Source organism: Ohtaekwangia sp. (assembly GCF_036786105.1).
Taxonomy (GTDB): Bacteria; Bacteroidota; Bacteroidia; order Cytophagales; family Cyclobacteriaceae; genus Ohtaekwangia.
On record NZ_DAIQRQ010000001.1, the window covers coordinates 100,526 to 157,524 of the forward strand.

At 42.4% G+C, this 56,999-nt stretch carries 41 protein-coding genes and 3 tRNA genes (1 of these 44 cut by a window edge); 27 read left to right on the forward strand and 17 right to left on the reverse strand.

Annotated elements, in window-relative coordinates; genetic code table 11:
- The 3 genes from fumC to V7Q33_RS00500 form a co-directional block, all read right to left on the reverse strand.
- Positions 1-833, reverse strand: partial view of a class II fumarate hydratase gene (gene fumC / locus V7Q33_RS00490; protein WP_333818572.1) — the 5' portion only. The gene continues 562 nt to the left of window position 1, outside the view; only the first 833 of its 1,395 coding nucleotides appear in the window; the start codon lies at positions 831-833; the stop codon falls past the left edge of the window.
- Positions 834-1,210: 377 nt separating this feature from the next.
- Positions 1,211-1,603 carry a hypothetical protein gene (locus V7Q33_RS00495; protein ID WP_331982152.1) on the reverse strand — a complete coding sequence of 131 codons (393 nt, stop codon included), beginning with the start codon at positions 1,601-1,603 and terminating at the stop codon, positions 1,211-1,213.
- Entirely contained in the window at positions 1,600-2,163 is a 564-nt protein-coding gene (locus V7Q33_RS00500) for an RNA polymerase sigma factor (protein ID WP_331982149.1), read from the reverse strand. Before V7Q33_RS00500 ends, V7Q33_RS00495 begins: the two co-directional genes overlap by 4 nt.
- A 158-nt stretch (positions 2,164-2,321) precedes the next feature.
- Between V7Q33_RS00500 and V7Q33_RS00505 the strand changes: the two genes are divergently transcribed.
- Both V7Q33_RS00505 and V7Q33_RS00510 read left to right on the forward strand, forming a co-directional pair.
- Positions 2,322-2,660, forward strand: coding sequence for a DUF6249 domain-containing protein (locus V7Q33_RS00505; RefSeq protein WP_331982146.1), 339 nt, complete (start codon positions 2,322-2,324; stop codon positions 2,658-2,660).
- Positions 2,661-2,725: 65 nt separating this feature from the next.
- Complete coding sequence (locus tag V7Q33_RS00510; protein ID WP_333818573.1) at positions 2,726-5,158, forward strand: ABC transporter permease; 2,433 nt, start codon at positions 2,726-2,728, stop codon at positions 5,156-5,158.
- Here V7Q33_RS00510 and V7Q33_RS00515 read toward each other — a convergent pair.
- Positions 5,155-5,856: a ComF family protein gene (locus V7Q33_RS00515; protein WP_333818574.1), complete on the reverse strand. Its 702-nt coding sequence runs from the start codon at positions 5,854-5,856 to the stop codon at positions 5,155-5,157. The two genes, V7Q33_RS00510 and V7Q33_RS00515, sit on opposite strands and share 4 nt — an antisense overlap.
- 60 nt (positions 5,857-5,916) lie before the next feature.
- On the opposite strand from V7Q33_RS00515, the gene V7Q33_RS00520 reads away from it, so the two are divergent.
- The 10 genes from V7Q33_RS00520 to V7Q33_RS00565 all read left to right on the forward strand — a co-directional run bounded on the left by V7Q33_RS00520 (position 5,917) and on the right by V7Q33_RS00565 (position 19,687).
- Complete coding sequence (locus tag V7Q33_RS00520) at positions 5,917-6,258, forward strand: carboxymuconolactone decarboxylase family protein (protein WP_333818575.1); 342 nt, start codon at positions 5,917-5,919, stop codon at positions 6,256-6,258.
- The gene (locus V7Q33_RS00525) at positions 6,251-6,625 is read left to right on the forward strand and encodes a hypothetical protein (protein WP_331982134.1); all 375 of its coding nucleotides are present in this window, start codon (positions 6,251-6,253) and stop codon (positions 6,623-6,625) included. The genes V7Q33_RS00520 and V7Q33_RS00525 overlap by 8 nt, the downstream gene beginning before the upstream one ends.
- A gap of 116 nt (positions 6,626-6,741) precedes the next feature.
- The gene (locus V7Q33_RS00530) at positions 6,742-10,110 is read left to right on the forward strand and encodes a hypothetical protein (RefSeq protein WP_333818576.1); all 3,369 of its coding nucleotides are present in this window, start codon (positions 6,742-6,744) and stop codon (positions 10,108-10,110) included.
- Between the two features lie 17 nt (positions 10,111-10,127).
- Positions 10,128-10,532, forward strand: a complete 405-nt coding sequence (locus V7Q33_RS00535; RefSeq protein WP_331982128.1) for an ATP-binding protein — start codon at positions 10,128-10,130, stop codon at positions 10,530-10,532.
- Positions 10,533-10,952, forward strand: coding sequence for an rRNA maturation RNase YbeY (gene ybeY / locus V7Q33_RS00540; protein WP_333818577.1), 420 nt, complete (start codon positions 10,533-10,535; stop codon positions 10,950-10,952).
- 140 nt (positions 10,953-11,092) lie between these two features.
- Positions 11,093-12,955: a tRNA uridine-5-carboxymethylaminomethyl(34) synthesis enzyme MnmG gene (gene mnmG, locus V7Q33_RS00545; RefSeq protein WP_331979049.1), complete on the forward strand. Its 1,863-nt coding sequence runs from the start codon at positions 11,093-11,095 to the stop codon at positions 12,953-12,955.
- On the forward strand, positions 12,952-13,839 hold the full coding sequence (locus V7Q33_RS00550; RefSeq protein WP_333818578.1) for a class I SAM-dependent methyltransferase: 888 nt from the start codon (positions 12,952-12,954) through the stop codon (positions 13,837-13,839). Before mnmG ends, V7Q33_RS00550 begins: the two co-directional genes overlap by 4 nt.
- Complete coding sequence (locus tag V7Q33_RS00555) at positions 13,836-15,536, forward strand: Ig-like domain-containing protein (protein ID WP_333818579.1); 1,701 nt, start codon at positions 13,836-13,838, stop codon at positions 15,534-15,536. Before V7Q33_RS00550 ends, V7Q33_RS00555 begins: the two co-directional genes overlap by 4 nt.
- A gap of 255 nt (positions 15,537-15,791) precedes the next feature.
- The gene (locus V7Q33_RS00560) at positions 15,792-17,684 is read left to right on the forward strand and encodes a tetratricopeptide repeat protein (protein ID WP_333818580.1); all 1,893 of its coding nucleotides are present in this window, start codon (positions 15,792-15,794) and stop codon (positions 17,682-17,684) included.
- Between the two features lie 131 nt (positions 17,685-17,815).
- Positions 17,816-19,687 (forward strand): GAF domain-containing protein, encoded by a 1,872-nt coding sequence (locus tag V7Q33_RS00565; RefSeq protein WP_333818581.1) that lies wholly within the window; start codon positions 17,816-17,818, stop codon positions 19,685-19,687.
- 7 nt (positions 19,688-19,694) lie between these two features.
- On the opposite strand, the gene V7Q33_RS00570 is transcribed toward V7Q33_RS00565, so the two are convergent.
- Together V7Q33_RS00570 and V7Q33_RS00575 are read right to left on the reverse strand one after the other, a co-directional pair.
- On the reverse strand, positions 19,695-23,630 hold the full coding sequence (locus tag V7Q33_RS00570) for a beta strand repeat-containing protein (RefSeq protein WP_333818582.1): 3,936 nt from the start codon (positions 23,628-23,630) through the stop codon (positions 19,695-19,697).
- 325 nt (positions 23,631-23,955) lie between these two features.
- Entirely contained in the window at positions 23,956-24,435 is a 480-nt protein-coding gene (locus V7Q33_RS00575; RefSeq protein WP_331978898.1) for an MOSC domain-containing protein, read from the reverse strand.
- Positions 24,436-24,553: 118 nt separating this feature from the next.
- On the opposite strand from V7Q33_RS00575, the gene V7Q33_RS00580 reads away from it, so the two are divergent.
- The 5 genes from V7Q33_RS00580 to V7Q33_RS00600 all read left to right on the forward strand — a co-directional run bounded on the left by V7Q33_RS00580 (position 24,554) and on the right by V7Q33_RS00600 (position 31,097).
- The gene (locus V7Q33_RS00580; protein WP_331978900.1) at positions 24,554-25,003 is read left to right on the forward strand and encodes a MarR family winged helix-turn-helix transcriptional regulator; all 450 of its coding nucleotides are present in this window, start codon (positions 24,554-24,556) and stop codon (positions 25,001-25,003) included.
- Between the two features lie 48 nt (positions 25,004-25,051).
- On the forward strand, positions 25,052-27,451 hold the full coding sequence (locus V7Q33_RS00585; protein ID WP_331978902.1) for a 3-hydroxyacyl-CoA dehydrogenase/enoyl-CoA hydratase family protein: 2,400 nt from the start codon (positions 25,052-25,054) through the stop codon (positions 27,449-27,451).
- A 12-nt stretch (positions 27,452-27,463) separates the two neighbouring features.
- Complete coding sequence (locus V7Q33_RS00590; protein WP_331978904.1) at positions 27,464-28,636, forward strand: thiolase family protein; 1,173 nt, start codon at positions 27,464-27,466, stop codon at positions 28,634-28,636.
- A 135-nt stretch (positions 28,637-28,771) separates the two neighbouring features.
- Positions 28,772-30,574, forward strand: a complete 1,803-nt coding sequence (locus V7Q33_RS00595) for an acyl-CoA dehydrogenase family protein (RefSeq protein ID WP_333818584.1) — start codon at positions 28,772-28,774, stop codon at positions 30,572-30,574.
- A 220-nt stretch (positions 30,575-30,794) separates the two neighbouring features.
- A complete protein-coding gene (locus V7Q33_RS00600; protein WP_333818585.1) occupies positions 30,795-31,097 on the forward strand; it encodes a hypothetical protein in 303 nt (100 codons plus the stop codon).
- A gap of 3 nt (positions 31,098-31,100) precedes the next feature.
- Here V7Q33_RS00600 and V7Q33_RS00605 read toward each other — a convergent pair whose 3' ends face one another.
- From V7Q33_RS00605 to V7Q33_RS00630, 6 genes are all read right to left on the reverse strand, one after another.
- Positions 31,101-31,481, reverse strand: coding sequence for a hypothetical protein (locus tag V7Q33_RS00605; protein ID WP_331978910.1), 381 nt, complete (start codon positions 31,479-31,481; stop codon positions 31,101-31,103).
- A gap of 114 nt (positions 31,482-31,595) precedes the next feature.
- A complete protein-coding gene (locus V7Q33_RS00610) occupies positions 31,596-33,134 on the reverse strand; it encodes an alkaline phosphatase D family protein (protein WP_333818586.1) in 1,539 nt (512 codons plus the stop codon).
- 110 nt (positions 33,135-33,244) lie between these two features.
- Entirely contained in the window at positions 33,245-35,263 is a 2,019-nt protein-coding gene (locus V7Q33_RS00615; protein ID WP_333818587.1) for an OmpA family protein, read from the reverse strand.
- A 41-nt stretch (positions 35,264-35,304) separates the two neighbouring features.
- Entirely contained in the window at positions 35,305-35,799 is a 495-nt protein-coding gene (locus V7Q33_RS00620; protein WP_331978916.1) for a hypothetical protein, read from the reverse strand.
- Between the two features lie 38 nt (positions 35,800-35,837).
- A complete protein-coding gene (locus V7Q33_RS00625) occupies positions 35,838-36,620 on the reverse strand; it encodes a (Fe-S)-binding protein (RefSeq protein ID WP_331978917.1) in 783 nt (260 codons plus the stop codon).
- 33 nt (positions 36,621-36,653) lie between these two features.
- Positions 36,654-37,961 carry a (Fe-S)-binding protein gene (locus V7Q33_RS00630; protein ID WP_333818588.1) on the reverse strand — a complete coding sequence of 436 codons (1,308 nt, stop codon included), beginning with the start codon at positions 37,959-37,961 and terminating at the stop codon, positions 36,654-36,656.
- Positions 37,962-38,077: 116 nt separating this feature from the next.
- Between V7Q33_RS00630 and V7Q33_RS00635 the strand changes: the two genes are divergently transcribed.
- Positions 38,078-38,150: transfer RNA gene (locus V7Q33_RS00635), tRNA-Phe, on the forward strand.
- A 167-nt stretch (positions 38,151-38,317) separates the two neighbouring features.
- On the opposite strand, the gene V7Q33_RS00640 is transcribed toward V7Q33_RS00635, so the two are convergent.
- Together V7Q33_RS00640 and V7Q33_RS00645 are read right to left on the reverse strand one after the other, a co-directional pair.
- The gene (locus V7Q33_RS00640; protein ID WP_331978921.1) at positions 38,318-39,088 is read right to left on the reverse strand and encodes an acyl-CoA desaturase; all 771 of its coding nucleotides are present in this window, start codon (positions 39,086-39,088) and stop codon (positions 38,318-38,320) included.
- 105 nt (positions 39,089-39,193) lie between these two features.
- Complete coding sequence (locus V7Q33_RS00645) at positions 39,194-39,808, reverse strand: sigma-70 family RNA polymerase sigma factor (protein ID WP_331978923.1); 615 nt, start codon at positions 39,806-39,808, stop codon at positions 39,194-39,196.
- A gap of 193 nt (positions 39,809-40,001) precedes the next feature.
- On the opposite strand from V7Q33_RS00645, the gene V7Q33_RS00650 reads away from it, so the two are divergent.
- The 4 genes from V7Q33_RS00650 to V7Q33_RS00665 all read left to right on the forward strand — a co-directional run bounded on the left by V7Q33_RS00650 (position 40,002) and on the right by V7Q33_RS00665 (position 44,567).
- The gene (locus V7Q33_RS00650) at positions 40,002-40,937 is read left to right on the forward strand and encodes an acyl-CoA desaturase (protein ID WP_331978925.1); all 936 of its coding nucleotides are present in this window, start codon (positions 40,002-40,004) and stop codon (positions 40,935-40,937) included.
- A gap of 77 nt (positions 40,938-41,014) precedes the next feature.
- Positions 41,015-41,087, forward strand: a tRNA-Gly gene (locus V7Q33_RS00655).
- Between the two features lie 81 nt (positions 41,088-41,168).
- Positions 41,169-41,254 (forward strand) — tRNA-Leu (locus tag V7Q33_RS00660).
- Positions 41,255-42,083: 829 nt separating this feature from the next.
- Positions 42,084-44,567 (forward strand): PKD domain-containing protein, encoded by a 2,484-nt coding sequence (locus tag V7Q33_RS00665; RefSeq protein WP_333818589.1) that lies wholly within the window; start codon positions 42,084-42,086, stop codon positions 44,565-44,567.
- A gap of 54 nt (positions 44,568-44,621) precedes the next feature.
- On the opposite strand, the gene V7Q33_RS00670 is transcribed toward V7Q33_RS00665, so the two are convergent.
- Together V7Q33_RS00670 and V7Q33_RS00675 are read right to left on the reverse strand one after the other, a co-directional pair.
- The gene (locus V7Q33_RS00670; protein ID WP_331978929.1) at positions 44,622-45,899 is read right to left on the reverse strand and encodes a flavin monoamine oxidase family protein; all 1,278 of its coding nucleotides are present in this window, start codon (positions 45,897-45,899) and stop codon (positions 44,622-44,624) included.
- 57 nt (positions 45,900-45,956) lie between these two features.
- Positions 45,957-47,357 (reverse strand): hypothetical protein, encoded by a 1,401-nt coding sequence (locus V7Q33_RS00675; protein WP_331978930.1) that lies wholly within the window; start codon positions 47,355-47,357, stop codon positions 45,957-45,959.
- Between the two features lie 136 nt (positions 47,358-47,493).
- On the opposite strand from V7Q33_RS00675, the gene rbfA reads away from it, so the two are divergent.
- The 3 genes from rbfA (at position 47,494) to V7Q33_RS00690 (ending at position 52,228) form a co-directional block, all read left to right on the forward strand.
- Positions 47,494-47,859 carry a 30S ribosome-binding factor RbfA gene (gene rbfA / locus V7Q33_RS00680; RefSeq protein WP_333818590.1) on the forward strand — a complete coding sequence of 122 codons (366 nt, stop codon included), beginning with the start codon at positions 47,494-47,496 and terminating at the stop codon, positions 47,857-47,859.
- 30 nt (positions 47,860-47,889) lie between these two features.
- Complete coding sequence (locus tag V7Q33_RS00685; RefSeq protein WP_333818591.1) at positions 47,890-49,116, forward strand: ABC transporter permease; 1,227 nt, start codon at positions 47,890-47,892, stop codon at positions 49,114-49,116.
- Positions 49,117-49,282: 166 nt separating this feature from the next.
- Positions 49,283-52,228: a DEAD/DEAH box helicase gene (locus V7Q33_RS00690; RefSeq protein WP_331978936.1), complete on the forward strand. Its 2,946-nt coding sequence runs from the start codon at positions 49,283-49,285 to the stop codon at positions 52,226-52,228.
- Positions 52,229-52,237: 9 nt separating this feature from the next.
- Here the strand turns inward: V7Q33_RS00690 and V7Q33_RS00695 are convergent, their stop codons facing one another.
- A complete protein-coding gene (locus tag V7Q33_RS00695) occupies positions 52,238-52,771 on the reverse strand; it encodes an RNA methyltransferase (RefSeq protein ID WP_333818592.1) in 534 nt (177 codons plus the stop codon).
- Between the two features lie 93 nt (positions 52,772-52,864).
- On the opposite strand from V7Q33_RS00695, the gene V7Q33_RS00700 reads away from it, so the two are divergent.
- Both V7Q33_RS00700 and mutS read left to right on the forward strand, forming a co-directional pair.
- The gene (locus V7Q33_RS00700) at positions 52,865-54,271 is read left to right on the forward strand and encodes a GAF domain-containing protein (RefSeq protein WP_331978940.1); all 1,407 of its coding nucleotides are present in this window, start codon (positions 52,865-52,867) and stop codon (positions 54,269-54,271) included.
- Positions 54,272-54,331: 60 nt separating this feature from the next.
- On the forward strand, positions 54,332-56,938 hold the full coding sequence (gene mutS / locus V7Q33_RS00705) for a DNA mismatch repair protein MutS (RefSeq protein ID WP_333818593.1): 2,607 nt from the start codon (positions 54,332-54,334) through the stop codon (positions 56,936-56,938).
- The last annotated feature ends 61 nt before the right edge of the window (positions 56,939-56,999 follow it).

A 56,999-nucleotide genomic window follows, 5' to 3' on the forward strand; every position in this document is an offset into this window, starting at 1 on the left:
AATTCTACCATTGCATCGTGTGCCGCGAGTGCTTCAAATTTATTGGGTGCTGTAACGAATGGAAGACCGGTAAGTTCTGCTATCTTTTTAGCAACCAGCACATCATAGCCTTTGGGCGTGTTCAGACCCGTGCCTACAGCAGTACCCCCAAGCGCCAATTCGCGTACAACTTCCAACGCATTCTTGATTGCGCGGACACTGTTATCAATCTGCTGAACGTATCCTGAAAATTCCTGACCGAGTGTAAGTGGCGTAGCATCCATAAAGTGCGTACGACCCGTCTTAACAATATTTTTATAGGTTTCAGATTTTCTAGCCAATGTATTGCGCAGCTTCGTCATGCCCGGCAACGTAATATCCACTACCTGCTTGTAGGCTGCAATGTGCATGGCAGTAGGGAATGTATCGTTTGACGATTGTGATTTATTCACATCATCGTTCGGGTGCAGCACTTTTTTTTCATCGGTAAGTTTGCCCCCTTGCAACACGTGTGCTCGGTAAGCTATTACCTCGTTTACGTTCATATTGCTTTGTGTGCCTGAACCGGTTTGCCAGATCACCAGTGGAAATTCGTTATCCAGTTTTCCGGCGAGAATCTCATCACACACTTTTGCGATCAAATCTTTCTTTTCTGCTGTAAGAACACCAAGTTCCTGGTTTGCCATGGCAGCAGCTTTTTTCAAATAGGCGAAGGCGTATATAATTTCCTTCGGCATACTCGCTTCCGGGCCAATCTTAAAATTGTTTCGTGAACGTTCGGTTTGGGCTCCCCAGTATTTATCGGCAGGAACCTGCACCTCTCCCATGGTGTCTTTTTCAATGCGATAGCTCATAGCAGAATTTTTAATTTGTGCGGCAAAAATATAGCAAGCGATCACAAAAGCGAAACGATTGCAGGCCGGATCACAAGCCTGTCATGAAAAAGTTTCAGACCCGGGCAGAGAAAGAAATTAAACTGGTAAACTGACGGAGCTTGTTTGAATTCAGCACACAACGTTCAAAAACGTGAATCCGAGATTATCAGCAATGATTTTCTTTACAGCAGACTCTGAGATAAGTCGCTGTCAGAAATTCATCCGATACCTGATTCAATCGGTTTGCCCAGCCATGAAAAAGCCTGTTCTTCATTACCCGCGTCAAGATCATGTCTTTTAACGGGTAACTTTATGCGCGCCAGCCTGCATACTCGGTCAAATCGAGCATTGAAAAATTATAATGCAGTATGTTTTGTGCGGATAAATTTCCGGTCGATCCAGTTCAGCAAGAGTATAAAAAGACCACCAAAAAGAAATACACCTTTATAGTTTGCTATCGCCGATAGGAATCCTGCTGTGGGTACAAAGCCGGCAAAAGCGGAAGTGACGATCATAACAATAAAGAGCACAACAATACCTGCTACCAACCAAAAGTGCTCGCGTTTTAAAGAACGACTTTGTTGCAGCTCGATCTTTTTAACAACAGATAAAGCAAAGTTCTTTGGCAAAGAATATTCCGGCTTTTTTTGAAGAGCGTTGAACACCTGCTGGTAAACTTTATCATCCGGTTCGGAAGAAACAAATCCAGCTTCTATTTTTTCCTGAAGTTTTTTATCGTCTTCGCTCATAGCAATTCTTCTTTAGCAATATACTTCTTTACTTTTTCTTTCAGGAGCATGCGTGCCCTAAAAAGATAGTTCTTTACGGTGCCCTCTGGCATTGAAGTTACTTCTCCAATTTCCTCATAGCTCATGCCTTCCAGATGATATAACGTAAGCACAGTTTTATAACTGGCAGGCAGTTGATCAACCAACTTCAAAACAAAATGGTCCATGTCTTTTTCTTCCAGCAGTGACTCTGGGTTTTCATCTTCAATAAAGAATGATGAAAATCGTTCTTCATCAGGAATATCGTCTAACTTGATCTTGCGCTTACGCAGGTGATTGATGGCGTGGCGATAAGCAATGGTTGCTATCCATGTGGAGAGCCTGGATTGAAAATTAAATTCGCCAAGTTTTTCGTAGACTTTCAAAAATACATCCTGGCAAAGCTCTTCCCGCTCTTCATCATTTTTCACCAGGCGGCCAACCATGTGGGCAACGAGCCTTTCATGCTGTTTGATCAACAGCGTGAAGGCCTGCATATCTCCCTGTATAGTTTTAGAGATGAGCGCCCGATCATTTATCATTGGTCCGTTAGACAATGCCGGCAAAGAAGATGTTGCAGGAAAGTAATAAAATTTTCAAGCCAAAGAATTTGCTTGAAAAAAGGAAACAGGCTCTGCAACATTTCGATGAGGGACTGTGTCTCACGCTCCAAACAGAAACAAACAAAATATAGAATAATATGGAGCACGTTCTTATGCCTATCGCCATCATCGGAAGTTTTGGTACCAGTATATATTTCTTTACCAAGGTGCTTACCGATTACATCCTTAAAAAGAAAATGATTGACAAGGGGTATGTTAATGAAGAGAGTCAATCAATATTCAAAGCGCACACGGCAGAGAATAAATTTTCTTCTCTTAAGTGGGGCCTCATCGCATTGTTCGGAGGTATAGCACTTATCGCTATGGACTATCTGGAAGTGAGCCCGGATTCTACTCTACCCTACGGAATGTTTGCCGTTGCGCTTTCAGCTGGTTTCCTGATCTACTACTTCCTGGTAAAACGTGAGATTAAGTGATCTCTGTTCGTTAGTTGATCTTCTTTATAAAACCCTCATTTCTTTTTCTCCCAAACCCCTATACCATGCTTAGAAATTATATACAGGTTGCCTTGCGCAATCTGCGCCGGCATAAGTTTTTTTCTTTCATTAACATTTTCGGTCTTGCCATCGGCATGTCTATCTGCCTCGGCATTATGATGCTGGTTGCCGACCAGATGATGTACGATCGGTACAATACAAAACGTGATCGCGTATACCGAATCATCACACGCTATCTTAATCCTGATGGCTCCATGTCGGGTAATGATATGTCTACTGCACCACAACCACTCGCCTCCATTCTCCAGGAAGAATATACAGGAATATCAAAAGCTGTGAGAATCCGCAGAGGTTTCGGCAATATGTGGCTGGATATAGAACCAGGGCGAGATATAAATATACCTTTATCGGGATTCTTTGTTGACCCGGAAGCGCTTGATGTTTTCGAATATGAATTAGAACTGGGTGATGCAAAAACTGCCTTGCGCGATCCATATTCTGTTGTGCTCACAAAAAATGCTGCAAAGAAATTATTCAGACAAGACAATCCACTGGGTGAAGTTATCAAGGTTGGCAAACTGGGCGACTATAAAGTTACCGGTGTGCTGAAAGACAACGGCCGGAAATCGCACATTGTGTTTGAAGGTCTTGCATCTTATTCGACCATCAAAAGTCTGGAAGCAGACAGCACCTTTAACAGCGCCGATTCAGGTTGGGATAATTTTACAGCCGGTTGGGTATATCTTTTGCTGGAGCCTGGACACACAGCTGATGAAGTGGAAAGCAAGCTGAGCACCATTGCAAAAAAACAACAGCAGGCAACACAACCAGGTGACAAGCAACCGCGCGGCTATATTTTCTATCTGCAAAACCTTTCAAGCATAACGCCCGGGCCGTTCATCAATAATCCGATCGGGCCTTTTATGCCCATGCTCTTTGTATATTTTTTTGGTGGGCTCGCGCTAATTATCATGATTACTTCGTGTTTTAATTACACAAATCTCTCCGTTGCACGTGCATTGACCCGTGCCCGAGAGATTGGTGTGCGAAAAGTAAATGGTGCTTTTCGCTACCAGATTTTCTTTCAGTTTATTTCAGAAGCTGTCATCATTTCACTCTTCGCGTTGGCACTCTCCCTTCTTTTTCTGCTCGCGGTAAAACCTTTCATGCTCAACCTGCAATTTGCCAAAGCACTGAAGTGGGACCTGGAGGGCAACGTGTATGTGTATGGTATATTTGCATTGTTCAGTGTAGTAATCGGTATGCTTGCAGGTTTCTTTCCGGCAGTAATTCTTTCAAAGTTTCAGCCGGCCAAAGTGTTAAAGAATATTTCGGGTATGAAGCTCTTCTCTCGACTGGCGTTGCGAAAATCTTTGCTGGTGATTCAGTTTACCCTTTCTCTCATCTTCATTATTTCAGTGTTGTTGTTGTATAACCAGTTACAACTTTTCGTTCGGGCCGATCATGGTTTTTCGATGGAGCGCAAGATCAACGTGCGACTGAGCAACACATCGTATGCTTCACTCAAAACGCAACTCAACACATACAGCAATATTGAAAATGTAGCCGGAGCGTCACACATGCCTGCCATAGGAGTTACGTATGGCGATGGCTTCAAAAGAGAACTACAGGAAAAAGACAGCAAATTGCTGGATTACTTTTTTGTTGATGAAGATTACCTGGCAAACATGGACATACAATTGGTAGCAGGAAAAAATTTCGATTCACAAAACGTTGAGCACAATAAAAAATCTATTCTCCTGAATGAAGAAGCCGTAAAAGAATTTCAGTTTACTTCTCCTCACGATGCCGTCGGAGAAATTCTATATCTGCAGGAAGATTCATCCCGTTACGAAATTATTGGTGTAATCAAGAATTATAACCACCAGATGATGGTGAGCAAACTGGAAGCGATGGCATTGCGTTATGATCCGGAGCAATTCAAAATGGTGCAGGTAAAATATACCGGCCCGCACGATGAAGCTGTAAAAAATATCGAGGCGGCGTGGGCCAGGATCAATCCAACACTGAAAGTTGACTATAAAGATTTTGATGAGGAAGTGCGCTCATTTTATAAAACTGTGTTCAGTGATTTTGTGAGCATCATTGGCATTATCGCTTTCATGGCTATTGTTATCTCTTGCCTCGGACTATTGGGAATGGCTACGTATTTAACCGAAACGCGAATGAAAGAAATTTCCATTCGTAAAATTCTTGGTTCCAGCGATCGGGCCCTTGTTGTGTTACTTTCAAAAGGTTTCTTCATGTTGTTAATTTTTGCCATTGTATTAGCTGTTCCCATTGCCTGGTTGATTAACAACATGTGGCTGGAGCAGATTGCCTACCGAACAGAATTGAATTTTAATGTTATAGCATTGGGCGTGTTGATTCTCATTCTTCTGGGTGGTATCACCATCGGCTCACAAACTGTTCGCGCAGCATTCGCTAATCCGGTTGATAATTTGAAAAACGATTAGGCTTCAGCGATACTCGCCACATTTACTTCACAACATCCATAACGAAGCAATGCCTGTGCGCAAGCTTCTATCGTAGCACCAGTTGTAATTACATCATCCACCAGTAAAATCCTCTTGTTCTTAACCGCAAGAGGATTTTTCACGTGAAAAACTTCGTCCACATTTTGCCAGCGATTAAGCTTATTCTTTTTGGTTTGCGTCTCTGTGCTGATTTTTTTGATGAGCACATCATCTGAAAACGGAATGCCTAATTTTCGGGAAAGACCTTCGGCAAACTTGGCACTTTGATTATATCCTCTTTTTCGCTTTCGCGAAGGATGAAGCGGAACAGGAATAATGAGATCCGACTGATTCCAATCTGAAACGTCACTTAGTCTTTGACCTAAAACATTACCCAACATGATGCCTACATCGGGCTGGTTTTTATACTTCAGCGCATGCAACAGGTGTTGAATACGACTGGTCTTGGAGAATTTAAAAAGAGCCGTGGCTCTGCCGAGTTTAAAACGATTTGATAACCTGGTGTAAAGTGGATTTTCAACATCGCGATGGTAATTGGTTTGGGGAATCTCCAACATACATTTCGTGCAAACCAGATTTTCACCTTTTGCCAGCGAGTCGGAGCAGGCAATACAATAAGATGGAAAGAACAGCGATACAAAATCAGAGAAGATTTCTGCGATCAGAGAATTAGCCATTTTAGAAATATATTTGCCGGTAACTGATTTTCTAAAAGTAGATAAAAGAAAGAAAAAGTTATGGGACTCGTAGAAGATTTTAATGCCTATAGAAGCAAAATGAATGACAAGATCATGGCATCCGATAGCCTGATCATCAAACGAATATTTAATCTTGATACCAATGCTTATGCGGAAGGACACCTGGATGTAAAATCCAAAGAACTTATCGGGCTCACATGTTCGCTCGTTCTACGCTGTGACGACTGCGTGCGGTATCACTTGGGAAAGTGCAAAGAAGTCGGATTCACAACCGATGAGGTACACGAAGCAATGGGAGTTGCAACGCTTGTTGGAGGTACTATTGTTATTCCGCACTTGCGCAGGGCTTTTGAGTATTGGGAGGAACTTCAAAATGTTTAAGCGCGATCTTGAACTTGATCGAGCATGGGCTGCTCTTCTTGCCGAAATTGAAAGAATGGTTGGCAAGAAACCCAAAGATTTGAACGGTGTATTATTCCTCATCGGTGTTCAGGAACTTGGCAGAGGGAAAAAAGTATTCAGCAAAGAAGAGAAGCAAGACCTGATGCACATCGGGATATGTAAAGTGCTTAGTTACTCTGGTTATTACGAGTTGGAAGGACTCGACAAAGAAGGTTGGCCCCACTGGAAATTGTTAAAAAAATTACCACACTTCGACCTCCTTGAACAAGAGAAACTTTTGAAGATGCACGTGATCGAGTATTTCGAGAAAGAATATGATTGGTCGATACCCAAGCAAGGCGAATAGCCACAATCCGTTTACCCGTCAACGCTTTGTTTTGAAGATGGCAAGCCGCTATCTTAGAACTTGATCAACTTTAAATCAGGTTGTTGCGTTTTTGACTATAACTAAATATACATATTATGGGGGCGGGCGTAGAGCAGGTTCGTGAAAAAATAAAATCCTTCAAGCGAAAATATTATCTCAACATTTTCGTGAAGGGCATCATTCTGTCGCTATCAATCCTGGCGACTTACTTTCTTATCGCTGCGCTCATTGAGTATAATTTGTGGCTAAGCCCGTGGGCTCGATTTCTCATCTTCTTCACATTTATAGCGGTTGCTGTTTTCTGCACCTACCGATTTTTGAAAGAGCCACTAGGGTGGTGGATAGCCCGAAGAGGTTTAAACGAAGAGCAGAGTGCAAAGATCATTGGTAAACATCTGCCTTCCGTTAGCGACAAACTTCTAAACCTCATTCAACTCGATTCTTCCAAAACTGGCTCCGCACTAACCTATGCGAGCATCGAACAAAAGTCCCAAGATTTCGCCCCCCTGCAGTTCGATAGCTTCATCGATATTCGCGAAAACAGAAAACACCTCCGGTATCTCGCCATTCCCTTCATTGCAATTTTTGCCATCATTCTTTTCAACAGCAGCATACTTACACTGAGCACACAGCGAATCGTAAACTTTACGCAGCAATACTCTCCACAGGCTCCGTTTAAATTTTTGGTAAGTGAAAAATCGCTTACTGCGTTTTACAATGAAGATTTGACAATAAGCCTTCAACTTAATGGTGCAGCTGTTCCTGAAGATGCTTACCTGGTATCTGGAAATCAGCGTTTGAAATTAGACAACAAAGGAAACGGAGAATTCACTTATAATTTTGAAAAAGTGCAACAGGCCTTTGATTTTCAGATCGAAGCCGCAGGATTCTTTTCTGAAATGTTTCACGTGTCACTCATAAACCGGCCTGAGCTTACGCAGTTTACCATTGCACTTGAATATCCGCGTTATCTGCAGCGCCCGGCTGAAAAGCTGGTTAATTCAGGAAATCTTGAAATTCCGGAAGGCACCAAAGTCCAATGGAATATTTCAGCCGTAAATGCCGAACAGGCTGCAATTTTGTTTTCTTCTGAAAATGCTCCTAATAATTTACAATCATCTGATAATCATTTATTTACGTTTAAAAAAGAGTTTCGGAACCCCGATCAATACGAAATCGTGCTTGCGAATGATAAAAGCAAAAACAAAGAAAAAATATCTTACCGGGTTGATGTAGTTAAAGATCAGTTTCCTCAAATAGCCGTCAATAACTTTAAGGACTCAGTACTCTATCAGCGCATAATTCTGGGCGGATCATTGGGTGATGATTATGGTATTACACAGCTCACGCTTCATTACCGCATTAGAAACGAAAACCAGAAAGAGATACTCTCTAAATCGATAAATATACCCGTTGCCAAAAATCAGCTTCAACAGAGTTTCTTCTACAATTGGTCTGTCGATTCACTTGATCTAAACCCCGGTGAACAACTTGAATACTACCTACAGGTATGGGATAACGATGGTGTAAACGGAAGAAAATCTACCAAAACTGGCTACTATACATTTTTGATTCCTTCGAAAGATAACCTGGTAACAGAGATCAATCAATCGCAGTCACAAACCCAGCAGAAGATAAATCAAAGTGAGTCCAAGGCTAACAAACTGCAAAACCAGATTGAACAGGCACATCAGAAACTAAAAGGCAAGCAGAGCCTTGATTGGCAGGACAAGAAGATGCTGGAAGACATTATTCAGCAAAAGCAAAGCCTCGAGAATATGCTGGAACAGGCAAAGGAGGAAAATAAGCTTTTGGAACAAAAGAAAGAGGCCTTCACAGAACAAGACGAGAGAATACGGGAGAAAGCACAACAGATTCAAAAGCTGATGAATGAATTGCTGGATGAGGAAACGAAAAAACTCTTCGAAGAACTTCAGAAGCTTTTAAAGGAGAACACAGATATTACGCAGATTCAAAAAATACTGGATAAGCTCAACCAGAACACCAATAACCTGGAAAAAGAGCTCGAACGAACTCTCGAGCTCTTTAAACAGCTTCAATACGATTACAAACTGGATCAGGCTATTGAAGACATTAAAGAGCAAGTAAAAGACCAGCAGTCGTTGTTGGAAAAAACCGAGGAGCTGGAAAAGAACAAATCTGATAAAGGAAACAAACCGCAACAATCTGATAAATCTGATAAGGAAGAGAATAAAGACAAGGCTGGCGATAAGAACAATGAAGAAGGGCAGGAGTTAGCGAAAGAGCAGGAAAAGTTGAATGAAGAGTTAAAGCAAACGTCTGAGAAGATAGAAGATCTTAAAAAGATGGGCGGGGAACTGGATAAAAAAGATGAGCTTCCTTCTAAAGAAGATGCAAACGAGGCCCAAGAACAACAACAGCAAAGCAAGGAAATGCTTCAGCAGAACCAACCCTCTAAATCAAAAGCCCCTCAGCAGAAAGCCATCAAGCAAATGCAGAAAATGCAGCAACAGATGGAAGGCGCCCAAAGCTCTATGGAAATGGAAATGAACATGGAGAATATCGAAAGTCTTCGCCAGATCATTCACGGACTGGTAAAACTCTCTTTCGACCAGGAAGCTTTAATGAAGAATTTTTCTGAACTAAACCAAAGCGATCCTCGCTTTAATGGACTTGCCCAGCAACAATTGAAATTAAAGGATGATGCCCGGGTATTGGAAGATAGCTTACTGGCACTTGGAAAGCGTGATCCGTTTATGGGTTCCATTGTTACCAAAGAAGTTGGCGAATTGAATGACCACCTGGATAGAGTTATAGAGGCAAACAAGGAGAGAAGAAGGCCGCAAGCCTCCAGTGAAATGCAGGCCAGCATGACTTCTATCAATAATCTGGCACTAATGCTGGACGACCATTTTGATATGATGATGCAGATGATGGCCAATGCGCAGCCTTCCATGGGCAAATCCAAGCAGAAAGGACAGAAGCCTAGCCTGAGTCAAATGCAACAGCAATTGAATCAAAAGATTCAGGATTTAAAGGGAAGCGGCAAATCAGGGCGCCAACTCTCCGAAGAGTTGGCGGAAATGGCTGCCGAGCAGGAACGAATCAGAAAAGCGCTTCAGGAAATGCAGGAGAAGATGAAAGAGGATGGAAAAACCCCTGGTGGGGATCTTCCAGCTAAAATGGAGCAGACTGAAATGGATTTGGTGAACAAGCAACTGACTGATCAGCTCATTAAACGCCAACAGGATATTTTAACCAGAATGCTGGAAACAGAGAAGTCAATGCGCGAGCAAGACATGGATGAAGAGCGAAAAGGGGAAACGGCCAAAGACTATGACAAAGAAATACCAAAGGCATTTGAGGAATATTTGCGTCTAAAGGAAAAAGAAGTAGAATTGCTGAAAACAGTTCCACCAAAGCTTTACCCTTACTATAAGAAAGAAGTAAGCGAGTATTTTAAAAGAATGAACAACCAATAACAAGGACAACACGGCACATGAACACGATCAGCATCCAGGTTCCATCGTTGATGGAAAACATTAGAATGATTGAAAGCTTTATTGACAATGCAAAGGAACGTTTCCACCTGGACGATGACATCTACGGAAACATTATGATTGCTGTAACAGAAGCCGTGAACAATGCCATTAAACATGGCAATGCCAGTGATAAATCAAAGAATGTGCACTTGAGCCTTTCGTTGGAAGACAGCATGATCAAGTTCACAGTGAAAGATGAGGGCAAAGGATTTAACTATGACAATCTTCCAGACCCTACAGCACCGGAGAACCTTGAAAAGCCAGGTGGCCGTGGTATTTTCCTCATGAAGCACCTTTCCGATGAGGTTGACTTTAAAGAAGACGGTCGCGTTGTTGAACTTAGCTTTTATATGAATTCCTAAATGGCTCAGGTACGTTTCTTTACCGAAGACATCAAGTTCAGGTTACCTCATCCCATTAAAACAGGCCGTTGGGTAAAAGCTGCAATCAAGGCTGAAAAGAAAAACCCCGGAAACCTGAATTTCATATTCTGCTCAGATGAATACCTCCGGGAGATAAACATCCAATATCTCAGGCATAAGACTTACACAGATATCGTCACCTTCGACTCTAGTGAGGAAAAAGACATGATAGAAGGCGACATCTTTATTAGCATACACCGCATAGAGGAAAACGCCCTCAAATTCGACAGACCCTTTGATGAAGAGCTCCACAGGGTAATAATTCATGGCGTTCTTCATTTAATAGGCTATTCCGACAAGACCCCTCAGAAACAAAACACTATGCGTAGAAAAGAAGACTCCTATCTATCTTTGCGATAGGTTCCACGTGAAACACATATAGCTCTCTCCAAAACAAGGGATTACTGTTCCACGTGAAACACAAATGTGGAAATGTGGAAGATTTTTGTGGGCAACTTTTTGTTCCACGTGAAACAACAATGAAATACTAAGCTTTTATGATATTCTCAGAGTATGATGTTATAGTAGTAGGGGCTGGCCACGCTGGATGTGAGGCCGCACATGCTGCCGCTTCAATGGGTTCAAAGGTTCTCCTAATAACAATGAACATGAATACCATTGCCCAGATGTCCTGTAATCCGGCAATGGGTGGCGTGGCCAAAGGGCAAATTGTTAGGGAGATTGATGCATTAGGAGGATTATCAGGGATTATATCCGATAAGTCTATGATTCAATTCAGAATGCTGAATAGATCAAAAGGTCCTGCTATGTGGAGTCCAAGAACTCAAAACGACCGTATGCGCTTCTCAGAAGAATGGCGCTTGGCTTTGGAGCAAACTTCAAACATCGACTTTTGGCAGGAAATGGTGAAAGAAATCCTAGTGAAGGATGGCAGAGCCGTAGGAGTGAAGACAAACCTTGGAATCGAGATAAAATCAAAAACTGTAGTCCTTACCAATGGAACTTTCCTGAATGGTAAGATTCATATAGGGGAAAAGAACTTTGGAGGTGGCAGAACAGCAGAAAATGCAGCTACTGGATTAACAGAACAACTCGTAAGCCTGGGTTTTGAAGCAGGGAGAATGAAAACCGGAACCCCACCCAGAATAGATGGTAGAAGTTTAGACTATTCGAAGATGGAAGAACAGCCAGGAGATGAAAACCCTGGTAAGTTCTCATACACCGATACAAAACCTCTCGCTAAACAAGCAAGCTGTTGGATCACCTACACAAACGATGTGGTGCATGATGAATTAAAAAAGGGATTCGAAAAATCCCCCATGTTTCAAGGTCGTATTAAAGGTCTTGGCCCTAGATATTGCCCATCGATAGAAGATAAGATAAACCGATTCGCCGAACGTGAACGTCATCAGATATTCGTAGAACCAGAAGGATGGAGTACGGTTGAAATATATGTAAATGGTTTTTCTACATCTCTGCCTGAAGATGTTCAGTATAAAGCTCTCACCAAGATTCCAGGATTTGAGCATGCCAAAATGTTCAGACCAGGCTATGCCATAGAATATGATTTCTTTCCCCCCACTCAATTAAATCTCAGTCTTGAAACGCAGCAAATTCCAAACTTGTTTTTTGCAGGCCAGATAAACGGAACAACCGGATATGAAGAAGCAGCATGTCAAGGATTAATAGCCGGCATAAACGCCCACAATAAAGCCCATAAAAAAGACGCGTTCATTCTGAAAAGATCAGAAGCATACATAGGCGTATTGATTGACGACCTGGTAAGCAAAGGCACACAAGAGCCTTATAGAATGTTTACTTCCCGAGCCGAATACCGCATTCTGTTACGACAAGACAATGCAGACCTGCGATTAACTGAATTAGGATATAAAATTGGTCTGGCAAGCGAAGATCGATACCAAGCCGTGTTAAGAAAGAAAAGTCAGGTTGATACCCTGCTTCAGGAATTAAAAAAATTAAGAGTAAGTCCTGATGCAATAAACCGGGAATTAGAAAATCTCAATACCTCGGGTATACAAGAGAAAGTCTCGGTGGCTCATCTTTTAAAGCGGCCTCAATTGGGAATACCGGAGACAAAATCATTAACCCCGGAAATAAAGGACCTGATGAATAAATACACGGATGAAGTACAGGAGCAAGCCGAAATCACCATTAAGTACGAGAGCTACATTGACAGGGAACAAAAACTTGCCGAGAAGATCGGAAACCTGGAAGATTTCAAAATAAAATCAGATTTTGATTACGACCGTGTAAAAGCCCTCTCACTTGAAGCCAGGGAAAAGCTAAAGAGGATCAAACCAGAAACACTTGGCCAAGCCACACGCATAAGCGGAGTTTCACCATCAGACATTTCAGTTCTTACCATCTATTTAGGAAAATGACAAGTATTACTTCATGCCCAATTTGCGGAAACAATTTACTTAGGCCCTTTCTTCAATGTATAGACTACACTGTATCGCATGAAAAGTTCAGTCTCCATAAATGTAGCACATGCAATTTCACATTAACATCACCAAGACCGACAGACGAAGTTATCGGTAGCTATTATCTGTCCGATGATTATATATCCCATAGCAATAAAGCAACCAGCATCATCGATCACTTATATCTTCTTGCACGCAAATTTACTTTGCGCTGGAAAATCAATCTATTAGCAAAAAACAGTGAGGGCTCGAGAAAACGCATACTTGATTATGGTTCCGGCACTGGAGCTTTTCTTCAATATTGCACCAGCCAGGGATGGGCAGCATCCGGTGTTGAACCATCAGAAAATGCCCGATCTTTTTGTCAAAAAAATAATCAACTATCTGTATATCAATCAATTAATGAAATAGAAGAAGATAAATTCAACGCGATAACACTCTGGCATGTTCTGGAACACATCCCTGATCTCGATTGCATACTTCAGCAATTGAAATCAAAGCTATCATCAACGGGTACTCTGTTCATTGCTGTACCAAACCACACAAGCTGGGACGGCCGACATTATAAAGAATATTGGGCAGGCTACGATGTTCCCCGACACCTCTGGCATTTTTCACGTGAAAACATGGACAAGCTTCTGAATAAGAATGGACTAACGGTAACAAAGGTTATTCCCATGAAACTTGATGCTTACTATATATCATTGCTTAGCGAAAAGTATAAAAGAAAAAAATCAACCATATTCGGAATGATAGTTGCGTTTATTAACGGAACAAGATCTAACTGGCAAGCAGCCAGAACGGGAGAATATTCAAGCCTGATTTATATTGTGAAAAGATGACCTTTAAAAAAAATCTGCACTGGTTCCTATATCCCTTATTTCTTCTTAGCTGTGCAAGACAGACAGCTCCGACCGGAGGTCCTAAAGATACCATACCACCACACCTGATAAAGGCGATTCCTCCTAAAGGCCAGACAAACTTTCGTGATAATAAACTTGAGCTCCTATTTGATGAGGCGATAGCAGTTAACAATCCCAAAGAACAAATTATCATCACACCCGACATTGATAAAGAATATGATGCTACCGCCAAGAAAAACAGAGTTATTGTTTCACTTAAGAAGAAACTGAAGGACAGTACAACATACTCATTCAACTTTCGCGATGCTGTTCAAGATATTACAGAGAAAAATTCTGCCGTGAACCTGAAAATTGCCGTTAGCACAGGCACCTATATCGACTCACTTGTTATTGCTGGTCGTGCGGTAGATCCGGTCACTAACAAGGAACTTAAAGACATCACAATTGCATTATATCAATCTGATACCTTCAACATCTTTAAACACAAACCAGTCTACTTCACCAAGAGTGATCAAAAAGGAAATTATACCTTAGAAAACCTTAAACCGGGGTATTATAAAATTTATGCCATAGATGACAAGAACAGAAATCTTGTAGCCGACAGTAAATCCGAACTGTATGGATTCCTCTCCGATAGTATATACCTCACAAAGAACTTAAAAGGAACTTCAATCCCACTCATAAAACTTGATTCACGAACGCTGAAGCTCACCAACTCCAGACCGTATAATACCTATTACAACATCAAACTATCCAAGAGCCTTACCCGATACAAGCTCACAGCACCTGGAGAAATAATCATTTCATCGTTTGGAGACGATCCTGCGAACATAAAAGTCTACAACACTTTCAATACAAAAGATAGTGTGGCAGTAAAGCTCCATGGATTAGACAGTATAGCAAATACTATCGACACTACTCTCTATGTTAAATTTAGTGAACGTCAGGTTAAACCGGAAGCATTCAATTCCAAGTCCGACGGTTTTAGAGTGATAATCAACAAAGGCACAATACATGGAAGAATACTCTTTAACAAGCCTCTCCTGGACATTCGTTACGACAGTATCCTGTACAGAGTAGATACATTAAACACCATCACATTTTCACGTGAAAACTTCCAGTGGGACAGCCTTCATAATATTCTAACCATTCATAAGGCCTTTGACAAAAAGATATTCGTCAAACCTGAACAGAGTAAAGAGCAAAAAGCTCAACAAGCAAAACCCAAAGCAACACCTGACATTAAAAGTCAAGCGAAAAAAAATATTAATAATGAGTTATACTTCGGCAAGGGGGCCTTCGTGAGTATAGAACTGGACAGCACCAAACAATCTAGCGAACAATTAAAGCCACTAGCACTTGAAGAAACGGGAATCATCTTCACCGAAATAAAAACCAACCAACCAAATTACATCGTCCAACTTCTAGACAAATCATTCAAGATCGTTCAGTCATCCAGCAATAATCAAAAACCCGCCTTCGAAGATCTTTCTCCTGGTGAATACCAGATACGACTCATCATTGACATTAATAATGATGGCAAGTGGACACCCGGCAATTTTTACAAAAAAGAAGAGCCAGAACCTATACGCTTCTACAGAAATGAAAAAGGAAATCCATTCATCAATTTAAAAGCAAATTGGGAGGTAGGTCCTCTGTTGATAACATATCCATAACTTGTTAATACATGTTGAAAAACGATGACAAACTATTAACAAAACGGTGACGTTACAGAGTTATAAACAGTCTTGTGGACATACCCATACTTACCAACACACACTAACATCAACTTCTATCCACACCTCCGTCATCCACACCTCTCAAGTATGTTTATAACTTCTTAACCATTTGATAAAGAGATTTTTAAAACGTAATTTAATTCTACATTCATTCAACAGAGAGGCGGGAACGAGAATTATCCACATTTCGACATGACTAATTATAAATACTATATATATAATATAATACATATTAATAATACACGTGGAATTGCGCTCTTCCTAATCGTGCTTCTTCACGGGAGTTCTCTCTTTGCTCAAAACCAATCGGAAATACAACTTGCCAATGAATACCTGCTTCGCGGCGACAAAAAAAAAGCAGCCGAGCTCTATCGCGAGCTTTCCAAACAAGATGTGAACAACTCTTTTATTTATAACAACTACATCAATACGCTGCTCGATCTGGGCACATATGATGAAGCACAGAGTTATCTAAAAAAATTATCGAAAAGAGAGCCAGACAACATTCAGTATAAACTGGATATGGGCCTGATATATATGCGGTCGGGCGATTTGCAAAAAGCTGATCACTACTTCCGCGACCTTATTGCTGAAAATAAAATGAATGTGCAACGCATTAAAATGATGGCAGAATTTTTCTCATCGCGTTCACTCATCGACTACGGCATTCTTGCATTAACGGAAAGCCGAAATTTTTTAAATAATCCGAATCTCTTTAGTCTTGATCTGGCCATGCTTTATCGCCTGAAAGGCAACCAGGATAAAATGGTGCAGGAATACCTGAACTATGTAACGCAAACCTCTGCCAACATTCAATATGTGAAGAACGTGATGCAGGCTTTGCTCACAGAGCCGGAAGAGCTGGCAAGCCTCGAAAAACTTTTATACGATCGCGTACAGGAATTTCCAGATGTGGAAGTTTACTCCGATTTGTTGATATGGGTAACGATGCAGCAAAAAAATTTCTATGCGTCATTTGTTCAGGCCCGCGCATACGACAAACGCTACAAGCACGATGGTGAAAAAAGCATGGAAGTGGCCCGTGTAGCACTAGACAATGAGGATTACGACAACGCAGCTAAAATTTATCGCTACATCATTCGCGAGTACAACAAGACCCCAAACTACCTGATGGCAACGTTGGGGCTTATCCGTACACGAGAGGCCCGACTCCGAAAAACCTATCCGGTAAGTACAGACTCGGTAAAAACGCTTGTAAGCGATTACAAGAAGTTTATAAAGCAATATCCTGATAACGCCAATGCGCTGGAAGCGGCCCGAAGCGAGGCTTCACTTTTTGCCAATTATCTCGACCAGAAAGATTCTGCCATTATTATTCTCAATAAGCTGATTGCAAACCCGCGCACATCAACGTATTTGCGCTCCAAGGCGAAACTTGATCTTGGCGATATCTATCTTCTGAAAGGAGAACCATGGGAATCAACATTGTTGTATTCGCAGGTCGAAAAAACACAAAAAGAAAATCCCGTAGGGTATGAGGCAAAACTTAAAAATGCAAAGCTCTTTTACTATAAAGGCGATTTCAGACTTGCCCAGGAACACCTGGATATTTTGAAAGAGGCTACAACACGCGAGATTGCCAATGATGCACTTGATCTGAGCATGCGCATCAAAGAAAACATTGCGTTCGATTCCGTGGGCGAGGCGTTGAAGGAATATGCTTCTGTAGAGCTTTTGTTGTATCAAAATAAAACTGATGAGGCCCTGCAACGGCTCGAAAAGTTAAAGCAAGGCTATTCATCTACTGGTAAGCCACTCACGAACCAATCGATTTTAGATGATGTCTACTGGCTCGAAGCCAATATCCGCATGAAACGGGGAGAGTTTGAAAACTCGCTCGCCCTTCTTCAAAAAATACAAACAGAGTTTCCCCAAGATATTCTGGCAGACGATGCGTTCTTTCTTCAGGGTGAAATTTATGAGCGCCAGCTCAGGAACAAGGAGAAAGCTATGGAAATCTATCGCGAGTTCCTGAATAAATACCCGGGCAGCGTGTATGCAGCTGAAGCACGAAAGCGATATCGCACTCTTCGGGGCGATTTTACAGAACAGCCGCAGCTTTAAACAAAACCCTATCTTTTTGCAAAATGCGCTGATGTTAGCCGAATTAATAAAAGCTTAACAGTTTTCGTGCTGTCTTCCGGGTCAGGCAATTTTTCTTTGTACTGGGCCCCTCAACCTATTTACCAAAGTTTATGAACTTGAAAAAAATTGTGCTGAGCTTGCGCATACGTGCGAAGCTATTGGTGGCATTTGGTTCTATTTTACTGATGTCGGTTGTGTTAATCGCGTTGTCGATCATTTCCATTAACAGGATTATTGCCTATAAAGACGTAAATGAACAGGTTGATATCCTTAAACTTCACCTCGAAAGCATTGATCTGGCTACAAAAGAATTTATTTACGAAGGCTATAAATCGAAAACATTCCTGGAAAACCAGCATGATGCCTCTATCGATAAATTCAATAGCAGCATACACGACTCAAAGGCCATTATCGAGTCCATCAGCGGTTCGAAGTTGATGGAAGGAGAGAACACACTGCAGCTTACGCGAATGCTGACTGCATCGCTCGATAGTATTCAAACAGAATTTTCGGCACTTGTAGCATTGTTAAAAGCACGGGGCTTTAAAGATTTTGGCCTGGAGGGCTCTTTGCGAAAAGCTATCCATATAGTGGAAAACTCATCGTATCCGTTCAACAAAGTGGCGATGTTAACCCTGCGAAGACATGAAAAGGATTTCTTCCTGAGAAGGGACCTCAAGTATCAAAAGGAATTTAATGCCCGTCTTGATGAGTTTGTAACAGAACTTCAGCTTCAGCGAGCTCCCGCAGATCTTTTAAAAAATATCGATGAGTATAAGGCGCAGTTTAACAGTGTTGTAGAAATTGAATCGAAAATAGGATTAACACAGCAAGAGGGAATTAAAGGAAAGATTCTCCAGAATTTTGCGCGTGTTAAACCCCAGATTGAAATATTTCGCACGGCTGTTAAAGAAAAAAACGGCCTACAGATTCTTAGAACGCAGATTACTTTGTTTATAGTCTTCTTTGGCCAGATCATTACCGGGTTAGTACTGGCTATTGTCTACGCCAACCTTCTCACAAAATCGATAAAGGAAATACGAACAGCCATGCAGGCACTGGCAAATGGATTTTTCCCGAAGAAACTTGCCGTTCGCACCTCGGAGGAAATTGGTCAAACCAAGGAAGCTTTCAACCAATTTATAGACCGGCTTAAAATAGCCACCGATTTTGCAGAACGGATGGGTACAGGCGATCTGACGGCTGTCTATGACAAACGCTTCAGCAATGATGTGCTTGCACAATCTATTATTAGCATGCAGCGAAAATTAAAGGAAGCAGATGATCGGCAATATCGCATTAACTGGATAAACCAGGGCTCGGCACAATTCAACGACATTCTTAAAAACGAATCCGAAGCCGTAGAAGTGCTTGGCGACAAAATTTTAAAACACTTGGTAGCATACGTAGGTGCAAACCAAGGTGCGCTCTACATTGCACAGGAAGACCAGGGTGAAAATTACCTGGAACGCATTGCCACCTACGCGTATGGAAAGAAAAAATTTGAAATGCACCGCATCGGAATCCGCGAAGGTCTCATGGGTCAATGTGTCATGGAGCAATCCACAATACATCTCAAAGAGTTGCCACGCGATTATATAAAAATCACTTCAGGTCTAGGAGAAGCCACACCGCGTTCTGTAGTAATGGTTCCGTTAAAAGTTCGTGACGAAATAATGGGTGTCATCGAGATGGCGTCATTCGAAAACTTCGAACAATATAAAATTGAATTCATAGAAAAAACGGCTGAGCACATTGCGGCTATACTTTTTAACAAACAAGCTGTGCTGATAACCGAAAAGATGTTAATGGAATCGCGTGAGCAGGCCAACACCCTTCGACAGCAGGAAGAAGAAATGCGCCAAAATGCAGAGGAGCTCCAGGCAACGCATGAAGCCATGGAGCGCCAACGCCAGGAGCTGCAGGATGAGATAAAGCATCTGCGACAGCAGCTTGCAAAAATGGAAAGCGAATACGCCTGATAAAAATTTATCGGGCCAAGACTATTTTCTGCGCCGCAGACCTGATACCGTTGCTTGCTTTTACGATGTACACACCATTTGGGAAGTTATTGCTGAAAGGAACTTCAGCACTTCCGGTCTCATCAGCCAGAATATTTTTCGATGTTAACTGGTATCCCGACATATCGATGATCGTTACCTGAACAGCGGCTTGCTCGCCGAATGATCGGAGCAATACAGAAAAATCGTTTTCCTGCACAGGATTCGATGATAAGAATAGTTCAGGCTCCGAAAAGGCGCCATCAATTTCTACCGTTACAGGTTTATACGTTTTCGAAATTCCGTCCCAGTCGGTCTGGCGGAGTCGGTAATATGAAAGGCCGTTGTACGGATTGTTATCCCATGCTATGTATGTGTGCTCTGTAGTTGTTGTTCCGTTGCCTGGCATTTTTATAATGCCTTGAAAAATTTCTCCGTTTTTAGAATTTTCGATGGTGAAGTAATCATTTTCGCTTTCAGTAGTTGTAGTCCATACAAGTTTTATGCGGCCACCAATTGCATACGCCTTGAAACTTTTCAAATTAACAGGAAGCGGGTTGGCAGGATCTTCTGATCCCAATGTAAAAGGACTGAACGCAGTGATCAGATCGCTGGTAACTGAACCAGCACTCTGTGTACCGGTAATCGAATTTCCGCTGTGATTTACCCAGCGCGATCCGTCCCACCGAATTACCCGCAAATCGGCCCGCCCGGGACTTCCGGCATTGGCAGAAACTCCACTTTTGGCGTTCCAAGTAAGCGTTACAGTGGCATCGGTTATTCCGGATCGGCTCAATATCCAATACTCTTCGTTGCTGATGGTTTGAAGCGTTCCATCTTGCGTAGAGCCGTATGTACCTTCGGCACTCACCGGAAAATATTCAGCCGTAAATGTTGTTAGCGGAGTATTCGATGCCGTTATGGAAAGCGGGCGAAGTACTCCGTCTTTTCCTACCGGGAAAGTAAAGCTTGAAATTGAATTGGTTTGTTTTCCCGCCGGGCCGGAAATGTGAGAAGCATCATTGGCACCACTATGCGAGCCGGAAGTACCGAAAATAATATGACCTGAACTTGTTGTGTTAACGATACCACTTGTGAACGTCATAAGGTTATCTACTACGACATTCTGCGATACCGTTTTTGCCGAACCACCATCGATCACGAGATTGTAAACGTTGTACGTATCATCGCCCGATAATTCCTGTGCGCCTGTTCCGTTAAAAGTCAGTGTTCCTGTGCCCGGCACAAACGTATTGTTTTGTGTAAAATTACCAATGAGCGTTATGGCCTGACTGCCGGATACAGTGAGCGTTCCGTTCACCACAATACCGTAAGGAGATATACCATCGGAGCATTGATCAATGCTAGCGCCGCCCGTTAGTGTTACTGAAGCATCTTCAATGATTACTAATTCCTTAACCGTAACGGCCGAAGAAATTACCGGTTGAAACGTTGTATTCCTGATTTTAATCCGGTCGCGCACACCGCAGGAAGGTATAACCGACCCTGACCAATTGCTTGCCGTAAACCAATCTGTTTCATTTCCTGAAGTTCCGCCCAACCAGGTGATCAACACTTCACTGGCACCTATATCTGGAATGTTCAATCGTTGTGCACCATCAATATCTTCTGTAACTACAGAAGCACCCTGATCAACAATGTTATTATCAACAACAGCAGAACCATCTTCTGGTATGCGAAGATCACCTTCGCTGATGGAAACAAACTTTCCATTGGGGGCAGAGGCTACAGTACCCAGGTCAGAGAATTTGGAATTGGCGTCAGCTTGCGTTTGCCAGTTTGCAAAATCATAGCTGGTCGAAGCTATTAATCCGGTTGTTGTGGTATTTCCCGAATACAACAAATTATAGTCTGACGAAGTCAGGGTGAAATTGCCAGAACTATTTGTTCCGATCGCGTAATGACTTCCGCCACCGGTTCGATTGTTAAAGAAGATGTTTGTGCTAAGATTTACCGGTGTTGTTGATTTGCGATAGAGACCGAATGTGTTATCAGAATTTCCACCGCTGCCTGTTCCTGTAATCACGATTGAGTTGGCCAGAACAGAAAGTGTTGAACTATTCGTTGCGTTATTATAAATTCCATAAATCGCCACGTCATTAGACACACCATTGCCCAGAGTGATCATATTATTTATGACACCGATATTTGTTGTAGAGCTTCCCACAGAAATTCCAGCTATCGTAGTGTGATCGGAAGTGCTCGTCAGGTTACCAATCGTGTTGCGCTGAATCGTTGCTACATCAGCACCTGCGCTGATGCCATTGAGTGTATGTTCAACTGTGGTAGCACCAGCCACCGATAAGTAACCGATCTTGTTTTTATCTACGATGCTGGCATTATTGCTCGGGTTAACATTTATACCATTGATCTCATAAAATGTAGGACAGGTAGTGCATGCATTGAGCGTTACTGTGTTGGCAAGGCTGTTATCGGTTAACGAACCAATCTCATTTTTAGTAATGTTGGCTTTTACGCCAGACGTTCCGCAATTGATGCCGGAAAATATATTCTGAACGGTAGTAGGTTTACTGGTTACGGAATTTTTTACAATTACATTTTTCAGAACTGTTGAATATGTACTGCTGGATACGTCAATATTTATGCCTCTGAATAAAGCTGAGGTTGATGGCGTAGACGCTGAACTTAAAACCGAAAAATTCTGAATTGTATTTCTGCTAATGCTTACACTCTGCGTTCCGGCCGCCATGATTCCTGAAACAGTGCCCCCAACATTTGCATCCGTCACCGTTATACTTCCTGTGCCATCGGATTTTGAACCGATAAAGTTATCCTCAATTGTGCAGCTGCAGTTGTTGGCATAAATGCCAGCCAGTAAAATATCGGCAGAAGAGGAAGTGTTTGAAGTTGAAATGTTTGCAATGGTATTTCCTGTCACTTCGGCTGTAACGGTACCTGCACTCGGTTCTATCCAAAGAAGACGCGTACGAAAATAATTTGATGAATTTGTGGAAGTCCATGCAGCACTGCTTACTGCAGCTAAAGGACTATCGCCACCAATGTAGTTATTGTTGATGTAGAATGTTCCTGCACTGGTAACGTGTATACCGTATATGTCTCTGTTTGATGTACTGCTAATGGCGGTGGTTTGATAGATGGAATTATTTTCGATAGTCCAATTGTCATTATTTGTGCTCAATAAAATTCCACGACCAGAGCCAGTACCCGATGTATTAAAGAAATTATAGATATGGTTATAGCGAATAATGTTATTTTGATTGGGAATAGCCAATGATGAACCGGAAGAAAAAAGTCCGTTTGCAGGGCGATTATTGGAGTTTTTAATATCACAGTATTCAATTACAATGTTATTATTTCCGGTAATTCCACCCCCGCCGAAGTACACTACTCCACGGTTTACATTGTAATCACTTCCTTCAATAATAATAGAGCGGAGGGAGTTGTCGATAGCGCCACCGGTAAAACTGAATACGATCCCTTCACCCGCCGGGGTAGCATTTACGTACGTATTTGAAAACGTGAGATAGCGATTGGTATAATCGAAAGTGCTGTTGGAAGGATCACGGCCGTCAATAATAACGCGGTCCGCACCTGTAAAGCGGATTAACGCAGAACCGCCTCCGATAGCACCCGTGATGGTTCGCATAACATTCGTGCTCGGACGAATCGTCATCAGAAACGGACCGCCAAATTCAGTACGTTGATTTAGACTAATAGTGCCTGGCTCCGTGATGTCAGATACAATACTGACGATCAGGTTTCCATTAAGCCCTTGTGTATTAATGGCATTGAAAAGCCCACTACTGCTGGTAAGATCAGGGTAGGTGCCGGAAGTACCCACAGTAACTGTACCGGACAACTGAGCAAAAAGAGTAGTTGATGTCGCACAAAGCAAGCAAATAAAGATATAAAACCGTTTCATAAGACAGTCGAGATTTACCCATTCAAATATACCCGGAATTTTTCTGTACAACTCGAAAGTCGCGAAAATATCACAAGCATTGGTAAAAACATCATTCTAACAATACCGGAATGCGGTTTTGGAATGAAGATTATTTTGTTTCTGATGAATAAGAATCTGAGCTGGTGTGCGCTTTAAATCAACAATTTGAAATTTGTTAGCAGGCTATGCTCTAACGATATGAATTTCCATAGGTAGGTAATAAGCCCTTGAAATGGCTTGAAAATCAGAAAATCGGGAAATAATAAACAGAATTCTCTTAAAAGGTACTTATTCACTGATCTCATTAAATAATCGAAGGGAAGATATTGTCTCCTTCTTTTATCAAACCACTCAGAATAACTTTTGCTGTAATGCCTCCATGGCCTCGCATAGCATTATAACCTCCTGTACCCAGATTTTCTTCCATTCTCGAGCAAGGATGGCATTCTCCGGAATATTCAAAAATTGCTTCCCCAATCTTGAATTGCTTGTTTTTGAGTGAAAGAAGATTGATTCCTTCAACCACGATATTTCTTCGCGTAAGGGCCGGATCAACAGCGCCTCTGCCGAGGAATGAACCAACTGCTTTTAAATGTTCCAACTGAATGAGCGTTACCTGCCTGGAGCCGCCCGAAGTTTTATATCGATCGCCCGTCAACCCTTTATTTTGCACAGCCATTACTTCTTTTACAAACAACACAGCCTCCAACCGTGCTGGCCGGATTAAAATGGCCTTTACTCTACCGACCTGTGCATAATTTCCAAAGAGCTCTTTAAATTCCATATAGCGGGATTTGATGTGTACTTTAAAATACGAAGACCATGCAGATTCAAAAAAAATCCCAAAATACTCTGCATGCATAATAAAAAATTTCTACCTTCGCTCTCCCTCATTCAAACGTATGCGAAGGGAAGAAACTGTAGATCATCATATAAAAACAGCATGGCATGCTATTGCCCGCATGTATAACCAACAGGCGGGCAAGTATGATATTACAACTTCCATCGGATTTGTTTTACTGAACATTCATTCTGAAGAAGGAACGGCAGCAACCAAAATAGCTCCTCTAATGGGACTTGAAGCACGAAGCCTTACGCGCATGCTCAAAACGATGGAAGAGAAGAAGCTTATCTATAGAGAGCCTGATCCGACCGATAGGCGTTCCGTTAGAATTTTTCTCACGCCCCTCGGTAAAAAGAAAAAAGAGGTTTCTCGCCAAACCGTACTTCAATTTAACAATGTAGTGCGTCAACAAATAGACGAAAGCAAACTGGCAGTATTTTTTGAAGTGCTTCAAAACATTAACCAGATTATCGAACTAAATAATATTTACGAAAAAGTAGAGAATTAACTTCGTGCAGTTGTGACATCGCTGCATGAATTCATCAAAATATATAGTATGAAACGTTCTATTCGCAAAGTTGCTGTTTTAGGTTCCGGCGTAATGGGTTCAGCCATCGCTTGCCATTTTGCCAACATTGGCTGCCAGGTAATGCTTCTTGATATTGCTCCGAAAGAGCTGAATGATGAAGAGAAAGTTAAAGGTCTTACAGTGGAAAGTAAAGCTGTAAAGAATCGCATCGTTCAGAGTTCATTCGATCGCTCGATCAAGTCTAGTCCCGGTCCTATATATAGCAGGAAATTTATCTCGCGCATTACACTCGGCAACTTCGATGACGATATGGCCAGGATCAAGGACTACGACTGGATTATCGAGGTGGTTGTAGAAAACCTGGATATAAAAAAGAAAGTATATGAGCAGGTAGAAAAATTCCGCAAGCCGGGCACGCTCGTTACTTCCAACACATCGGGTATACCCATACATCTGATGGCCGAAGGAAGAAGCGATGACTTTAAAAAGAATTTTGCGGGTACGCACTTCTTTAATCCTCCCCGCTATCTCAAATTACTCGAAATCATTCCAACACCACATACCGATCCGGAAGTAGTTAAATTCCTGATGCACTATGGCGATCTGTATCTTGGAAAAACAACCGTGCTCTGTAAAGATACTCCAGCCTTTATCGGTAACCGTGTAGGTGTATGGGGCTTATTGAAAGTGATTGATGCCATGCGCAAATTCGACCTCAACGTTGATGAAATTGATAAACTTACAGGTCCGGTAATTGGCAGGCCAAAATCTGCAACGTTCCGCACATCTGATCTTGTAGGGTTGGATACACTGGTAAAAGTAGCGAACAACTTATACGCTGCACTTCCGAATGATGAAGGCCGTGAGATGTTCAGGTTGCCTGAGGTAGTAAATCAGCTGGAAAAAAATAAATGGCTAGGCGATAAAACCGGTCAGGGTTTCTATAAAAAATCAAAGAATGCGAAAGGAGAAACCGAAATCCTGACACTCGATCTGAAAACACTTGAATATAAAACAAAAGCCAAAGCAAAATTTGCCACACTTGAAACCACTAAAACGATCGATAATCTGAAAGATCGCTTTAAAGTGTTGCTTGCAGGAAAAGACAAGGCGGGAGATTTTTATCGCGATGCTTTTTATGGACTCTTTCAATATGCCAGCAATCGCATACCTGAAATTGCAGACGAGCTCTATAAAATAGATGATGCCGTATGTGCAGGTTTCGGATGGGAACTTGGTCCTTTTGAAACCTGGGATGCAGTTGGCGTGGAGAAAGCCATTCAGGGAATGGAAGCAGCAGGTTATAAACCTGCGCAATGGGTATACGACATGGCTACCTCTGGTAACAAATCGTTCTATAAGGTTGAAGGCGGTAAGCGTCAGTACTATGATATACCTTCCAGGTCGTATAAAAATATACCTGGCAAAGAAGAATTTATCATCCTCGAAAACCTCAGCAATAATATTATCTGGAAAAATGCAGAGTCGAAAGTTACTGATCTCGGTGATGGTGTAATCAACTTCTCATGGCATAGCAAAAGCTATACATTGGGAAGCTCTGTAATAGAAGGTTTGAACAAAGCGATAGACCTCGCGGAAAAAGATTACCGTGGTCTTGTGATAGGACATCAGGGTGCAGATTTTTCTTTGGGTGCAAATCTCGGTTTGGTTTTCATGTTTGCAATAGAACAAGAGTATGACGAGATCGACTTTATGGTTCGTCAGTTTCAGAATTCAGTAATGCGCATTCGCTACTCTTCTGTTCCGGTTGTAGTAGCACCGCAGGGAAGAACGTTGGGAGGAGGTTGTGAAATGACGCTGCATTCAGATCTTGCACAAGCTGCTGCGGAAACGTATATCGGCCTTGTGGAAGTTGGTGTTGGATTGATTCCCGGTGGAGGTGGAACGAAAGAACTTACCAAACGCGTAAGCGATGCCATTGAAGAAGGCGATGTAGAACTGAATGCGTTGCAAAATGCGTTTATGAATATAGCCACTGCTAAAGTAGCACTGTCTGCCGAAGAGGCACGAGACATGGGTATACTTCGTAGTAAAGATCGCATTTCCGTAAACAAAGATCGGCAAATACTCGATGCCAAAGCTGCCGTAATTGAACTGGCAGAGGCTGGCTATACTATGCCGGTACCTGCGAGAAATGTTAAAGTGCAGGGAAGAACCGGTATGGCACTTTTCATGGCCGGTATACAGGGTATGCGGATGGGTAACTACATCAGCGATCACGATATGAAGATTGCACGATGGATCGCCAACGTAATGTGTGGAGGAGATCTTTCGCAACCACAGGAGGTAAGCGAGCAATACTTGCTTGACCTTGAGCGCGAGGCATTTGTTTCTCTCACCGGCGAGAAAAAGACACTCGAAAGAATTCAATCGATACTTACAGGTGGCAAACCACTGAGAAACTAAAATATTAAAACTATGAATGCATATATAGTTGCCGGTTTCCGCACCGGTGTTGGTAAAGCTAAGAAAGGTGGATTTCGTTTTACAAGGCCAGATGATCTTGCTGCAGATGTAATCAAACATCTTGTAAAATCTGTTCCGGGTCTTGAAAATAAAATGATCGATGATCTCATCGTTGGTAACGCCGTGCCTGAAGCAGAGCAAGGTATGCAGATGGGTAGAATGATATCGCTGCTTGCATTAGGTATTGATACTCCAGGCATGGTAGTGAATCGCTACTGTGGCTCCGGTGTAGAAACCATTGCTATCGCCAGTGCGCGCATTCATGCTGGCCAGGCTGATGTCATTATAGCAGGTGGAACCGAGTCTATGTCGCTGGTTCCGGTAATGGGTTTTAAAACGGCCCTTAATTATACAATCGCGAAAGATCATCCTACATATTATACAAGCATGGGTCTTACTGCAGAGGAAGTTGCCAAGCAGTTCAAGATATCGCGCGAAGAGCAGGATCAGTTTTCATATGAGTCGCACATGAAGGCTGCCGCTGCATGGAAGGAAGGAAAGTTTAAAGAGGAAGTTGTTCCCATCACTGTGAAAGAAGTTTATGTAGATGAGAACATGAAAAAGAAAACAAGAGAGTTTATTGTCGATAAAGACGAAGGCATTCGAGCTGATACAACCGTTGAAGGACTTTCAAAACTTAAACCTGTTTTCGCTGCGAGTGGTAGCGTTACAGCCGGTAACTCTTCACAAACTTCAGATGGTGCTGCCTTTGTGGTGGTAATGTCTGAACGAATGGTGAAGCAATTGAATGTAAAACCGATTGCCCGCCTGGTAAGTTACGCCGTAGCTGGTGTTGACCCGCGCATTATGGGTATAGGGCCTGTGGCTGCTATACCAAAAGCACTAAAGCTGGCAGATTTGAAACTGGATGATATCGATCTCTTTGAATTGAACGAAGCATTCGCTGCACAATCTCTTGCTGTAGTAAAAGAACTCGGTATAGATAAAACAAAACTCAACGTAAACGGAGGAGCCATTGCCGTTGGGCATCCGTTGGGATCGTCTGGTGCCCGCTTGTCGGTGCAGCTCTTTGGCGAACTGCGCAGACGAAAGAAAAAGTACGGCATGGTAACGGCCTGCGTGGGAGGAGGACAAGGCGTGGCCGGCATTTATGAATTGCTCTAGCATTTGCTATACCGCTTACCCATGTTACAGAAGTATAACGGAGCACCGAAGTTGTATTAGAATCAAAGTAAATTTAAAAACCTTGATGAGATTGACGAACCTGCTTTATGCATCTCATCGCAAAAATGTAAAACTATGAGCACGGCAACAGAAACCAAACAAGCTATTAAAGGTGGTGAATTTTTGATCCGCGACACTGCCGCCAATGAAATCTTTATACCGGAAGAATTCAATGAAGAGCAACGCATGATCCAGCAGCAGTGTAAAGACTTTCTTGCAAAAGAAGTATGGCCACGCCTGGATGAAATTGATTCAATGAAAAATCCGCAACTCATGCCTTCTATTCTGGATAAAGCAGGTGAGTTGGGACTGCTGGGAACATCGGTGCCGGCAGAACTTGGCGGGTTTGGAATGGACTTTAATACAACAATGCTTGTAGCAGAAGTAATTGGAGCCGGTCACTCCGTTGCTGTTGCACTTTCTGCACATACCGGTATCGGTACACTTCCTATACTTTACTATGGAAACGATGCACAAAAACAGAAATATATACCCAAGCTCGCTACAGGTGAATGGAAAGCGGCTTACTGCTTAACGGAACCGGATTCAGGATCAGACGCCAATAGTGGCAAAACAAAAGCTGTGCTCAGCCCGGATGGTAAGCACTATATCATCAACGGCCAGAAGATGTGGATCACCAACGGTGGTTTTGCTGATGTATATGTTGTGTTCGCAAAAATTGATAACGATAAAAACCTCAGTGCTTTTATCGTTGAGAAATCTTTCGGTGGCATTACCATGAATGAAGAAGAAAAGAAGATGGGTATAAAAGGATCATCCACCCGCCAGATCTTCTTCAATGATTGCAAAGTTCCGGTAGAGAACATGTTGAGCGAGCGTGAGAATGGATTCAAGATTGCTGTGAACATTCTGAACATCGGTCGTATTAAATTGGGTATAGCAGCACTGGGTGGTAGCAAGCAGACAGCAACACAGGCTACACGCTATGCTAATGAACGCAAGCAGTTCGGAGTTTCTATTTCATCTTTCGGAGCTATTAAATATAAACTCGCTGAAATGGCTGTGAAGATTTTTGCGTCAGAATCTGCGCACTACCGGGCAAGCCAAAATATAGATGATGCTTACCATGCATTCATAGCAGGAGGAATGGATTCATCAAAGGCCCGTTTGAAAGCGCTTGAAGAATTTGCCATTGAGTGTGCTATTCTGAAAGTTCATGGTTCTGAAGTGCTGGACTATGTAACCGATGAAGGCGTGCAGGTATATGGCGGTATGGGATTTTCCGCTGAAGGACCTATGGATCGTGCATACCGCGATGCCCGAATCAACCGCATCTTTGAAGGGACCAACGAGATCAACCGCCTTCTTACAATTGATATGTTGTTGAAGCGCGCTATGAAGGGCACCATCGATTTGATGTCGCCTGCTATGGCTGTGCAGAAAGAACTTTTGGCAATACCCGATTTTGGTGCCAGCGAAGAGGAAGGAATTTTTGTGAAGGAAAAGAAAGCGCTGGCGAATCTGAAGAAAGCAGGTTTGATGATTGCAGGAGCGGCCGTGCAGAAATTTATGATGAAGCTTTCAGACGAACAAGAGATCATCATGAACCTTGCCGATATACTCATTGAAGCGTATGTAGCTGAATCTGTTTTACTCCGCGTTGAAAAACTGATTCAACAGAAAGGAGAGAAGGCAGTAGAGATACAGAAAGAGCTTGCACTGGTATATCTGCATCACGCGATTAACAAAGCAGCTGCAGCAGGTCGCGAAGCGATTTCATCTTTTGCAGAAGGAGATGAACAACGCCTCATGCTGATGGGCTTGAAACGCTTTACCAAAATTGATGCTTACAACCTGAAAGAAGCCAGAAGAAAAATTGCCAACTATATAATTGAAAAAGGAGAGTATCCTTTCTAGTAGCTAGATTTTACCTTAACCTAAACTGTGAAGAGGCCGGAGCAATCTGGCCTTTTCTATTTTTCACACTGTTCATATTCGTAAATAGCGCTGTTCGAAAGCCGACAAAAGACAGGTACCGTAATGAAAAAACATGTCTTTGCACGCTGCTTTCAGTGTTTTGATAAATAGGTAAGCCTTTTGTAGTAAATTAATCAGCGTCTATAAACTTGTTGATTATATGCAAACTCGCAGCTCAAACTCTTCGGCAACCACTGCATTGATTGCCGTTTTATTGGTACTGTCGTTTCCGTTTTGGATCGGAATTGTTGGCGGATTGTTCGGTTTGATAATAGGAATTTTTGGTGGCGTCATCGGGGCTATTGGAGGAATTATTGGTGGTATATTGGGAGCCATTGGAGGCCTGATCGGTTGGATTTTTGACTGGAATTTTCACTTTCCGTTTTTCTTTGGGCACAGTAGTTTCTTTACCCTCGTAGCAATCATTCTACTGGTTGTTATCCTTATCAAAACAAGAAAGTAATGTTTACGTAACCGGATGTCGGTTATATAGATTGGGATTAAGGAAGTATTTCGAATAGATCGGATACTTCTTTACTTCCACGATCTCAGGTTTAAGCTTGTTTACAAAAACAACTTTATATTGAAATTCAAATCCCTTCTCAACATGAACGCTCTTTCGAACAACATACCATTGTTTATTCCAGGGATTAAGAACTTTTACTTCGAGGTGAAATAAGCCGGGAGTACTTCGCACACGAACAACCTTGCCTGGTTGTTTATTGTATAACTTTCCATTAACCGATACTAAAATACTCGTTCCATTTTCCGTACGAATCGCAATACCGGAATCATAACCAAAGGCACTCAGGGAGGCCAGCAACAGCACAGGTAGCAGCGTTTTCATAGAACATTTTTTATATATATTAACGCAAGCACCGTGCCATCGTTCAAGCTATAGCCAACAAAAAAGGTTGCAGAATTTGCAACCTTTTCATCGTCTGTATAAACGAAATATAGTTTACTTCAGAACGTGTTTATCTTTATCAATGGTATATCGTTTTCCCAGTGTTTCTTTGTTGTCAACAGCACGCAAAGTTTGTACATAGAACCATTCGGCTTTTGCACGTTGCGGATATAGCGTTAACAGCAGATAGCCATGATCGCGGTTGTTTACATACTTCACATGCGGATTCAGCTTCATCAGCTTTTGCTCTTTCGTTTTCACAGAATCATCCGGATTGCCCTCGTTTCCATTTCCCGATGATATACTTGTAGTGCCTAATTCCACAGCGATGGCTTGTTGCTTCTTTGTTTTTCCTTGCCCGGCATCCATCATGGTTTCTATCGCCCACGAAGCATGCGTATCGCCTGAAACAAAGACTATATTGTTGATCTTATTTTGAAGGATAAATTGTTCGAGGCGTTTCTTCTCTGCCGGATAACCATCCCATGCATCGAGATTTTTAGGCATGCCACTTTTATACATGCCAGTAATGTCCAAGTCAGAAAAGAGCACTTGGTTGCCAATCACTTTCCAGGTTGTCTTTGAGTTCTTCAACGAGTTTTCAAACCACTGTAGTTGCTCGGTTCCTAACATGCTGCGTGTGTCACTCTCAAAATCAGGAGCCGTAACACTATCCGCTTGCATGGTTCTTCCTTCAAGACGCTCGTCTAACATGATGAGCTCGGCAAGATCTCCGAACGTAAATGAACGGTAATGTTTATTACCTTCGCGAATAGGAAGCCACTCATAGTACGCTTGTTTTGCTGCGGCTTTACGTTGATTGAAATCGCCTTCTTCTGGCTGATGATTTTGCGCTCCACTGATATATACATTATTGGCCACTTCGTGATCATCCCAAATGGTAATGAACGGATGGCGCAGTTCTGCCTTTCGCAGTCCTTCATCCAGGTGATATTGCGAATAACGGGTTCTATAATCCTGAAGCGAAACAATTTCGTAGGCAGGTAAATGTCTTCTTCCAATGGTTGTGTCGCCATATTTACCGGTAGCATACTCATAGATATAGTCGCCCAGGTGCACCAGTGCATCAACCTCTTTATCGGCAATAATATTATAGGCGTTGAAGTAACCGAACTCCCAGTTGCTGCAGCTCACAATCGCCAGCTTGAGGCTGTCTAATGCATCTGCAGAAATAGTCTTTGTTCTACCCGTAGGAGAAGTACCTCCAAGCGCATGAAAGCGATAATAGTAATATTGATTGGGTTGCAGTCCATCGACATCTACTTTCACGGTATAGTCACGAGCCTGATTTGTTTTCAACGAGCCGGATTTAACCAGAGACGAAAAATTCTCATCGGTGGCTATTTCCCAGCGAACGGAGATCTCAGCAACCGAATCATCAGGTGTAACACGCGTCCACAAAATCACGCGGTCTTGCAAAGGATCGCCAGATGCAACACCATGATAAAACGGTTTTAAAGAAGCATCAAATAAAGCAGCAACAGGTTCATGCAATTTTTTCTCAACGGCCTTTTTTGAAGAACAGCCTATTATGAGCGAAGCTGCACAGAAGAGGAGTATATAATTTTTCATTTCGATACATTTAGGTCCTTTAATACCTTTAATAAAAGAATGAAAATAAAACAGGATGCCGTACGGCACCCTGTTGAGTTTTTTTATAGAAAATGCTACCGAGAAGATTATTAATTGTCTTTAAAATACTTGTCCTCTTCATCCTGTTCCTCGTCTTCAATCGGTTTGGCAATGGCATTTACAGCCAGGATTTTAAATTCTGTTCTACGGTTTCGCTGGCGACCTACCGGGTTATCGGTTCCATCCGGATTTGTATTTCGTGCAATAGGTTTTGATTCACCGTAACCTTTAGCAACAATACGATCGGGAGCAATACCATGCTGCACAATGTAATTCACGGCAGACTCGGCACGTCTTTGTGAAAGCCTTAAGTTATAATCCTCTGTGTCGATACTGTCAGTGTGAGATCCCAATTCAATTTTAATTTCCGGATTATCGATAAGCAACTGCACGAGCTTATCCAGTTCTTTTGCCGCATCTGGACGAATATCGCTCTTGTTAAAATTATAGTAGATGTTATCAAGAATAAAGACTTTGTTTATCTCGATCTTGTCCAGCACCAGAACGGTATCCACTGTAATTGTTGTGATCAAGTCCTTTAATGTAGTTGGGTCTACTCCCTTACCACGCATTGTGTAGGTTTGGCGTTTTACCAGGTAGCCATCACTTTCTCCTACCAGGTTGTAGTCTTCATTTTCATACACACGGAAAAGAAATTTTCCATCGTTGCCCGTGGTATAGTCCTGCATCACATCACCCTTGGCATCCAGGAGACTAACTTTTGTGTTAGGAAGAATCTGGCGATTCTGATTTTTGTCTTCCGTGTAGGTAATACCCTGGAGGTAGTAATTGACAACTTTCAGGTTCGGGTCTTCATTTACAAATGTATAAATGTCATCATCCCCTTTACCTCCATCACGGTTAGAAGCAAAGAATCCACGGTCTGGTTTAAAAAGAAAAATTCCAAAGTCATCGCCAACGGAATTCATCGGCTGACCAAGATTTTCGATGACAGTTTTTCCGTTAGCACGTTTCACCACAAACAAGTCAAGACCTCCGTAACCCGGATGGCCATCAGATGCGAAATATAGCTTTGCATCTTCCGCAACATACGGGAACAACTCATCGCCAGGTGTGTTAATCTCGGGGCCAAGATTTCTCACACGCGTAAACCGACCGCGCGAATCCATTTGTGCCGAGTATAAATCAGTGCCGCCATAGCCTCCTTTTCTGTTAGAGGCAAAATATAACGTTCTGCCATCGGGGCTAAAAGCAGGAGTAGAATCCCAACTGAAATTCTTGGCGTCAGCATCACTTTCATTTTTGAATTGTGTATTGATGTTGACCGGAACAGGTTCCGTCCATACATTATTTCTGTAGCGCGAAATATAGAGGTCTACATCTGCGCCTCCACCTTTCTTCTTTTCAGAATTGCCTTTGGCAAACACCATCGTTTTGCCGTCAGGAGTAAACGTAACGCAGCCTTCATTACGAACCTCGTCATTTATACCCGAAGGCAATTTTGCCACCGTATTGATATCAACATTGGCACCTTTGGTAGTTACCTTATATAAATCAGTAAAAGGCTTGCCTTCTGCTTCGTAAATCTTACCATCTCCACGCGAAGAAGTAAAATATAATTCACTGTTCAGATATACTGGTGAGTATTCACTGGCGCCTGTATTGATCGTCTCCAGGTTCTTAACCTTGTAGTAACTTTGCGTCTCGTTTAGCTTGGCCAGATAAGCAAGACCATTCATTTCAATCCTGGCACGGTCTTTCAATGGGATGTTTTCAGTAGACGAAGCAAGTGCTTCATATTGTTTTTTCGCCTCTTCGTATTTGGCATTCGCCTTTAAAGACTGGGCATAAAAAAATTGGATAGAATCTTTATCGATGCCTTTTCCTCCGGCTTTAGCATAAAACGGCTCGGCCTCTTTCAGCCTGTTGGACAAACGATACGATTCAGCAATAAAAAAATTGGCTTTCGGGTTGTTGCCCATTTTTTTATAGAGTGCAATGGCATTTTGATACTTGCCCACAGCGAAGGCCTTTCTGGCTTTCTTCTCCGTACTACAGGCACTTACCAGGAGAAGAAGCGTGATGAGCGAAAAATATACTGACTTCATACCGCTTTTATAATTATGCTAAAGCTACAAATTATCTGGCTTTAACCAGCTAAAGTTTCCTGGGGAAGATAGCGTTTTAACCAGGTGGAACCTGCAGGCACAAGCCAGTTTTTTGCCAACGCCGATTTTGTGTCTACCAGATTATTAAAGGTTGGCGTAAGATGGTTCCAGCTTCTTTCGCTATACTTCTCCTTCAACTCTGTGGTGGCAAGAAGTACAATTTCGTTAGCCATGAGAAAGGCAACTTTGGTGCGATTGAAAAAGTCTGCGTTAATCGTCGAGCCGAGCTCTTTCATAATACGAACCGAGCTATCGATCGAGCAACCGCTTGCCTGATCGTTGGCAGCAAGAATAACAAATTGATCATAACGGATATCGAAAGATGCTTCCATTGGTTGGCCGTGAACTTGCCAGTTGTCTGTAAACGACTGAAGCATCTGCGAAATTGTTTGAATATCTGCAGGCGTGAATTTTTTATCAGACTGGTAAATCCAGATTCTCGATTGAGCCGGAAGTGAGTTGAACGGTATATACATGCGCTTTGATCTTTACACGCTCACTCGCGGAGCGTTATTTATTTTAAACCGCTGGCCTCTGCTATAAGTTCTGCCAGATCCTTCACTTTCACATCACTTTCGCGCTCTTTGTTTTTAACGCCATCGCTCATCATGGTCATGCAAAACGGACAAGCTACAGCAATGGTGGAGGCACCGGTTGCAAGCGCTTCTTCAGTGCGTTCTACATTTATATCCTTGTTGCCTTTTTCAGGTTCTTTAAACATTTGTGCACCACCAGCACCACAGCACAGGCCGGTACTTCGGCATCGCTTCATTTCAACCAAATCGGCATCGAGTGCTTCCAGTACAGAGCGGGGCGCTTCATAGATAGCGTTCGCCCTGCCAAGATAACACGAATCATGATAGGTTATCTTTTTCCCTTTAAAAGCTCCGCCTTCTACTTTTATTTTCCCTTCATTGATTAACCCCTGCAAAAATGTAGAGTGGTGAATAACTTCATAGTTACCACCCAGATCAGGATACTCATTCTTTATGGTGTTGAAACAGTGAGGACAAGCCGTTACAATCTTTTTGATACCATAGCCATTCAGTACCTGAATGTTACTCATGGCCTGCATCTGAAACAGAAATTCGTTTCCAGCTCTGCGGGCCGGATCTCCCGTGCAGGTTTCTTCCGTGCCTAGCACTGCGAACTTTATATCGAGTGCATTTAAAATTTTTACAAATGCTTTTGTTACGCGTTTATATCGGTCATCAAACGATCCGGCACAGCCTACCCAAAAAAGTATTTCCGGAGTTTCACCTTTGGCGGCCATGTCGGCCATGGTATGTACAGTCATGCTTGTATTAATCGTTACTGAATATCGTTGATTTTATTTTTCCTCCTGTGCCCAATTGAATCGATCGCTTGGAGAGAATTTCCAGGGAGCAAAATTCGTCTCTATATTTTGAAAAACAGAGTTCCAGGATGCTGGCGAGCCGGATTCTTCCATCGCTACATAGCGTCTTAGCTCTAAAATGATTTCAAGCGGATTAATCATTACAGGGCATGCTTCAACACAGGCGTTACAACTTGTGCAGGCATTGATCTCTTCCTTGGTGATGTAATCGCCCAAAAGGAATTTTCCATCCTCTAACCCAGGGCCACCCTTTTCAAGACTCTTGCCTACATCTTCCATGCGATCACGTGTGTCCATCATTATCTTGCGTGGAGAAAGTTTTTTACCTGTAAGATTTGCAGGACACTCGGAAGTACATCTGCCGCATTCTGTGCAAGAGTAGGCTGCTAGCAGATTGTTCCAAGCCAGATCATTAACATCTTTTGCTCCAAATCGGCCTGGCTCTGCAGGAGGAGCAGCGTTGGCTTCTGCCATACCCAGCATCATTTTAACTTCATTCGTCACTACAGGCATATTTTTCATGTGGCCCTTAGCCTCGACGTTGGCAAAGTATGTATTGGGAAACGCCAGAAAAATATGAAGGTGCTTGGAGTACGTAACGTATACGGCAAAACCTAAAATGCCGAGAATGTGAAACCACCAGGCGAATCGCTCAATGAAAACAAGCATTGTTTCTGGTTTATGTTGGAATAGCGGTACCAGGAAGGAACTGAAAAATAATTTTCCGGTATTAACATAATGCTCGTTGGTTTGCTGAAGAACCTGGTCGGTTGCGTTCATGGTAAGAATAGCCAGCATGAGAATGATCTCCGTGCAAAGAATGATGTTGGCATCCAGGCGTGGCCAACCAGCAAGCTCAGATGCCCAGAATCGCTTTAGCTTTAATATGTTTCTGCGGATAAGGAAAAATACACAGGCCAACAGAACACCGACCGCCAGAAACTCAAAGAAGTTCATCAGGAAAGTATAGAAACCGCCCAGGAAGGGAGCAAAAATGCGGTGTGTCCCTGCCAGGCCATCAATTATAAATTCGAGGACTTCCAGGTTGATGATAATAAACCCAACATAAATTAAGAGGTGGAGGAATGCCGGAACAGGTCGCTTGAACATTTTCTTTTGGCCGAATGCCACAAGAATCATATTCCGCAGGCGCTGGTCAGGATTATTTTTAATCTCCTTGTCTTTGCCCAGATTTATATTGGCACGTATCCGACTGGCGCGTTTCCAGATAAACCAGCCAGCGCCTCCCAAGGTGAGTATAAAAACGATCTGTTGAATCATACGCGATAATAACCTTATTCCATTAATTCCAATAAATTCGATTAGGGTTTTGCACCGAATATAAATTTACATACTTTTGTGCCCCTGTCGAACAAAGCTGGCAGGCAAAATTTCCCGGTGATGTAGCTCAGTTGGTAGAGCAAAGGACTGAAAATCCTTGTGTCGGGGGTTCGATTCCCTCCATCACCACACTTTATAGTTTAGAGAGCTCTTCTCTTAGTCTCTTTCTCTTTACTTCAACTAAATTTCTTTCTGACCAGATCCACTAGGCAAACCACTGCTAAGTTATTTTTTTAGAAAACAAAAAGCCTCCTGATTCAAGACCAGGAGGCTTTTTATATTTTTAACCAATTTGTTTAAGCCGCCTTCTGAACGTTTTCGATAGTGACTTCCTTTCGCTTTGCCAGCTGAATAATGTTCAGCTTATCCAACACCTTAATAACGAGGTAGGTGGGGTCTATTTCATGCCAGCGAATTCCTCCAAAGTTTGCACGATTTCCATTTTTGTGGTGATTGTTATGATAGCTTTCGCCCATCATTAAAAAGTCTACTGGTAAGAAATTCATGGAAGTATCGCCTACTTCAAAGTTCCTGTAACCATACTTATGCGCAAACCAGTTAATAATGGCACCATGAATAGGACTCATTAAAAAGTGAATTGGCAACAACAACCATAACCACCACGTTGTCGCAAACTGAATGTACATGAACGTATAAACCGCAGCCCAGAAAATTCTTGAAGGCCATGAGCGTGCAAACTTGTCAAATGCTTCCCACTGAGGTACTCCTTCTGTGAAACGCTTATCGACCACTATTTGGCGATTCGAAATCTGCGAGTAGATGGTTTTGGTTTTCCACATCATGTTCCAGATTGTTTCATCATACTTCGGAGAATGTGGATCATTCTCAGTATCGGCAAAAGCATGGTGCATGCGGTGCATTACACCATAACCATAAGGACTCAGATAGTTAGAACCCTGGAATATCCAGGTGAGCACAAAAAATATTTTTTCTGTCGTTTTGTTCATCGTAAATGCTTTATGCGAAGCATAACGATGCAGAAAAAAAGTCTGGAAAAAGAGGGAGAGGTACCAGTGTGCGATAAAAAATGCAAAAATGACAATCATGTGTGCAATTGGTTGTAGGTAAATAAATTTTTAACGCTCGCTATTGCGAGCCTGATATGTAAGACTGATGAATTGAAATTCTGTGACAGAAGATTTGAAAAAAGATCAGAATTTTTTGCTTATAGCCGCTGCAATGTCTTTTTTGAGCTCCTGGATCAATTCTGTAGCATTTCCGAAATGACAGGCGTTGCGAAAACTTTCCAATAATTTTGAGGTATCGGGCAAATCTATTTTAGAAGTTTCCTCGCTTAATTTCTTTTTTGCTCTGCAGAAAAGTTGTCGACAATGGTCTTTTTTCTTGTCGAACGTATGTTGAAGGTCTTCGTAGTCAAAGTCAAATACTTCTTTGAGGAGATATACCGCACGTTCAAGTGGTTCAAGTTTGGCATGCAACACTTTAATGGCAGCGTCCATGTCAAGATGAGCAAGATTTGTTTCCTTGAAATGTTTGATCATTTCAGAAACGTTATCCATATACTCCTCTTTTTTCTTGCGCAGAGAATTTAAGTGCGTAAGACAATTATTGGTAACGGCGCGAACCAGGTAGGCCTTTGTATTGTCGATCGGTTTTTGATCAATGCTTAGCCACTTTACAAAAGTTTCCTGCACAATGTCCTCAGCATCCTCTTTACACCTCACCAGATTATAGGCGATAGTATGAAGAAGCGGTTGATAAAGCGCTATGGTCTGTGCCTGATTCATTCCCTTATAAATGGGCATGCAAGATAACAACCAAAATCGGGCCGTCATATTCATCTCGTCGGAAAGAATACAAACAAATAACTACCATACAGTTGTTTGCGAATCAAGAATTTATTACACGTTTAAAATCCTTTTTCAATTATCGGTTAACTTTGTTTCCGATTTGGATGCGGTTGAAATTTATTTCCTGAATCTTTAGTTATAAAGACCAATGACGAATACAACATTAACACCTGAGGTGCGCAGAAAACCGATCCTTGTACAGGAGCTTGCTTTTCTTGCCGTGCACCTTGTTCCACTGGGAGCGATCTGGACAGGCGCAACATGGTTTGATTGGACGGTATGTGCTGTGCTTTATGTAACGCGTATGTTCTGGGTAACAGGAGGATATCACAGATACTTTGCACACAAATCGTATAAAACTTCACGCTGGTTTCAGTTTGTGATTGCCTTTATGGCACAAACATCAGCTCAAAAAGGAGCGCTCTGGTGGGCTGCGCATCACCGCCATCATCACCGCCACAGCGATACTCCGGCTGATCCTCATTCAATGAAAATCTACGGTTTCTGGTATTCACATATAGGATGGATTGTTGGTCCGGACTTTAAAGAAACGGATTATAAAACCATTGGCGATTATGCTAAATATCCAGAGCTAATGTGGCTGAATAAACATTACCTCGTGCCGCCTACTATTCTTGCTTTAGTTGTAATGGCGTTGGGTGGAATTGTGAACGGAGGAAGTATTCTGGCCATGTTTACCACTGCCGGATTTTCAACTTTATTTGTAGGATTCTTTTTAAGTACCGTAATCCTGTACCATGGCACATTCTCTATAAATTCAATCATGCACAAGTTTGGCACGCAGCGTTATGAGTCGAACGATGAATCACGCAACAGCATCTGGTTGGCATTGTTGACATTGGGAGAAGGTTGGCACAATAACCACCATTATTACGAAGTAGCTGCGCGCCAAGGCTTTTTCTGGTGGGAAATAGATATAACCTATTATGTGCTGCGTAGTTTTCAGGCTATAGGATTAATCTCAGATCTGAGGGAAGTACCTAAGCACATCAAGCACTCTAAGAATAAACAGCATGCTGCTGAACTTCGAAAAGAATTAGAGGAATTGAAAAAATCTGCTTGATTGTAACGAACCCATTTGGAAATTTGTGAATCAGCTTTAAATTTGCACTCCCTTTACGAAACAAAGGGCCCAAATAAGCGGGAGTAGCTCAGTTGGTAGAGCACGACCTTGCCAAGGTCGGGGTCGCGAGTTCGAGTCTCGTTTCCCGCTCGAACAAAACAAAGAAAGTGTGAGAACCCTCACACTTTTTTATTTAGCACCAAAGTCCGAGACAAAGGGTGCTGGAGTTCTGCCCGGATGGTGGAATTGGTAGACACGCAGGACTTAAAATCCTGTGGCTAGTAATAGTCGTGCGGGTTCAAGTCCCGCTCTGGGTACAAAGCCTGATGCTCTGCATCAGGCTTTTTTAATACACTATAGTATTTATTTTCAAAGAAGTATATATCCGGGCTATTATAGCTAATAGCATTTCGATTTTTGTTAGGCTATAATTAACTATACTACATTTTACAGCAGGAATCACACCTCAAACTATTGTATCCTTTTTCTTTTTATTTATTGAACTGCATTAGACCCAGTGCTGTCAAATAATCCAAATTGCCTGTACTGTTTTTAGATATATTGATTGATTTCGAAAAAAAACGCCTAAAAGATTGTTCCACAATTCTTTCCTCAACCTGGGTAAAATATAAGCGCTGGATTAATTTTTTAACAAGCCCTTGAAAAAATTATTAAAAAAAATTCTGAGTAACTGTTTACACAATAATAACACTTGATACAACTGTCATGTCTATTCGTCTGCTATATATAGCAACTTAACTTTTACTCTTCGAAAATATTCCACAAGCGCCCCTATAAAAATATAACTATAGTTTCTGTCTCTGACTTCATCGATAAAACAGCATTAAAATATTTAGTGTAGAGTATCCGTTGTAAAACCTGTTTTAATCTTTTTAAGAGCTCATAATTGATTTACCAAAGTATATCATGAAATGCAGTTGAGTGTGAATGTAAATACTCAAATTGCTTGATGCTCTACCCGTCTTTAGTTGAAGCCATAATCTCTGCAAAACTCTCTCGCATGTAAGTCCATAGGTATATGGGAAAAAATTAACTCTCTCCGCGAGAATATTTTTGCACTGTCATTTTTCATGGATGTCAGCAAGGTGCTGATCATAGTAAACTAAAAAAACCTGGGTGTAAATCATGAAGGTAAAAACGATTGTGAAAATTGTCTTAGTGGTGTTTGGTTGTTTGTATGTACAATTCTCATGGGCGCAAAGCTGTAACTGTAAGTATACAGTAGGCCTAAATGAAACAAATGTTGATGGAAAAGCTTTAGGTATTAAACCTGGTGATGTTGTTTGTATTCAAGCTGGTAACAGAAGTACTATACGGTTTGCTAATTTTCAGGGAACGGCAGCTCAGCCGATTATTATCAAAAATTGTGGAGGCCTGGTAAATGTAGCGAACTCTGATAAAGGTTACGCATTGTGGTTTTCCAACAGTCGTTATTTTAGAATTACAGGAACAGGTGATGCTGGTTATACTTATGGTATTCGTGCGAAGGCTGCCAAAAGCGGATCAAACTCTTTTGTAGTAACAGACCTTAGCTCTGATGTAGAAATCGATCACGTTGAAATTCCTGGTTCTGGTTTTGCCGGTATAATGGTGAAAACAGATCCCCGCTGCGATCTTACCGCTAACCGTGGGCACTTCACCATGTACAATGTATCTGTGCATGATAACTATGTACACGATGTGAGCGGTGAAGGTATGTATATAGGAAACTCTTTTTACAACGGCTGGACTGGAAACTCATCTTGCTCCGGTACAACATTATATCCACACGATATTATCGGATGTAAAGTATTCAATAATAAAATCAAGAACTCGGGAGCGGAAGCTATTCAGGTGGGTTGTGCAACCTCCGGCTGTGAGATATACGGAAACAATGTAGAGCTCTTCGGTCAGGATCCATTTGCAAATTATCAGAACAACGGCATACAAATTGGCTTGGGCACCGGGGGTCTTATGTATGACAACGTTATTAAGAATGGGCCTGGTAATGGTATTATAGTTCTAGGTAAAGGAGATAATAAGATCTATAATAACGTTGTGATTAATGCAGGTGCTAATGGTATATATTGTGACGATGCTACGACCAGTGGCACACTCGGCCCCGGCTTTACGTTCATCAACAATACGGTAATTAATCCTGGTGATAATGGTTTGAAGATTGCCGCAGAGCGAGTAAGCATGAACCACTTCATCAACAACATTATTGTCCACCCCGGATCAGGCAAGTATGTAAATAAGGTAACTCCAACTGTAAAGATGGAGGAGCTTAACAACTACTATGAAACTACTATCGCTAATGCAAAGTTTGCAAACGCAACTGCGTTCGACTATCATTTGCTGAGCACATCGCCTGCGCTTAATAAAGGAACCAGCGTTTCAACGTACGGAGTTACTAAAGACTACGATGGTAAAGCAAGACCTGCCGGTGGTGCATACGATATTGGAGCATTCGAATTTCAGGGTACCTCTACGAATGCAGTACCTACCGTAAATGCCGGTGCGGATAAAACGGTAACATTGCCTGCTACTTCGGTTTCACTTACCGGTACAGCTAGTGATTCCGATGGGAGTATAGCATCTTATAGCTGGACAAAAGTAAGCGGACCAACGGCAACGCTTGGCAGCATAACAACTGCAACATTGAATGTTACGGCATTGCTTCAGGGAACTTATACGTTTCGTCTCACAGTGAAAGATAACGCTGGTGCTTCTGCATACGATGATGTAGTGGTTACAGTAAATACAACAGCTTCAAAGCCTCCAGCTACTACATCAACTGTTATATACCGCGTTAATACCGGCGGTTCGGCAATCAGTGCATCTCCTTTAGATTGGGTTTCGGATACACAGGCAGGTAAATCCAAATATCTCGATGCTGCGAGCGCGAACTATACATCGGGTGGCTCAAACTGGTCAGGAACAAACAGCACAGGTGCACCGAATAATCTTTTCGGACCCAATCGTTACTCACCAAACTATGGTGGAACGGCCATGCAGTGGAACTTCCCCGTGCAGAGTGGAACATACCAGGTAAATTTGTACTTCGCTGAATCTCCCTACGCTGGTGGTGTGAAACAAGCTGGTGCCCGTGTATTCCATGTAAACGCAGAAAATAACCGAATGCTCAGCAACCTGGATATATATGCTGCTGCCGGTATGAATGCTTTAAAAAAGACGTTTCAGGTTTCTGTTACCGATGGTACACTTGATCTGGACTTTGTTCGCTCGGTAGGCAATCCGCAGGTGAATGGTATTGAAATTATATCACTTACTGCACAGACCACAGCCAGAGAGGGAGCCGATGAGACAATAACAGCACAAAGCGAGTTTACAACGGATACAACGGCAACTGCGTCAATAGACGAAAATGCGATCCATGTTAGCCCGAATCCATTTACAGACAAACTGAATCTTAATCTGGATGCAACCAGCCACAATGTATCAGTGGTTCTTCAAGACATGAGTGGCTATAACGTACTGGAAGAGATGCAACAGAATGTATCTTTTGTAACCCTGGATTTCTCCATGAGAAGAATACCGGCAGGAGTTTATATCATTACTGTAAATGCAGATGGTAAAATATCCAAGCAACGATTAATCAAAAAGTAAGTTCTTGTTTCTTCCTAACCTTACCTGGAGCCACCCCTGCAAGGGTGGCTTTTTTTATGAAGCAAGAATTTTTTTTATCGACTCCTGGCCACTTGCTAAGGCGGCTTCTACCGTGCCCATAGCCGGCCCGTTGTAAAGGGCCTCTCCGGCAAAGTAGAGTGTGTTATTAACAGGTATTGAAAGAATTTCCAGTGCGGCCTGGGTATCGACCGTTTTATAGGCGTATGCTCCTTGCGAAAAGGGATCGGCTATCCAGTTTACAACCAGTATATTTTTGATTTGCTGTTCCAGCTCAGCCGGTGTACAGGCAAAGCAATATGCCAGTGACTGGATGGCTTCTTGTATTAATACACTGTCATCCAGCATGTGTTCTTTTACAGCAGGACCAGCGAGCCACCCGGTAAGCAACGGTTGAGGTGCTGGTTTTTGAGTCCACCAGGTAGGAATAGCCGCATCGGAGAAAAGAAAATGCAATTCCGGCATGGCGCGAAATGCGGGCTTTTGATGAGTTTCCCAAAATGCCTCCTGAAATTCGACCAGAAACTTTATTACACCGCCGGTCTCAATCTTATGGAGTGCCGCTAAATGTTCGCTCGGTTGTGGATTGAAATTCACTGCACCCGATCGGAGTACAGCAACGGGAATAGTGATGAGTAATTTTTCGGAAGTATAGCGTTCTCCCGAATGTGTTGTTACCTCAACAAGACCGGTCTTCCAGGTTATATCTTTTACAACGCTGTTAAAATGAAACGTGACGCCTTGTGCTTTGCAGCGATCCACCAGATAGTTAATCATCTGTGAATATCCGCCCTTAGGACGATGGCCGGTCATACTATCTTCGCTTGTCCATTCTTCACGTAAGGCAAAAGCGCTGGCTTTATTTGCATCGGCAGCATCGTAACCTTGCACAAAACGAATCACACTGTCACGCAAGAAATCGTATTGTGAGGAAGCGAAGTGTTGTTGCAGAAAAGCACTGATGCTCATATCATGATCGAGTTCCTTCAATGCTTCTATAAATTCATCCCAACCTTCTTCAAAGAATTCTCCGTGCTGAAGCTTTCCATTCGTAACATTCCATGTGGCACCATGGCCTTCGTAATATTCAATGCGAGCTTCTTCAAGTAGTCCCTTTGTAAGCGGAAGATCGCCATGTATAAATTCAGCACCGGCTTCTACCGGAAATGAAAAGCCAGCTTCATGCAGTGTATGAATGCGACCACCCGCACGGTTGCGCGCTTCTAATATAGTTACAGATTTACCGGCACCACTTGCATAGTGGCCTGCAGAAAGACCTGCCGCGCCAGCCCCCAGAATAAGTATATCCGTCATAAATGTCAACGCCTATAAAATCAGACCAGATAATGATTATATCATGTGACAAAAGTATTAATTAACCTGCTTTTTAAGTTCGTACATATTTTCTCCTGCAGGTGTGTACTGATTTTTTAATGCCGGCAGGCGATCGAAGATATGCGGCATGAGATTGGAAGGATCGATGATAACATCGGGCTTGTCGTTCTGGAAGGAATGATATACCTGCACTACATTTTCGTAATAATAAGGTTGTTCGATTATTTCGCGCGATAACCGCCAGTTCATAAAACCAGATCCCAGCGAGTTATTCTTGTATACATTGAACTCATCTCCCAACATCAATACTTTTTTATTGCTCACGTTGCTCCACGCGTGGTCCTTCACAAACAACGTAGAGTATTGAACGGCCGGAATGTGATTGTAACGCGACAGGTAACTAATCGACACTATGCCGATGAGTAATATCCAAATGCTTATCTCCGCAAATTTTCTTCTACGAATTAGCAAAAGGAAGTGAGCGATATAAAAGCTCAGCGCGGGAAATAATGTAATAAAACTTTGGGGACGAAGATCTTTTGAATATAGTATCTGAAGAAAAGAAAAGATCATCCAGAAGAACATGGTTTGCACTAACTGCGATTGATACTTGGTAAAGCGGGCATCGCGATTCAACATAACCAGAGAAACAACCAGAAAGAGCAAAGGCAGTGCGCCGAGTATCCAAAGACTTTTTGTGCTTATGTAACGATCAGCTGCAAAACCAAGATTGGGCAGGTAGTGAAATTCCCACAACGCCGGCAGACCGTTCTTCAGGTAATAAATGCTCATCAGCATCAGGTGGGGTAACAAAAATCCGAAGATCAACAGCAAATACCCGCGTACGGAGCTCCTGGTAAAGATCATCAGGATAACCAGCGAGGCGATGAGATAAACAGAATATGAAAAGCTGAACAACGAGGCTACACCAATGTAAACGCCCAATATCAATGGATCGCCCTGTTCGCGGAATTCGATCTGTCGGAATAAATTGTTGAGCGCCAGCAAGAGAACCCCCGATCCCAGCAGTTCAGCGGTTAAAGAAAATGTATCGAACGAGAAAAAGAAAAGTAGTCCGAAAATGACCGATGGTATAAAGGTGCTCTCGGCAAACGCCTTTTTGTTAATGAAAATAATGCCCAGGTACGTGGCCTGCGAGAAAATGATGAAGAAAGCCAATATGTGGCGACCCAGAAGCGATCGGCCGAAGATCCACTCAAAGAAACCATCAAACCAACCCGCCAACGGCGCAGTAGAATCTATAATGTCGATGTATAGCGAGTTTCCTTCATGAACTTTTTCTCCTATCAAAATGCTTTTTAATTCAGGGTAGGTCATGGCAGGCGCATCCAGGAAGAGAGGAAGGCTGATTGCAATCATGATGACCAACAACCCGAGTAACCGGTACGGATCATTTATTCGAAAGTATCGGAGCAATGTCTGATGGGTTTAAAATAGTTCGAAAAATAGAGGAGTGGTTTTAAAGATTGAAATGATTCGCATGTTTTTTCATCTTTGTCGTGGAATTACAGGGAAGTAAAAACTATTCCCGCATCCAGATAATCCCCATATTATGAGTTCAACAAGACAATTAAAATATTCCAAACTTATCCAGAAAGAGCTAAGCGATATCTTTCAACGCGATAAGAAGGGCATTCTGGACAATGCTTTTATCACCATTGCAGATGTTAAAGTAAGCCCGGATTTGAGTGTTGCCAAAATATACATCAGCATGATGCTGGCCAAAGACAAGCAGAAGACGCTTGAAAAGATTAATGTACATAAAAAAGAGATCAGACGCGCATTGGGAGAGAAGATTGGAAAACAGGTACGCATCATTCCTGAACTTATTTTCTATATTGATGAAGTGGAGGAAAATGCACAGCGTATGGATGAGCTTATCCGCAACCTGAACATTCCGCCAACCAACAAAGACTAGTAGCATCGGCACGGTTAAAATTTTGTTTGATTGAATCTTCCCTTCTTCATCGCCAGACGTTATCTGCTTTCCAAACGGAAGAAGAACTTCATTAACATTATATCAATTCTCTCCATTATTAGTGTGGCATTCAGTACGGCTGCACTGATCATTGTGCTTTCGGTATTTAATGGCCTGGAAGATTTGCTGCGATCGCTCAACGATTCGTTTGATCCGGAAATTAAAATAGAGGCTGCCACAGGGAAGTCATTTCAGACTTCTGATAAACTAGTGAAAAAAGTCAAAGCCGTGAAAGGCGTTAAGCTTGTGACGGAGGTGATAGAAGACTATGCCTATGTTCACTACCGCGATGCCAACCAGATTGTAACACTAAAAGGCGTAAGCGATAATTTTATTGAGCAGAATCGCATTCCGCAGGAGAATATCACACAGGGCAAGTTGCAATTGAAAAAAGGAAAGATAAACTACGCGCTGGTTGGTCAAGGCATCAGCAATACTCTGACACTGGCAGTTGACGATCCGATGTTTGCCATGCAGATATACTATATCCGTGATGTAAAAGGAGGCACCACCGATCCATCCAAAATGTATTCGCGAATGAACATTGTTCCGGGAGGTGTATTCTCAATCATTCAATACATTGATGAGAATTATGTGCTGGTGCCACTCGATTTTGCCCGAGAGCTTTTCAATTATGGTAACAAGAGAACATCGTTCGAAATAAAAATAGCAGATCATTTTTCCATCAATGAGGTTAAAGAAGAACTTAGAAAAGTACTGGGAGATAAATTTAATGTTTTGAACCAGGAAGAACAGCACAAAGACCTTTACCGTTTGTTGAAAATAGAGAAGCTTTTTACGTTTTTATCGCTTACACTTTTACTGGCCATTGGGTCGATCAATATATTTTTCAGTCTAATGATGCTGGCGATAGACAAAAAGAAAGATATATCTATTCTTGCCTCGATGGGTGCAGATCAAAAACTGATTCGGAATATCTTTCTGGCAGAAGGTGCACTGATAGCTTTTATCGGTACGTTGATTGGCCTCGCTATTGGCGGAATTTTTTGCTGGATACAGCTCAATTTCGGTATCATTTCCATGGGCATGGAAAGTGCCATTATGCAAGGCTACCCGATTAAAGTATCGTGGGTTGATTTTGCAGCAACTCTTGGCGTGGTAACGGTTATCACTTTTCTTATTTCGTCACGCCCGGCCGTGCAGGCAGCACGCTTCGTTTCGCCTGAACAACTCTGATTCTACCAAGTTTTTGCCAGCCTATTTCTTCGCTGAAATATTTTATTGTTTTAACACTGGTCCATTATGTAAGATTTATGTACCTTATTTCAAGGAAATGCGTCTTTTCTTATAAGGTTTATGCGTAATATTCGGATTCCTTTTTCATCAAAAAACCGTTTTTTGCATGAAAGTATCGTCTTCACAGCCATTTCAAATCATCTATTCGTTGTACCAGCACGAATACCTGGGCTTTATTTTCGAGTCCTATATTGTTCATCTCGATGATAAAGGGAAGCTCACGTACCAGCATCAAAATATATCGACTAAAAATGCACGTGAATTTTCGAAAGGATTGGACGATCGTGATTTCGAATTAATCGAGCTGATGGACTCCATGCAGCAGGAGATGATCGTAAAAAAGTTCTCGGCCAAATTTATGAAGCCCGAAGAGTTTTTCAGTAAAATATACGACAAGACAAAAGGCAACGAACTCGTACAGGACCAGATTGAAGATTACCTCGAAAAAAGAAGGGCCAAAATACTCGAGAAGATGAAAGGTAAACAGCTCTTCGAGATGGGTAATGATGGTGAACCTACCTGGAAGAAAATTGAAGTACTGGAAAAACGCTCTACCATCCAGTTTCACTTCATGCGCACAAACGATCAAACCAATTATTTTCCTACTGTATATTATCAGGGAAAGAAACTCGATCTGCCCAATCCATCGGCTTATCTCATTTGCAAGAATCCTGCATGGATGGTGTTAAATGGCAATCTCTACGGATTTGAGAAGTACGTAGATGGGAAAAAGCTGATTCCTTTCTTTTCGAAAAAATTTGTAGTAATACCCAAGAACGTAGAAGAAACTTATTACAATCGCTTTGTAGCGCCGCTTATTGCTTCGTTTGATGATGTGGAGGCTAACGGCTTTGAGATCAACAAAACGGTATACGATCCGCACCCGGTACTTACACTTTCGGAGCTTCACACAGCACAAGCCTCAGCAGCACCCTCACTGTTTGATGCAGGTGCTCCACCGGAAGATACAAGTGATGAAGCGGGTAAAATCGTATTTGATCTTTCTTTCAAATACGGCAAGCATCGCTTTCGTGGCGACAACATCGGGCCAGTGAGTGTAACAATGGAAAAGCAGGGTAACGATGGCTATATATTTCACCGCGTAACACGACTTACCGATATAGAGCGCAATTTCCTTCATACCCTGCAAAAGCTTGGCTTGCCAATGAAAGGCTTTCGTGTGGCGATACCAAAGTCGGAAGCATTTTCATGGCTCAACGAAAATCGTGTTAATCTGCTCAATCTCGGCTTTGAAGTAAGTCAGCCGGAAAGTCGTGATAAAAAGTACTTCGTTGGAAAAGCTGTTATTGAAGTTGAGGTAAAAGAAAACATAGACTGGTTTGATATCCATGCAAAGATTCGCTTTGGTGAGTTTGAAATTCCATTCAAGGAATTGCGCAGGTTAATCATGCGCAGAAAGGTGGAGTTTAAACTTCCAAACGGAGAGATTGCGATTATACCGGAGGCATGGCTCACCAAATATGCTGATCTCTTCTCGCTGAGTGAGACCGATGCCGATAATGAAAAGCCGGTATTGCGTAAACATCACCTGAATCTTGTAAAAGAACTGGAGGAAGGAAATTTAGCAAAGGTCCATTTAAGTGAAAAGCTTCGTTCGTTAAACTCATTCAGTGGTATAAAAGATTATCCGCTGCCAGTAGGATTTAAAGGCGAACTTCGTCCTTACCAGAAAGCTGGCTTTAACTGGCTTCGCTTTTTGCAAGAGTATAAATTAGGCGGATGCCTTGCCGATGACATGGGTCTTGGAAAAACAGTGCAGACGCTCACCATGCTATTGGCAGAAAAGGAAGCCGGTTCCGGCACTTCCTTACTCGTTATGCCTACATCACTCATTTACAATTGGGAGATGGAAGCCAGTAAATTTACTCCTGATCTGCGGATACTGAATTATACCGGCACACTTCGCAATAAAGACATCAGCCGCTTCGAAAAGTATGATCTTATTCTTACTTCCTACGGTATAACCCGGTTGGATATAGAGCTATTACAACAGTTCTATTTCAACTATATTATATTGGATGAATCGCAGGTGATCAAGAATCCGACTTCCAATATTTCGAAGGCGGTACGCGAATTGAAATCCCGACACAAGCTGGTGCTAACGGGTACACCGATTGAAAATACAACGCTTGATCTCTGGTCGCAGATGTCATTCATAAATCCGGGTATACTGGGCCCACAAACCTATTTCAGAAACGAGTATCAAAACCCGATTGAGAAGAAGAATGATGAGTCGCGTTCGCGCAAGCTGCATGCCGTAATTAAACCGTTTATTTTGCGCAGACACAAATCGCAGGTAGCAACCGAGCTTCCGGAGAAAGTAGAGAATATACAATACTCTACCATGACACCGGAACAGGAGAAACGCTACGAAGAAGTAAAGTCAGTATATCGGGAAAAGATCTTTAACCTGATTGAAACAGAAGGGTTAGGCAATAGCCGTTTCATGATATTGGAAGGCCTTACCAAACTTCGCCAGTTAGCCAACCACCCAAAAATGATTGAACAAGGTTATCAGGGCAATTCGGGCAAGCATGAAGATATAACCCATATGCTGGAGAACGCGATGGCAGAAGGCCATAAGGTGCTAGTGTTTAGTCAGTTTGTAAAACACCTTGAGCTGGTGCGTCAATATCTCAAAGCGAACAAGATTGACTTTGCATACCTCGATGGCTCGAGCACCGATCGCAAGGAACAGGTAGATCGATTCAATAAAGATCAAAACCTGAAGGTATTTCTAATTTCTATAAAAGCCGGTGGCTTGGGTCTTAACCTTACGGAAGCCGACTATGTATTTATACTCGACCCATGGTGGAATCCGGCTGTAGAAGCACAGGCCGTAGACCGTGCGCACCGCATCGGACAAAAGAAAAAAGTCTTTACCTATAAATTCATTACGCGCAATACGGTGGAGGAGAAGATTCTCATGCTGCAACAGCGCAAACTGAAACTTACTACCGAGCTGATTACCACGGAAGAAAGCTTTATGAAACAGCTTTCGAAGGACGATATCATGCAGATGCTGGCGTAACCGCTGTGTTTATTTCAGAATAACTTTTCTGAAAATTTCCCAGGTAACAATACCCAGGCAAACTGAAACGTTGAGCGAATGTTTGGTTCCGATCTGCGGAATTTCAATCGCTATATCTCCGTGTTCGATTACTTCATCGCTTACGCCATTAACTTCGTTACCAAAAACCAGGCAGTATTTTTCATTGGCCGCCGGTATAAAACTTTGGAGCGCTATACTTTCTGTTGTCTGCTCAATGATTATGATTTTATATCCATCGGCCTTCAGTTGCTTTACAGCATCAGCAGCTTCTGAAATATAGTGCCACTCTACCGATTCGGTGGCACCCAGTGCCGTTTTCTGAATCTCGCGGTGAGGTGGTGTGCCGGTAATGCCCGTCAGGTAAATCTTTTCTATGCGAAACGCATCGGCTGTGCGAAAAGCCGAGCCAACGTTGTGAAGACTTCGGATGTTATCCAGCACAATGCAAACGGAAAGCTTATCTGCGTCTTTGAACTCATCTACCGAGATTCTTCCGAGCTCGTCTAGTTTTAACTTCTTCATGGAAATATACTTTCATCTATAGGTGGTAAAAATACGTGTGTATTTTCTCAAATAATAGTATATTCGGCACAGGTTGTGTAAACCGCTGTGACTATGTATAACTTTTGGAAGAAGATATCCTACCTCGGCATTGCTCAAGATCAGGACTTTCGATTGGAACGAAGAATAATTCTCTCTAACCGGTTCGCGCTGCTAATAGTTTTTGTTACCTTAATTTTCCTGGTGGCATTTCTCTTTCGCCCCAACGCTTCTATTATACCCCTGATCGGTATGCTGCTGGTAGCAGGAAGCATCTGGTTTTTTAACTCTTTGGAATTAACAGGGCTGTCGCGATTTATAACGTGTCTTATACCCGGAGTTGGTCTTTTCATCCTTAACATTTCACAAAAATTTGGTGATCCATCCGCAATAGATATACTGCACTATGCTACTCCGCGTATGATCATTGTAGGATCGGCCGCATTGCCCTTTGCTATGTTCACGGCTGCGGAGAAGCGCCTAATGATTGGTGCTGTTTCTGTTATCATTCTCTTGGGATTTGGGTACAACATTATTCACGAAGTATTAGGGGTTGATGTAGAATCACTCAAAATCAACAATAAGTATTATGGTATTATAACCGAAGATGTAGCGGTGCTCACCATTATTATACTTGCTGCCTGTGGTTTTCTTTTTAGCATGGGCGATCAATACGATCGTAAGGCAAAGCGATTGCTTGATGAAGCACTTCAGCAAACCGAAAGTTTAAGGAAAAATGAAGAGAGCCTGCGGAAAACACTGAGCGAGCTGGAAGATGCCAGGAAAAAAGATGACGCCAGAAGCTGGGTGGCCAAAGGCGTTGCAGAGTTGAGCACAGTTCTTCAAGCCGCCGATAACGATGTAAATATATATGAAACCTGGCTTTCAGCAGTTATAAAATATCTCAAAGTAAATCAGGGCGGACTTTTCTTGGTGGAAGAACGTGATAACAAAACAGCGTTACAGTTAGTGGCCAGTTATGCTTTTGAGCGAAAAAAGTTTCTGCAAAAAACCATTATTCCTGGCGAAGGACTTGTAGGGCAGGCCTATATTGAAAAGCACGCTATTTATCTGAAGAGAGTTCCCAAAGATTATATTCAGATAACGTCAGGGTTAGGCGATGCGCCACCGCATGTACTGCTGGTGCTTCCGATAAAAACAACGCAGTCCATAGAAGCCGTTTTAGAAATAGCTTCTTTCCACGAACTGGAAGACCATCACCGTGAGTTGCTGGAGAAGCTGGGTGAGACACTAGCATCCTTCATTTCCAATCATAAAATAAATCAGCGCACTAAAAAGTTGTTGCAGCAGGCGCAGACCATGTCAGAAGAATTGCGCTCTAACGAAGAAGAAATGCGCCAGAATCTGGAAGAGCTCACCGCCACGCAAGAGGCATTGGCCCGAAAAGAAAGAGAATACCAGCAGCGCATTGCTGATCTGGAAGAGGCATTAACGATATCTCGCACAGAAGCTGTTGCATAAGCTTAAAAAAATCAGTTGATGGTCGGTCGTGGATAGTCCACTTTTTTATCTTTGCCGATCATGGCTGAAGCAAAAACCTCAACAGAAACTCCGTTACAGAAGCAATACAATGCTATTAAAGCGAAGTACCCCGGTGCTCTTTTACTTTTTCGCGTAGGCGACTTTTACGAGACCTTTGGCCAGGATGCTATTGCTGCAAGCAAAGTGCTTGAAATTGTGCTCACCAAGCGTGGTAATGGTTCAGCTTCTGAAACAGCACTGGCAGGTTTTCCGCACCACTCTCTGGATACATATTTACCAAGACTTGTTCGTGCAGGGCATCGCGTGGCTATCTGCGATCAGTTGGAAGATCCTCGTTTTGTAAAAGGAATTGTAAAACGTGGAGTAACGGAATTGGTAACGCCCGGTCTGTCATTCAACGACAATGTGCTGGAGCGAAAACAGAATAACTTTCTTGCCTCTGTATTCTCCGGAAAAGATGCTACGGGTGTTTCATTCCTAGATGTATCTACAGGCGAGTTTTATGTAGCACAAGGTAACGAAACCTATATACTTAAACTGATTCAGGGCTTTGCTCCTTCTGAAATCATCTTCAGTAAACAATCGCGACAAAAGTTTGAATCGCTCTTCCGTGAAGAGTATAGTATATATGCCCTGGATGAATGGGTATATGGATATGATTATGCTTACGAAAAACTGACTAGTCAATTTAAAACTGCTTCGTTGAAAGGTTTTGGTGTGGAGGATTACAGTGAAGCCATCATTGCGGCCGGGGCTGTTATTCACTACCTGGAAGAAACTGAGCACAAAGACACTTCGCATATAACTTCCATTTCGCGTATTGATGAAGATCGTTATGTGTGGCTGGATAAATTTACCATTCGCAATCTTGAGATCATCCATACACAGCATGAAGGTGGTGTTCCGTTGATACAAATCCTTGATCAGACACTTACCCCCATGGGTTCGCGTCAGCTGCGCAAATGGATGATTCTTCCTCTAAAAGAAAAAGTTGCTATAGATGAACGTCTTTCCATTGTAGAAACTTTCTTCGGGGATGTTGCGCTGACGGAAAAGATCGCGGACCCGCTTAAACAAATTTCAGACCTTGAGCGACTGATCTCGAAGGTAGCGGTGAACCGTATCAACCCGCGCGAAATGGTTCAGCTGAAAAAATCACTCAAGTGCATCGAGCCCATCAAACAATTATTGAGCGCGCATTCAGCCTCAAGTTTGCTAAAGATGGGCGAGCAACTTCATCTATGCGATACGCTGGTTGACAAGATTGAGCGTGAGTTGCGTGAAGATGTATCAATTGTTAGCAACCAGGGAGGTCTTATTAAAGAAGGTATAGATACCGAGCTGGATGAACTTCAAAAGATTGCCTTTTCTGGTAAAGACTATCTGCTGCAAATTCAGAAACGCGAAGTAGAGCGAACCGGTATAAATTCACTCAAGATATCGTTCAACAAAGTATTTGGTTACTACCTTGAAGTGAGTAATGCCAACAAAGACAAAGTTCCGGCCGATTGGATTCGCAAGCAAACGCTGGTAAATGCCGAGCGCTATATCACGGAAGAACTAAAGGTATATGAAGAGAAAATTCTTCATGCAGAAGAGAAACTGACAGCAATCGAGCAACGCATTTACAATGCCCTTATTCTGGAGGCCGCTAAATTTATACCACATATACAGCAGAATGCGCGTGTATTGGCACAGCTAGATTGCCTGTTGTCGTTTTCGGTTGTGGCACATGCCAATAAATATACCCGGCCGGTAATAAATGAGTCGTTGATTATCGATATAAAATCAGGGCGACACCCGGTTATTGAAAAGCAATTGCCCGCAGGCGAAAGCTATGTGCCGAATGATGTATACCTTGATAGTGAGAAGCAGCAGGTAATGATTATTACCGGTCCGAATATGGCGGGTAAATCTGCCTTGCTAAGACAAACGGCACTGATTGTATTGCTTGCACAAATGGGAAGTTTTGTTCCAGCAGAATCGGCCTCCATTGGTTTGGTAGATAAAGTATTCACCCGTGTAGGTGCATCAGACAACCTCTCAAAAGGTGAATCGACTTTTATGGTGGAGATGACGGAGACCGCGAGCATTCTGAATAACCTCAGTAACCGCAGCCTCATTCTGATGGATGAAATAGGAAGAGGAACCAGTACGTACGATGGCGTTTCCATTGCCTGGGCTATTGTTGAATATCTGCACAATCATAAAGACTTTAAACCCAAAACACTTTTTGCTACACACTACCATGAGTTAAATCAACTCGAAGAAGACCTCACGCGTGTGAAGAATTTCAATGTGTCGGTAAAAGAGGTTGGCGACAAGATCATTTTTATGCGCAAGCTAAAAGAAGGTGGTAGTGAGCACAGCTTTGGTATACATGTAGCACAGCTGGCGGGCATGCCCAATCGCGTAGTATTTCGTGCCAACGAAATTCTTCACTTCCTGGAGAAAGACAAGCATAAGAATGAACAGCGTCAAAAGATCAAGGAAGTTCCGAAGGCGACACCTCAGATGACTCTGTTCGAAACAGATCCTCGTTGGAAAGAGATAGAAGAGAAACTTACCAAAGTTGACATTAACACCATAAGTCCTGTTGAAGCTCTGTTGAAACTCAATGAACTTATCACTGCAATGAAAAAATAGTTGCTAAATGGCTGCGAGCTATCAGCTTCTGAATGAGCAAGTGTTTGCGTAATCAGCGAGC

Coding starts and splice junctions, on each gene's coding strand:
- V7Q33_RS00495 (WP_331982152.1), bottom strand. CDS start 1,603: ATGAGCGAAGACGATAAAAAACTTCAGGAAAAAATAGAAGCTGGATTT.
- V7Q33_RS00500 (WP_331982149.1), bottom strand. CDS start 2,163: ATGATAAATGATCGGGCGCTCATCTCTAAAACTATACAGGGAGATATG.
- V7Q33_RS00505 (WP_331982146.1), top strand. CDS start 2,322: ATGGAGCACGTTCTTATGCCTATCGCCATCATCGGAAGTTTTGGTACC.
- V7Q33_RS00510 (WP_333818573.1), top strand. CDS start 2,726: ATGCTTAGAAATTATATACAGGTTGCCTTGCGCAATCTGCGCCGGCAT.
- V7Q33_RS00515 (WP_333818574.1), bottom strand. CDS start 5,856: ATGGCTAATTCTCTGATCGCAGAAATCTTCTCTGATTTTGTATCGCTG.
- V7Q33_RS00520 (WP_333818575.1), top strand. CDS start 5,917: ATGGGACTCGTAGAAGATTTTAATGCCTATAGAAGCAAAATGAATGAC.
- V7Q33_RS00525 (WP_331982134.1), top strand. CDS start 6,251: ATGTTTAAGCGCGATCTTGAACTTGATCGAGCATGGGCTGCTCTTCTT.
- V7Q33_RS00530 (WP_333818576.1), top strand. CDS start 6,742: ATGGGGGCGGGCGTAGAGCAGGTTCGTGAAAAAATAAAATCCTTCAAG.
- V7Q33_RS00535 (WP_331982128.1), top strand. CDS start 10,128: ATGAACACGATCAGCATCCAGGTTCCATCGTTGATGGAAAACATTAGA.
- ybeY (WP_333818577.1), top strand. CDS start 10,533: ATGGCTCAGGTACGTTTCTTTACCGAAGACATCAAGTTCAGGTTACCT.
- V7Q33_RS00550 (WP_333818578.1), top strand. CDS start 12,952: ATGACAAGTATTACTTCATGCCCAATTTGCGGAAACAATTTACTTAGG.
- V7Q33_RS00555 (WP_333818579.1), top strand. CDS start 13,836: ATGACCTTTAAAAAAAATCTGCACTGGTTCCTATATCCCTTATTTCTT.
- V7Q33_RS00560 (WP_333818580.1), top strand. CDS start 15,792: ATGACTAATTATAAATACTATATATATAATATAATACATATTAATAAT.
- V7Q33_RS00565 (WP_333818581.1), top strand. CDS start 17,816: ATGAACTTGAAAAAAATTGTGCTGAGCTTGCGCATACGTGCGAAGCTA.
- V7Q33_RS00570 (WP_333818582.1), bottom strand. CDS start 23,630: ATGAAACGGTTTTATATCTTTATTTGCTTGCTTTGTGCGACATCAACT.
- V7Q33_RS00575 (WP_331978898.1), bottom strand. CDS start 24,435: ATGGAATTTAAAGAGCTCTTTGGAAATTATGCACAGGTCGGTAGAGTA.
- V7Q33_RS00580 (WP_331978900.1), top strand. CDS start 24,554: ATGCGAAGGGAAGAAACTGTAGATCATCATATAAAAACAGCATGGCAT.
- V7Q33_RS00585 (WP_331978902.1), top strand. CDS start 25,052: ATGAAACGTTCTATTCGCAAAGTTGCTGTTTTAGGTTCCGGCGTAATG.
- V7Q33_RS00590 (WP_331978904.1), top strand. CDS start 27,464: ATGAATGCATATATAGTTGCCGGTTTCCGCACCGGTGTTGGTAAAGCT.
- V7Q33_RS00595 (WP_333818584.1), top strand. CDS start 28,772: ATGAGCACGGCAACAGAAACCAAACAAGCTATTAAAGGTGGTGAATTT.
- V7Q33_RS00600 (WP_333818585.1), top strand. CDS start 30,795: ATGCAAACTCGCAGCTCAAACTCTTCGGCAACCACTGCATTGATTGCC.
- V7Q33_RS00605 (WP_331978910.1), bottom strand. CDS start 31,481: ATGAAAACGCTGCTACCTGTGCTGTTGCTGGCCTCCCTGAGTGCCTTT.
- V7Q33_RS00610 (WP_333818586.1), bottom strand. CDS start 33,134: ATGAAAAATTATATACTCCTCTTCTGTGCAGCTTCGCTCATAATAGGC.
- V7Q33_RS00615 (WP_333818587.1), bottom strand. CDS start 35,263: ATGAAGTCAGTATATTTTTCGCTCATCACGCTTCTTCTCCTGGTAAGT.
- V7Q33_RS00620 (WP_331978916.1), bottom strand. CDS start 35,799: ATGTATATACCGTTCAACTCACTTCCGGCTCAATCGAGAATCTGGATT.
- V7Q33_RS00625 (WP_331978917.1), bottom strand. CDS start 36,620: ATGACTGTACATACCATGGCCGACATGGCCGCCAAAGGTGAAACTCCG.
- V7Q33_RS00630 (WP_333818588.1), bottom strand. CDS start 37,961: ATGATTCAACAGATCGTTTTTATACTCACCTTGGGAGGCGCTGGCTGG.
- V7Q33_RS00640 (WP_331978921.1), bottom strand. CDS start 39,088: ATGATTGTCATTTTTGCATTTTTTATCGCACACTGGTACCTCTCCCTC.
- V7Q33_RS00645 (WP_331978923.1), bottom strand. CDS start 39,808: ATGCCCATTTATAAGGGAATGAATCAGGCACAGACCATAGCGCTTTAT.
- V7Q33_RS00650 (WP_331978925.1), top strand. CDS start 40,002: ATGACGAATACAACATTAACACCTGAGGTGCGCAGAAAACCGATCCTT.
- V7Q33_RS00665 (WP_333818589.1), top strand. CDS start 42,084: ATGAAGGTAAAAACGATTGTGAAAATTGTCTTAGTGGTGTTTGGTTGT.
- V7Q33_RS00670 (WP_331978929.1), bottom strand. CDS start 45,899: ATGACGGATATACTTATTCTGGGGGCTGGCGCGGCAGGTCTTTCTGCA.
- rbfA (WP_333818590.1), top strand. CDS start 47,494: ATGAGTTCAACAAGACAATTAAAATATTCCAAACTTATCCAGAAAGAG.
- V7Q33_RS00690 (WP_331978936.1), top strand. CDS start 49,283: ATGAAAGTATCGTCTTCACAGCCATTTCAAATCATCTATTCGTTGTAC.
- V7Q33_RS00695 (WP_333818592.1), bottom strand. CDS start 52,771: ATGAAGAAGTTAAAACTAGACGAGCTCGGAAGAATCTCGGTAGATGAG.
- V7Q33_RS00700 (WP_331978940.1), top strand. CDS start 52,865: ATGTATAACTTTTGGAAGAAGATATCCTACCTCGGCATTGCTCAAGAT.
- mutS (WP_333818593.1), top strand. CDS start 54,332: ATGGCTGAAGCAAAAACCTCAACAGAAACTCCGTTACAGAAGCAATAC.